This is a genomic window from Lewinella cohaerens DSM 23179 (genome assembly GCF_000379805.1).
Taxonomy (GTDB): Bacteria; Bacteroidota; Bacteroidia; order Chitinophagales; family Saprospiraceae; genus Lewinella; species Lewinella cohaerens.
In genome coordinates this window covers 1-57,671 of the sequence record NZ_KB903557.1, presented here as the reverse complement: position 1 = coordinate 57,671, position 57,671 = coordinate 1, and the positions used below count along the sequence as shown (strand labels likewise).

Here is a 57,671-nt window from a genome sequence, read left to right as displayed (position 1 = left end):
CACTTATTGTCGCGTTGATTTCCAAGTAACAATCGGGAATAAAACCAGCATCAATGGTGGGGTTATACGTATTCCAGGGAAGGAAATACACCGGCGTCACGCCCGTTACTGGATCGGCATCACTATCCAGGGCATCGTCGCCTCCAGCTTGTTCGTTATCCGTTCCTACAAAACCTTCTAATGGGAAAAATGCTAGCGAATAACTCCCCTGAACCAAATCATCAAAGAGGTAAAATCCATTCTCATCAGTTGTTGTACTTCCTATAAGTGCTCCTGTAACGCCGTCATAAAGATTAACCACAACGCCTTCGATACCTGGCTCGCCAGCATCTTGTTCGCCGTCCATGTCAAAATCAAACCAGACGAAATTGCCCAAAGAGCTGCTCGCACCGCCGCAATCAATACCATTGACATTGAATACATGGGTTACCGGGCAGCCTTCCTCGCTTTGATAAGTAAGCGTATACGTTGTCATTCCAGAAACAACCATGTCGATCACTGCAAAGCTGGAATCAGGGCCAGGGAAAGAGAGCCCTGTATTGGGTACCCACTGAAAGTTGCTTCCCCCAATATTGAGAGAAGGCAACTGGTAAGTTCCACCAATACAAGCGGTAACATTGACAGTTTCTACCTGAGCTGATTGCAAATTGATGGTCACCGTATCCAGGCCGTAACAATTACGATTGCTGGAACGGAGGGCATATTGAATTTGCTGCTCCATGCCCGTGATATTGGTGCCCATGAAGTCGGTAGGCGTTGCCATCGTGGTACTTAAGTTCCCTAACGACGAGCCTTGAACGCTTAACCATTCGAAATCATAGCCTGCTATAGGATCAGGACCAATAGTAATAATGTCATCACTACAGCCTGTCACTTCCCGAGGAAAATCAATAATGATTTCTGGGTGTATCTGAAACGAGGGGACTTCATCACAGGTACAGGTAGTCTCGGGGTTGAGCACGGCAATAATCGTACAAACCGTTGCAGAAGGGAAAGCTGCTTCTCCGCCAAGGAGAATACACTCCCCAAACTCTAGTGGATCAGTAAGAACATCACTGATGGTAAAGAGCAAAACATCCGCTGCCGAGCGGAAACCGTTAAGGTCGGTATCTTCGTAGACTTCCAGGGTAATACTTTCGCCAGTTTGAAGTGTAGCTCCGTTATTACAAACTTCGGCTTCAAAAACGGCTAACGCTTCTGTCGCGGAAGCAAGTGTAATCGTAGCTGCCGACATATCAATCGTCAGGCTAGGTTTTACAATTGATAAAGTCGCTGACTTTTCTCCGGCTAATATAGCCAGTGAACAGGTCTGTCCATCACAAGTTTCGTTGGCACGAGAAAAGGCTTGCACCAGTAGTTCGTAATCCGTACAAGCCTGCCCAATATCCATGGCAGCCAATCTAAGCCGGAAGGAGATATTAGTGCCAGGGTTTACAATATTCCCCATAGGCCAAACTAAAATCTGGCGGCCACTTTCCGTTCTGATAACGGGATTATTCGTAGAGGCATTTAAAATGGGTAGATAGGAACCAGGTACGTAGGTAATTCCAGCAGGCAATACATACCGAATAGAGTCCAATGTAGAGGGTGCGCCACTACTGAGGGTAAGGCTTACTAAAGAATTGGCTTCTTCTGCGTTACAAGCATTAAGGGTTAAATCATCCAAGTTAATATCGGCCGTAAACGTCGGTTGCTGCAAAGTAACCCTGAGGCGAGCAGCAGGCTTAGTTTTAGGTAACAAAGGATCACCACAATTGGAGTTTCCTGTTATCGTAAAGTTGGCGCGAGAGCCAGAAAGGTAGCTACAAGTCGTTTCCGTAAGTAAGCGTAGACTGATTTTATTTTGGGTAAGCGTTGGGTCTTTAGAACCAATTAAGCCAACGTTCAACAAAGTCTCATCCAGTGCCGACACGTCTACATACAAGCCACCGCCACCGGGTACAGGATCGGCAACAGAGACATAAGTACCCCCTGAAGTCGAAGAAGGAATAGCCAGCTCTAAACTGCCACTGATATATTCTTGGCCCGGTGGTAAATAAATATATAAGCCAATATCACGTAAGTAGCCTAAGTCGGTACTTCTTATTTCTACCTCGTAAGGTACCTCATCACATAAGGGGACATACAAGTTAGCCGTAGGGTCAATAATGTCCAGGTTCATCCCTGACATCGCACTGGTAAAGGTAATGGTAGAAGGGTCTGAGCAAGTGGCATCTTCTACCGTGGTAGGCAATGCCTCACAATCCCAACCAGCCACGATATCCAAATCTTCGGGCTGGCAGTTATTGCTACGAACGACAACCCGGTATCTGCGGGTTTAGTTACCGTTGACACTACCGATTGGGTAAATACCGAAATCATTCCCTACTATAAGGTTATTCGTCTCCAATTCCAAGACCTCCTCTACCACTACCCCTCCGGTTGGGCTATTCAGGTAGATAAAAGCGTTATCAGCCGTAGGGTCTTCAACATTTCTCACCTGAATATTTATGGTATCCAAACCACTACACACGCGGATATTCGGTGTTTCTGGGAAGACCAATAAGCGAGCTGCACCGGTATAGTTAAAAGTGCTTGCTACTGTAGGACGAACCAGTTGGTCGGTACAATAAACATCTTCTTCTACGGCTTCCGTAAGCGAATAACTAAAGTCGTAATCTGCTGCTACAGATTCACAATTGCCTTGTAAACTGACGAAAAACTGGGCGCGGTAACCTTCATCGGGTGGAATTTCGTTATCGCCGAGGCTGTTGAGATAAGCTTCTGCGAAGAACGTCAATTCATCCCCGTTTACGGTAACAAAAGAGGAGGGAATCATTCCGTTTGGAAGATTTACAATATTATGGGCAGGGTTGATTTGCTGGCGCAACCGCAGCCCTAGGTCATCCAAACGAAAATCAAACTCAGCGGGCTTGGTGAAGGTGAATACCTCTGGCAAGCCTAATGAACGAACCTCATAAGGGAATTCATCAAAGCTAAAAGAACCAATAAATCGATCATAACGAAACTCAAAATTGGAGAGTTCACAAGCGCCGAAATCCTGGATAGTGCTATTGGAGTTAACAGACAAACCTACTTGATAAAGGCGGGCATCCCAATCATTACAAGTATCCTCGTTGCCCAAGCCATAGGCTGCTTCGGATAGGTAAAAGGAAGTAGAAAATTCACGACTTCGGATTTGCCCAGTATAAGGTGTTTTCACCTTAAAAGTTAAGCACACATTGACCGTATCATCTTCATCAAAGTCAAAGTTGGCGGGTAGGTTGCAGCCCAGCGCATTGAGGGTATCCCTGGAAAAATCAATGATTAAATTTTGGTTAGCAATATCGTAAGTGATAGGCACCACATTACAATTATGAGTTACTCCGTCGACATCCACAACTTCTACCGTAGCGAAGAGCGGAATGTAATCTTCGTTCGCAGGAAAATTGAGAACTGCAAAGCCGTAGCTCCAGTCCGTATCGTTGGGATCACTCACGCGGCCGCTGAAATTAGCTTTCAGGGTATCTCCTTGCAGGTAACGGTCTTTTTGCACTAAATTCAGATCAATATTACCATTGGCAACTTGATCATTATTAGTGTCTCCTAAGCCAAAATTGGTACGCTCCAGGCTAAAGTCTTCAAAGACCATCCCATCACACACACAACCGGGGTCAGGGCAAAAAACGCGCATATTCAGATCGGCAGGTGCAAAGATTTTGGTAGTAGGGCAACTGGCACAAGTAGGGTCTATCGTAAAAAAGGTTTCCTGGCTAATCAAAACATCATAAACAGGATTGGCACAGTCCGGGCTTGGCGGCTTTTCGCCACAATCTGCTTCCAGGCAGAGGCTAAAGACCATCGCGCTACCTATATTGAACCCACCAGGACGATCTAGGCCAGGATCAGCATTGGTTTTACACCAACGAATGCGGAGGTAATCGTCGCCCCCCAGGTTGTTATCAATATATTCTTCTTCACAAGCCTCCCAAATCGTACCGTCAGCATCCTGCCAAACAATAGAACCTGGCTGATAATCAAGGCCACACTCGATGGTAAAGATACTTTCGAGATAAGCCTCCGTATACTGATTTTGATTAAACCAATCCAACTGCGCGTCAGTAATGGTATACTCAACAGTAGCTTTAGCACCGTCTACTAAATCAAGCGGCCCTTCTACAAAACCATCGAGGAAAGCGTCAAAATTGCCTGTATTCAAGCTACTACCATCAGCGTGGTAATCGCCACAACCATCCTCAATGGAAGTGACTTGAAAATCACTGCGATAAATATTGAGGATAGAACAGTTGTTACAATCGCAGGAATGTGCTAGATCGTAGTGCAAGGTCAGTGATTCTCCTGCTGCCAGCGATATATTCCTAATGGTATCAACGACTGTTCTGACGCCGCCCGTACAATGGCCAGCATCCACCACCGCTTGATCAACTGCCTGGTCGGCAATTGGGCTACCGCCTCCATCTGTGATCAAATAATTGCTGAGGTCAATGGCACCAGCAGAAGTGATGCGTACAACGATTTCGGTAGCCGGTGCATCACCCGTATTTTCCAGCTCAATATCTACGGGCGTTAGTTCGTCCACGTAACAAGCTGGCCGATTGATGCTACTGATGGATACACTAATATCAGGCAGTGCTACACCAAAGATAATCCCTGTTGAAGGAAATTCTCCCTGAGCTTTGTTTTGACAGTCCATCTCACCATAACAACCAAACTGTGCTCGGCGATCAATACTTTGCGGCCCCACCGGGCATCCCGTGAAGGTGTAAGTTTCCTCTACAATGAAGCTACTATTCTGAGGCAGTACCGACGTCCCGTAAAGGGCCATAAAATGCACCTCTTCCACCAAAAAACATTGAAAACCAGGCTGCCCCGTAGTAGGCGTCAGCGGAATTCCCGCTACACTAGGAACTACCGATGCATAAGCTATATCTTCTAAACAATAAATGACCTGGTTTAAAGAGCCATTACCTGCATTCGCGATTGTGGTATTAATCGTAGAAACCAAGCCCACATAAGGCTCTATTAGGGTTGGAGTAGAAAGTGGTATAGAAAGGTCAGCAGATTGAACGAAGAAAGAAGCATCAGCAGAATTTTCTTCGGATTCACTGTTTTCACAAAGTGGATCATGAGTAACAGTAAAATCAAAATTTCCGGCTACACCTACAAAATCACAACCAACAGCTAAGTCTAAGGTAAAAGAGACGGTATTACCCGGCCCTATATTCGTTAAATCTGGCAACTGAATTTCATCAGGGTTGCCCGTATAAGTTACTCCAGGTGTCGCAGACATAAGGTTGGTCTGGTAAAACCCTGCAGGTAGGTTAATTGCTGCCAGAACATTGGTCAACGTTGGTTTAGGGCCATTGTACGTAACCGTAAAAGTATACGTCTGTCCTTCCCCACAAGTAGAAAGTGTAGCTCCAGAAATAGGACTAATGCTCAAATCAAGAATAGGATCGGGAACATCGACCGTAAGCGTCGTCGTAGGAGCTTCAGAAAAGTCCTGCATTTGGCAATCATCTTGCCCGGCACAACCATAGGCCGTGCGTCGACGTAGCGTTCCGCCTATACCACAAGTCGCTACTTCCCAATTCTCTATTACATTGATATTATTGTTGGCAAATTCGCCACCAAGTACATTTTGCAAATCCGTTTCCGTAACAACGAAACAAGTTTGTCCAGCCGGGCTCATGGCTGCAAGCGCCAAGTTGTTGCCACCTACCGTCACAGAGGTAATATTCGCTACACTATTATTTTCAACACAGTAATTAAAAGTGCTGACACTGCCTGCTGAATTATTGGCGACCGTGTTGGTTGTACTAAACATTTGTCCCTGATAAGCAATCACAAAACTCATCGGGGTACTCGCCGTTACTTCTAAATCAGGTACCAAAAACGCTACTGGATCAGAATTTTCAGTCACCATATTTGTCATGGCTCCTGCTACAGGGTCGTGATTCACAGTCACTTCAATAACCTGACTTATCTCCATTAAATTACAATTGGCTTCAATAACAAGATTGATTGTAAGATCATCTCCTACTGCCAAGGGAGCATCAAGTGTAAAGCCTCCTGGCGCAGCCGTTGCCCCTGCTGATACAGACTGAATGCTTACTCCTGCTGGTAAAACAACACTTGCTACCACATTTTCGAGCGCATCAACAGGGTCGGTATTGCTTAGTTTTACAGATACCATCGCACTTTCTCCACATGCAGTAATGCTAACGGGAGAAGAAACTTCCACAATGATCACCTCTGCCAGCGCAGAACGAAAAAGAAACGTTTCTGAAGAGTCACTGGCATTACCTAAAGTGCCTAACAAAAGAAGGCCCAAAAGCAGGTAATTAAAAATCCGTATAGAAGAATACGTAAAACTGTGTCTCATGTGATTATAATTTGTAAAATTAAAGGCAAAAACCAAGCCAAATTTGGTTGACTTAGGGAAGTAGATTATGCTGTTCAAGACAACAACTATCTCAGTTTGTAAAATACGGTAGACTACAACAATGCTTACACTTGTGGATTACTGGCCACAAAATGAATATGGGTAAGTAGAAACAGTTGGGTATAAAAGACAAAATGATCTCTATGATAAGAAGGAGATCGCTGCTTCTGTGTTGTTACTAAGGACGTGAATACGGATTAAAGGTAACGTTTATCATTCAACAAAAAAAGGAAGGGGTATAACTGTTGTTTGAGAAACAACAGTTATACCCCCTATTCGACTATTTAGCCAAAACAAAACTCCGTTTATCAACAAAAAAACATACCGCTCCAGCAAGGATTTATCGAAAAAACGGAGCGCGTTGGCCGTTATTACCGTAGACGATCAACAGAGCGTACCAACTTCTCATCTTTATTGATATAAAAATGTGCCAAATAAGCAAAGATCACCGCTAACAAAGGTAGAGCGATGCCCACAGCAGGCTCAGCAGTGTCTACCGCCTGATCATTAAAGAGATAGTAAGCACCAAGGCCAACACCCACACCAGTAAAAAACAAGCCAACTTTGGTCAGCGTCATCTGTAATTTGCGGTTATTGAACAAGAAGATGGTTACAAGCAACAGCAAAGCAGCTAAGGCAAAAGCCCCCATCATCACTGGCCCATCCTGAACATTGAAGGCAGCATCAGCAAAAAGGGTAGAGTCCGCTTTAGCTTCATTTGTAGTTGCCAAAGGAAGGGCAAAAAGGCCTAGCACAGCACCGCTGGCCAAGAGTAAAAAGATGGTTTGTATTCTTTGAATCATGATTTTGGTTTTATTGGTTTAATGGTTTGTTGGTTGGAGGGTTTGGGTTGATGGTTGATTAGGTTGCGCGGGCTTTAGTCCGCACTGAAGGCTAGTCAATCATTTCCGACTTCCCACTTCCGACCTTAAAAACGGTTGATGGTAAGAAAACTTTTACACCTTTACACCTTTACACCTACCCAACTTTTACACTTTTTACACCATCCCCCTATCTTTGGGCAAAAATAATAAATGCTGCGATATCAACTAAGTCATTGGGAGTGGGAAAGTTTTTTTAAGGACATTGATGTACTTATTGTGGGTAGTGGAATCACTGGGTTATCGGCAGCTATTCATCTTAAGGAACAGTCTCCTAGCATGAAAGTTGTGGTTGTTGATCGAGGGCCTTTACCCATCGGAGCGAGCACAAGAAATGCGGGTTTTGCCTGTTTTGGCAGCCTCAGCGAGTTGCTTGATGATCAAAAACACAGCAGTCGGCAGGACGTTTTGGAACTTGTAGCGCAGCGTTATGAAGGCCTCTGCCGATTGCGGGAACGCTACAGTGATAAAGCGCTAGGGTATCACCCATGGGGCGGGTATGAGGTTTTCAGGAACGAAGACACCGAACTCTACGCACAGTGCCTTGACGTAATGGAGGAATTCAATGCGGATTTACGGTCACTGACCGGTACGGAGACCTTCGTTAAGGCGGATGCTCAAATACCTGCTACTGGTTTACAAAAAGTAAGCCACCTGTTACTCAACCAAGCCGAAGGGCAGCTGCATACTGGGCAGTTGATGAAAACCCTGCTACGCAAGGCACAATCACTCGACATCCTCTGCTTGGGAGGTATCACCGTTACGGCTACGGAAGAAACCAACGCGCAGGTTGTCATTCATACAGATCACGGTTGGTCTATCCAGGCGAAGCAGTGTTTGCTGGCCACCAATGGCTTTGCAAAACAGCTCTTGCCTGAGCTGGACTTGAAGCCAGCCCGTAATCAGGTGCTGATTACAGCACCTATTCCTGGATTGCAACTTCAGGGGTGCTTTCATTACGACTGTGGGTACGTTTATTTCCGCAATATCGATCAACGCATCTTGCTGGGCGGCGGCCGCAATCAAGACCTAAGTGGTGAGGAGACGACAGATTTAGATGCCAACCTACAGATTCGTGCCTATTTAGAGCAGCTTTTACACCAGATTATCCTTCCGGGGCAAGACACAACAATCGACCGTTGGTGGACAGGAATCATGGGCGTCGGCCCTGCTAAAAAGCCCATCATCAAGGAGGTTGGAGCGCAGACGGTGGCTGCTGTCCGACTGGGCGGAATGGGCGTCGCCATCGGGACGGGCGTAGGGGAACGAGCTGCTGATTTGCTGCTGGGCAAGGTTTAAGTTGGCGATGGCCAGTAGAGGGATACGGGACGCTTCGCGCCCTTAGGGTAGAGCGTAGAGGGGCAATCTAATATGATCTACGCTCTATTTCAAGGGGAGATACAATCGCCCCACATTCTTTGAATGTTCAAAAAACTATATTAGCAAATAAAGCAGGTTCTCTCATTGAAGCTATCTAAAAGCTTCATTTAACAAATGGAAAAAATGAAACACATTCTTTCTCTCTCATTTTTATTGTTATTCACATTTACATATAGTCAGAATGGTACTCCCATTAGTACAGCCTCTATGATGGTAAACTCCGCTAAAGTTACCATCAATCACTGTACCGAGAAGGATACATCATCACCTACGCTCAATCGTATCGTTGTACAGCCTAATTTTTCAGATCAAGAGTTAGAGTTCCTTCAACAACTACCGCTTTCAGAGCGAGATATACTAACTGAAGCTACGTTTATCGATGACAATAATTTCACTTACCCTTACGAAATCAGTGTCAATTGTCCACACCAAGGTTTTTATGTTATTGGATTTTCTAAATATCCCAATTTTTTGGGAAGTCTTTGGCTAAATGATGAAAACGAATTGAATAGAACGATTTGCGAAGAAGATCTCCTTGGGATATTAAGCACTAAAATGTCTCTATTTGCTCGCCTTCTATCTGGAGAAACAGACACCTTAAAAATGAGTTTTTATAAGGAGTTTTTCGGCCCTCCCAAGACACAGTGGATACTAAGCAAGTCGGAAACAGATAATCTACTAATTGTAGAAGAACATATATACACCCAAAAAGACTTCCAAGAAAAAAAGGTATCGATTCATTTCATCGAACCTACCAAATTCGATGAATTGCTCGCAATTGAACAATCAATGCGGCAGAACATAATCGAAGGGTATCAGACCGACGCCAAGACAAAAGCAGCAATCTCCATTACGGACGGCGGATTCTCTTGGAGGCTAGAGCTTACAGGCAAGAAAAACCAATACCGTAATCGCCTCGTTCAATTATTCAAATAGATAGCTCCAACAACAACAAGGCCGTACCCGATTACTCGGATACGGCCTTGAATATATCGGGAAATTAATCCCCTATCAGACTAAGTCTGTTTATTCATTCCTAGTGGAAAGGACAAACAAAGTCAGACGTTTTGTTAGCCACAATGATTGCGTTAACATCATGAGTGATAGTACACTCAAACGTAGTAGCATCATAAGTGATTCCATCCAGCTCGGCTGCAATAGAAGTAAAGAAGCTAGGAAGAACAGGTGTAGTATCCTCAACCTTGATGTTAGCATTCGCCAACTGCTCGATTTCACTTACTACAAACTTCACACCCATATCTGTCATACGACGACCTTCAGCAATGAAGATCTCCTGACGCATCAGGTACAACAATTCCAGTGCTTCATCTTCTGATCCTACAGCATCAACCATAGCATCCGTTACAGAAGTACCGCTAACGGTAGGAATAGTTACATTACCAACCTTACGGTCGATAACCAGACCTCCAACCAAAGCCGCACCAGGACTAGACGCAACGACTACAATCGAAGAGTCAGGACGAGTACCAGGATTACGTTCTGTACGATCCTCTACAGAATCATCAAACGTGCTGGTTGGACGAGTAGCTACAAGCGCAATGATATCCTTCATGATGCTCTGAGCAGTACCTAGGGCACCGTCAGCAATCGCAGCTTCACACTTGATCAAGTGTGCTTCTTCGATTTTCAACAAAGGCATATCAATATCCTGTGAAGCATTGTCATCATTGTACTTAGGATCTAAGAAATCCAAGCGAGGTAGTGGCTGTAAATCATCAAAGCTACCACGATCGTGAATTGCATTCTGCATTTCGTTATCAATCCGAGCACCATTCAGTACATCAAACTTAACAAAACGGACGAATCCAGGATCAGCAGCAATAGCAGCATCAGCAGCAGTTACAGCAGCAGCTTGGTTACCTGCGTAGTAGTTAGCACGTGCCTGCCCCATCAAACAGCTTACTTGAGTAGCTGGGTTAGAAGCCTTTGCAGCACCTTGTTCGAAGAAATCAATCGCTAATGCATAGTGTGCACTAGCTGGCTGAGCAGCCCCCTGAGGTTCTGCTGGCAAAACAGTGAACAATTCTGCAGAAAGCAGGTGAGACAAACCGATGAAGAATAAAAACTCTGCTTCTTGATCAGCAGTATAATTAGGATCACCAGGGCCAATTATATTCAAACCAGACTTAGCCAATTCACGCAAACGCGCAATCTCGAACTGGGTATCGTTGATGTCGTTATCTGTAGAAGTAACGTTCAATATATCCAGGAACTGGTTGAAAAACGTCTGCGTATTATCATAGTTATCAGAAGCAATTTCTGCTAAGTGAACATACTCACCAGCAACTTCTGCCAACTGACGCTCCAGACCATTGAGGGTACGAGCGGCTGACTGAGAAGTACCAAGGATAGCATCCTCAGAAAGATCCGGGTTGATCGGATCAAAAGTAGTATCTGGATCTTCACATGCCTGAAAAGACAATGCCAAAATAGCGATGGCAAAAATCCAGTTTATTTTATTTTTAAGCATAATTTTCATTTTAAAAAATTAACAGAGGTGATTTAGAATCCAATGCGTACATTGAATAAAACCTGCTTTGGAGCTGACTCGGTACCAAAACCGAAACCACCTGCTGCAAAGCCATCCTGTGCACCAATACCAGAACCAGTAACTTCTGGATCGAAAGAAGAAGAGGCACGAACGTAAGGATTACGGAAGTTCAGACCTAGTGTCAAACGGCTCAAAGCTTTGATATTAGCAGTAGGCACGTTGTAAGAAACACCGATGTTACGAATCTTGAAGAAATCTGCATCTTCTACCCAAACACCTGCCAAGTCAAAGAAGCTTTCGCTAGCTGCATTTGCAGGAATACGATCAGGATCGTTCACACCACCAAAGTAGCGTAATACATCATCTACTGCTACACCAGAAGCTCCGCGCTGGAAATCACTAGAGCCGAAAATCGTAAGATTCTTCCAACGGAAGTTCATACCTACTGTTCCGTAGCTCGTTGGGTTAGGATTACCCAAAACTGCATTTGCTTCTACGTCTACCAAGTTACCTTCTGCATCGAAGGTTGGCTGTGATCCACGGAAGTAACCAAGCGGCTGACCTTCTTTTACGAAAGATCCTAGGAAAGTAAATCCACCTACGTTAAACTCAGGAGAACCACCAGCATCCACTACAACGTTTTCGTTAGTCGTGTAAGACGCATTGAAGGTCAGGTCGAAGTCTTCAGAACGAAGTACATCTACATAACCTTGTAGTTCAATACCTTTGTTGGTTACTGTACCTACGTTAGCTTCTTGAGCCAATTGGCCAGAAGAAGGTGCGTTAGGTGGCGTAAATATGGCATCGTTGGTCGTATTGTCATAGTAAGTAAAACCAATACCGAAACGAGCTTCAAAGAAGCTTGCATCGAAACCAGCTTCGTAAGAGTCAACGATCTCAGGACCCAAATCTGCATTACCAGGATTACCGAAGGTATAAGCAACAGAACCAAGGTAAGGGTTAGCTACGAACAACCGGTCACGCGCAAATGGCGTAGGGAAGTTGGTTGCCTGACCAAAGTTGGCACGTACACTGAAACGGCTTACGATATCGCTGATACCACTTTCCTGCATGAAAGGCTCATCCGTTAGTGAATAAGACAGACCAATACGGTAGATGTTTACTAAGCCAATATCTTCACCAAAAGCAGAGTTACCATCCCAACGGATAGCACCATCTAAGAACAATTTGTTCTTATAGCCAATGTTTTCAGAGATGTAGAAACCACCAAAAGCAGCGATTTGTAAGAAGTCAGTAGCCGTTTGAGTAGCAGTGTTACCAAAAAGGATACTACCTTCTGTCAGGTCAGTACCTTGTAGTAAGTACTGCTCATCTTGCTCACGGAAAAACTGACCACCACCACCGGTGATGAAAGAGAAGTCTCCCGCATCAGCACGATACTGCAAGCTAACATCAGTAGTAATACCAATAAAGTTACGTGTTGCAGTATTCAATGATCCTTGGTCAGCAGTACCAGCAGGTACCGCACCTTTAGAAATAAGAACAGCATTACTCTGTACCTCACGCTGGCGTGAGTTACGGTTATCCAAACCAAGGGTAGCTTTCGCAGTGAAACCTTTGAATGGTGTCCAAGTTAAAGACTGTGAAGTCTGAAAACGACGAACAGCTTCCGTAATATCGGTTACTGCACCTTGCGCTGCAAGGTCTTCTCCAAGCGTAGCACGCTCTTCAGCTGTCAATGCAGAGATATCACCGAAAGAACCACCTTCCAAGTTACCAAAACGAGCAAAGCTGGTGTTGGCATTGTAGTCACGTGTAAACCAGTTACTAGCAAATGCTGCAGAAGCAGAATAAGAAAGCGTTGGTGACAATTCAGCACTTACACCAGTACGCATACTGATACGACGCTGGCGGTTAAGATCATTGAAGCTGTCATCATCGTAGAAACTACCAGAGAAACTGTAGCCTACTTTTTCAGAACCACCATCAACAGTCAAACGGTGCTGCTGTACAGTACCATTTTCGTAGTACAAATCAGCTGTTTCAGGGAAGTACAGGAAAGTTTCCTCACCCGACATAATACCTACGGTACCGTCGTAACCGAAACGAGCTTTCTGGCCATACTGGCCTTTCTTGGTGAAAATCTGAATTACACCATTGGCAGCATCAGCACCATATAGTGTAGTAGCAGCACCACCACGGATAAATTCTACACGCTCGATAGCCTCGATCGGAATATCCGCCAAAGCAGAACTGTTCGCACCACCTGTACCGATGTTCAGGCTTGGGCGAGAGTTCAGGTTATCCACACGTACACCATCAATGATGATTACAGGTGTGGTAGAAGCGTTAGCAGAAATAGGACCACGGTTACGAATCTGAGATGCCGTACCTGGCTGACCAGATGACAAGCGAACCTGTGTACCAGGAATCCGTGACTGTAATACTTGGTCCAGCTGGGTGATAGGCGCTAATTCAAGCTGCTCTGAGCTAATCGCGTCAACCGTTGAAGTCAAACGCTTTTTCTCAATACCTACCCCTTGACCAGTAACTACGATCTCATCGAAAGTTACACCAGCCAACATAACTAGATCAATTGTATTAGAAACACCAATTGGTTGCTCGATTGTTTCGAAACCAGTGTAACTGAATACCAATACTTTGTCATCATTGCTGATATTGATACTGTAAGTACCATCAATATCTGTTACTGTACCTGTAGAGGTACCTTTGACCAGTACTGTTGCTCCGATCAGAGCGTCTCCCCGCTCATCGGTTACCGTACCAGTAATTGTCCGCTGCGCAAGCAGGGTTGCAAGACTACATAAAAGCAGCCCCACTACTAGTGAGAGTTTTTTCATGAAATGCATTTTTTAGCGTTCACAAAGACCGTTCAGTCAGGTAATTATCTTGTGAAAACTATGGTGAATAATCAAAAAAAACAAAACGTACGAACAGTTGTTCGTTTTCTTTTCAATAGGGTTGGGAATAAATGGTGCTTACTGAAAATATATTCCCTGGTTGTTATTTTGCGGTTTAATTTTCCGCTTTTTAGATAGGTAAATCCGAAGATTCACGTCAAATGTAGAAGGTTTTTAGCATTTCAGCTAATTTATTTGATAGTTTTACTATTCCTACTCCTGATATCTAACTAATCGAATAACCTTCCTGAAACGCTGCCTCTTTTAAAATTGTTCAGTGAAAAATAATTGTAAGTGTAACTCAAAATAGCTTTTCAATTCATCCGTACAATCGTGTCTTTACCTACATTTATAGCAAGATGAAAATATTAAACCCTGTCAATCAATGTTTAATAAGGGGTTAAAATCAAGTTAAACCCCGCTCCCTAGTTATAGGAAGATTGTACCTTTGCCTTTCCTTGAAAAAATATTTTTTTATTAAAGTAAGGTTCCCTTGTTCCGACTTTCCACTTTATTTTCCTGTTTGCTGCTAATGTTGTTTTTATCACAACCTCTGCTAGGTCAGTCGGGAAGAGACACCCTGCCTCCCACTACCCAGCGTGTACGCATCGATAATGCCAATTCATTGGAATATCAGCGCCGGAGTAAAAACGAAGTCATTCAAAAACTCGTCGGTGAGGTGGAGCTTAGCCAGGACAGTATCTTCATGTATTGCGACAGCGCCATCATAGAAAACAGTACCAGGGTATTTGCTCTGGGTAAAGAGGTACTCATCCAACAGGGAGACTCCTTGGCTGCCTTTGCTGACACCTTATATTACGACGGCACCCTCAAAGAAGCTGATCTGATTGGCAATGTTGTTCTCATCAATGGCGACCGTAGATTATTCACACATAAACTACACTACGACCTCAACACCAAGATTGCGACCTATAACACGCCAGCTACCATTACTGATGGTGAAACCCAACTCAGTAGCAAACGTGGTTACTACTATACCGAACAAGACGAGATTTACTTTAAAGACAGTGTCGTCGTTATCAACCCCAACTTCCAATTGCGAGCCGATACGCTCAAGTTTAATACAACGGAACAAATAGCGACCTTTCTTGGCCCTACGGTCATGCGCAGTGATAGTAGCCGTGTTTATTGTGAAGACGGCTTCTATGATGTAGAAAACAACCTGGCGGAGTTTCGTATCAACGCACAATATACTAAAGGAGAACAACGTGCTACCGCTGATATCATTCGTTACGATGGTAAAAACGGCATCTATACCCTTGATGGTGATGCGGAATTCTACGAAGCTGATCGGCGCGAAGCCACCGGCGACCTTATCCGTTATGATGAAAGAAACGACATTACTATCCTGGAAGGTGACGCCTACTTCCGCGATAATGAACAGATCATCACCGGAGAATCTATCCGCTACGATGCTAAAAAGAAAATTTACCAAACCAGTGGCCGCTCCCGTATCATTGATGGTCCGCAAATACTGCAAGCCGATCAGGTAGACTACGCTGAAGCTGATAGCATGGGGCTCGCTACTGGCAACGTCATCTGGCAAGACACCTCGGCCAACCTCACCATTCAGTGCGACACAGCTCGCTACAACCAAACGACCGGATTCCTCAAAGCGACCGGTGGCCTACAGGGCAGGCCTTTGTTGATTACGCTCATTGATGGCGACTCCCTCTTTATGACTGCCGACACCCTCCTTTCGCAACGTGCGGACACCATCGCCAATGACAGTAGCCGCCTTCTGCAAGCCTACTACGATGTCCGCATTTTCAAGTCAGATATGCAAGCACTTTGCGATTCTCTCTCCTACAACACGGTTGATTCCCTCTTCCGAATGTTCCGCAGTCCCATCATATGGGCAGATACGACCCAGTTTACCGCCGACACTATCCACATGCAATTGGCCGACGACCAGCTTGATAAAATTTTGCTCTATAATCACAGTTTTATCCTCAATAGTGCAGACGAATTGTTTTTCAATCAAATCAAAGGACGAGATATCATTGCCCAGTTCGATAGCAGTGAGCTGCGCAGGATGGATATCCAGGGCAACGCACAATCCGTTTACTATCCACGCGATGACGACAACGCCTACGTGGGCGTAAACAAGACGATTTGCAGCGATATGATCGTGTTTTTTGGTAACAACCAAGTAGACGAGATTCTTTTCGTCACGCAATTAGAAGGCAAATTGGAGCCTATGAACAAGGTAGACCATGAAGCCATTAAGCTTGAAGGATTCAATTGGCAGACCTCACCTCCCCGACCACGTTCACGAGCTGATTTATTCGGTCCGCCACTTCGGGTACTACCTCCTCCGGGGAGCCGCCCCGCCTATGCCCCCAACAGTGCCGACAACAAAGAAGGAGCTCCACCACCACCAAAACCTGATCGTGGAAATACGCCCACCCAAAAATCCAAAGAACAATGAAAGTAGCTGTAGACATTAGCCTCTATCCCCTTCAAGAGGATTTTGAGCCACCGATTATAGATTTCATTCATCATCTTAGGCAAGTCGCTGGCATTGAGGTCCATACCAACGAACTCACTACCCAGATCAGCGGTGAATACACGCTCGTCATGAACACCCTGCGCGATGCCATGGGGTACACTTTCCAACAAGGTGGCACCTATAGTTTTGTCATCAAGGTGCTCAATGTGGATATTGAGCCAGGTAAGGCCGTAAGCTTATAACAAGGTCCTTTGGGGCCATGCCGGTAGTAGCGTTGCTGCGCAAACGCCCCTACGGCACCAGGCTGTCCGCTCTTTCCGCTCCTTAGGGGCGGGTTTTAAACCCGCCCCTAAGGAGCGAAACCGCTGCCATCCTTTGGCCTTGCGCCCTCCGGGCCCCGCGCTCCGGCCTCACGGCCTGCGCGGCTATTTGCTATTCTACTTTTAGGACTCTCGTTAATAGCACCAGTTCAAAGTAAATTCATGAATTCGCCTTTTTATAAAACGATGCTTACCTAAACGATACAACCTCGGAGGAGGCCGAACATCAATTCATATTGAATAATATGAGAAGCAGCAATCAAAAAGTTTATTATCTTTTTTATTGCAAATAATTTGTTAGCGCAAGTGATTTTTAATACCTTGCTTTTCCTTTAGTGAACTGACAACCACCAAAGCCATCATAGGTTCATAACTCCTATTTGTCAAGGAGCATTCAGCGGTTTTATTTTGCGTATTGTTTGGCTGCTCTGGTACTCAGAGCAGATGTAAGCGCACGTCCCTTGTGGTCGTGAGACTAGGGGGCGGACATGGCGGTCCGGCAAATGGGTGGGTCCCACCCCAAAGAGGGTGTTATGCCCGCTCCTCTCGCCCTAGTACACCTATCAGGCTATCACAACAACCAGGCTAAACCTCATAATCAACGTACCACTTATGTCCATTTCAACGGCCCAACTTCACCTATTACGCCAAGATACGCCCGCCTCCCTTGAGGTGATTCACTTCAACAACGCCGGTGCTTCTTTAACACCGTTACCTGTACAACAGGCCATACAAGAGCATCTTCAACTAGAATACCAGCTAGGGGGCTACGAAGCAGCAGCTATTCATGCCGAAAAAAGCAATGCCTTTTACCCTACTGTTGCTGAACTTCTTCAGGCACAACCTCACCAAATTGCTTTTGCAACCAGTGCTACCGATGCTTACAATCGCGCTTTAAGCTCCATTGCCTTTAATCCTGGTGACTTGATTCTCACTACAGAAAATGATTACGTTTCTAACCAAATTGCCTTCCTTCAGGTAGCCAAGCGTTTTGGAGCAAAAATTCAGGTTGCTCCCGAATCCCCTGCTGGAGGTGTAGACATTGAAGCCATGTGCCAACTCATTCGCGATCAGGTTCCTCGCCTCGTTGCCGTTACGCATATGCCTACCAGCAGTGGCCTTATTCAGGATATACATACTATTGGCCAAGCTTGCAGAGAAGTCGACACCTTATATATAGTAGACGCTTGCCAAACCGCAGGGCAATTGCCACTCGATGTTGAGGCTATAGGATGTGATTTTTTAACGGCTACTTTTCGTAAATTCTTGCGCGGCCCCAGAGGCACCGGCTTTCTTTACGCTTCTGATCGAGTGCTCCAACAGAAAACTGCCCCGCTGTATTTAGACCTCCACAGTGCCGATTGGCCTTCTGCCGATCACTACCTCCCCCAAGCAGATGCGCGCCGCTACGAACTATGGGAACGCAATCACGCCTTGGTACACGGAGCCGTAGCGGCTGCACAATATGCACTAAATGTTGGTTTAACCGCAATAGCTCAACGAACTGCTGATCTGGCCAAACAATTAAGGCTAGCGCTGGCTGAACATACTGGTATTCAGGTCATGGACAAAGGGGAAAACCTCGGTGCCATCGTTACCTGCTACCTCCCCAATCAGGACCCCAAAGCCTTACTAGCGCAACTTCGAAAAGAAAAGATTCACACCTCCATCAGCTGGGGCACCTATGCTCATTACGACTTTAGCCGTAAGAATATCCCCTGGGTGCTAAGACTATCTCCTCATTATTACAACACAACAGAGGAAATTAAAAATATAACCAAAGAAATTTTTAAAATTATTTGTTGATAAAACTATTTTGTTTTAACTTGCAACCAAATTAATGGATACCAAAAAGAAGAACAGCTATGATTTCAAGTGATCGACGTGACCTAAATGACCGCTTTGTTAAAGTCTTCAAAATACTCGAAGAACGAGGCGATGTCATCAAAAATGACCGCAATGGCAAAGGACTGGGTGATTTTGCAGAAAAAATCGTGGGTAACCGCGCTTATGGTCACATTATCAGAGCTTTTCTTAACGAAGGAGACAAACGTTGCATCAGCTACGAACAGTCGCGCCGTGTTTGTCATGAATATGGTGTCAACTACGCTTACCTCCTCGAAGGGGAAGGCACGCCTTTTGGGCTTGATTTACCCAATCCGGAAGAATCAGAAATTGTTTACAATGGCAACATCCTCTTTACGACTACAGAAGCCTTCGCTGGTGTTACCGTAGACGCAGGGTCTTTCATCACAGAAAACAATGATTTCTTCTCTATCCCTGGTCTTGATGGTGGCGGCTTGGTAGCTTTTCCCATCAACGGTAACAGTATGGAGCCGGTCATTAACGATCATGATATCGTAGTTAGTCGGGAGATAGCAGGCGTACACGAGATCAAAGACAACAAAATCTACGCCGTTAAAAACAACGGATCTGTTTGGGTCAAATATGTTCAGCGTATACTTAATGAAAAAGGCCGTGTCACTCACCTGAAAATGATCTCGGCCAACCACCTGGAGTATGATCCATTTGTGGAAGAAGTCAATGAATACACCCGCCTTTACGAAGTCATTCGCCGGGTAAGTTCCCTTTAAAACAAGTCTAAAAACACAGGATGCTCTCCGCCGAAACGAAGAGCATCCTGAAGATTTTTTATCCTGCTGTTTTTTCCTCCCGGGGGGCGTTTTCGCCTGCTCGGGAGTTTTGTTATTACAAATATAGGTAAAAGCAATATGCTTTCCAAATAGTGGATTCCAAGGCATACATCAAAGATGATAAGGATAGAACACAGATTTATTGTTTTTTTTTAAAAAAACCGTGTTAATCCGTCTGATTCGTTCGATCTGTGGGCTACCCTGTTTAATTTAGCAGTCTTGAAGGCCATTCTATTTTCGTGCGTTTACCTTAAGAAAGCACTAAGTCGCTTGCATTTTGAGTTGTTTGGTGATACTTTTGCACCGCATGCAGCAATTCGTACGCTACATATTACCATTTTACATGCTAACCTTAGCACTTGTCCCTTGTATGGATACAGTGGACGCTGGGGTGTTAAGCACAACAACAGAGATTGAGGTTACCGCACAGGCACACCCTGATGATCACGATCATCAATCTAAAGATTGTGAAGAGGACGCCTGTCCTCCTTTTTGTATTTGCGATTGCTGCTCTTGTGTCATCAGTATTCCTCAGGTGACAACAATTTCTCTTACCGTATTCACACCAAAACCAAGTGAAGCTCCCGTTTCTACAGCTAACTTTCCAACCACTGGTGTGAAGAATGCTATCTGGTCTCCTCCCAGGCTTTAGTCAACTACATTTTATAGGATAAGACTATCTCAGAAACACTGCCGTATTGAACCTTGAAGGTTCTTTACAGTGTACGGTTTAGTACTCAACCTAGTTACCCTTCTGAGATAGCTTCTTGCGAAAATGATCGTTTAACTAAAGTTCAACATTTACATGTTCGATAATATAATCGCTTATTCTATACAGAATAAGTTTGTCATCGGGTTGCTGGTAGCAGCCCTTACCGTCTGGGGACTTTTCTCCTTGCGGCAATTACCAATAGATGCCGTTCCCGACATCACCAACAACCAAGTGCAGGTAATTACTACCTCTCCTAGCCTGGCTACCCAGGAAATAGAACAATTTATTACTACCCCTGTAGAACTCTCACTTCAGAATATTCAACAGCTTGTAGAAATTCGTTCTGTTTCCCGCTTTGGCTTGTCTGTCGTAACGGTCGTTTTTGAAGAAAAAATGGACATTTACCTCGCACGCCAACTGGTGAATCAATACCTACAAGAAGCCAGAGAAAATATCCCCGCCGAACTCGGGCAACCAACCTTGGCACCTATTTCTACAGGCTTGGGAGAGATCTACCAATACGTAGTTCGCCCCGAAAAGGGCTTTGAAGACAAAATCAGTTCCACAGAATTACGAAGCATCCAGGATTGGATCGTCAAAAGGCAATTGGCGGGAATTCCCGGAGTAGTAGAGGTAAACACCTTGGGCGGCTACCTCAAACAGTACGAAGTAGCCGTTACACCCGGCCTACTCAAAGCAATGAACGTCAGCATTACTGATATTTATAACGCTTTGGCCAACAGTAATGAAAATACAGGTGGGGCTTATATTGAAAAAACACCCAACACTTATTACGTACGGACCAAGGGCATTGCCAAATCTTTAAGTGACATTGAAAACGTAGTTGTCAAAGTAAGTAACGGTAAGCCTATTCTCGTCAAAGACGTGGCGACTGTACAGTTTGGGAAAGCCCCTCGCTACGGTGCCCTCACCCGAGATGGCCAAGAAGTTGTAGGCGGTACGGTAATGATGCTGAAAGGAGCCAACTCCGCCGCCGTGACCAAGCTCGTCAAGGAACGGGTAACACAAATCCAAAAATCGCTCCCCGAGGGTGTCGTCATCGAAGCCTATCTGGATCGTGAAAAACTTGTATCTACAGCAATTAGCACCGTGCGCAAGAATTTACTCGAAGGAGGGCTCATCGTAGTCTTCATCCTGGTACTTATGCTTGGCAATTGGCGAGCAGGGCTTATTGTGGCCTCAGTCATTCCGCTGGCGATGCTTTTTGCCGTTGCCATGATGAATGTTTTGGGCATTTCTGCTAACCTCATGAGTTTAGGAGCCATCGACTTCGGGCTGATCATCGACGGGGCCGTCATCATTGTAGAGTCCATCGTCCATCGGCTACAAAGTCGTTTTCCTGGGCAAAAACTGAGTCGCCAACAAATGAACGACGAGGTGCAAACCGCCGCCATCAAAATCCGTAGCTCTGCCGCCTTTGGGGAAATCATCATCTTGATGGTCTACCTTCCTATTCTGGCGCTGGTAGGCATTGAAGGCAAAATGTTTCGCCCCATGGCACAGACCGTCATGCTCGCGATCACTGGCGCTTTGATCCTTTCTTTGACTTACGTACCTATGATGAGCGCATTGTTTTTACAGCGTAACATCAATAACCGACAGACCATCGCGGATCGAATCATTGCCTTTTGTCAGCTGCTCTACAGCCCGGTTTTACATTTGGCTTTGAGGTTTAAAATTGCCTTTGTTACCGCTACTATATTACTTTTCAGCCTGAGTATGATCGTCTTTTCTCGGATGGGTGGCGAATTTATCCCAACACTGGAAGAAGGTGACCTTGCTCTTCATCAAATCTTGCCGCCAGGTAGTTCCCTATCGCAAAGTGTTGCTACCTCAAAAATTATCCAAAAAAAGCTGATGGAGGAGTACCCTGAAATCGAAGATGTCGTCACGAAAATAGGTTCCGCAGAAATCCCTACCGACCCGATGCCGGTAGAAACAGGGGACATCATTGTGGTGATGAAACCGAAATCAGAATGGGTTTCAGCTACTTCACGCCAGGAAATGTTTGAAAAGATGGAGCAAACGCTCCAGTCGATTCCCGGTTTGGCGTATGAATTTTCCCAGCCGATCCAAATGCGCTTCAATGAGCTGATGACGGGATCACGGGCAGATATTGCCGTCAAACTTTTTGGTGATGACCTTGATCTCTTGTTTGCCAAAGCCAAAGAAGCAGAGCGTATCATCCGGAGCATTGATGGCGTTGGTACCACCAAAGTAGAACAAACGCTGGGCATGCCTCAAATTGTCATCAATTTTGATTATGATAAACTGGCCCAGTATGGCCTACAGGTCAAGACAGTCAATCAGATTGTCAGGGCTGCCTTTGCAGGCGAAAAAGCGGGGATCATTTACGAAGGAGACCAGCGCTTTGACTTGGTCGTCCGACTCGCAGAAAACTACCGTAATGATATACAAAGCGTGGAAGAACTTTATATCCCATTAGCGAATGGCACCCAGGTTCCGCTTACCTCCATAGCGAAAGTAGCTTTTGAGGACGCTCCGATGCAAATTTCGCGCGAGAACACCAACCGCCGCATTGTTATCGGTGTCAACGTGGGTGCTACGGATATTGAGACCTTGGTAGGTAAAATTCAGCAGGAACTGGATGGCAAAATAAGCTTACCCGCAGGCTACTACTTCACCTACGGCGGGCAGTTTGAAAACCTCAAAGCGGCCAATGCACGCCTGGCAATAGCCGTTCCACTGACCCTAGCGATGATCTTTGTATTGCTCTTTTTTACTTTCGGATCAGTGACACAGGCGGTGCTTATTTTTACGGCCATCCCGCTATCTGCTATCGGAGGTATTTGGGCCTTACAGCTCCGCGGTATGCCCTTCAGTATTTCAGCGGGTATTGGCTTCATTGCCTTGTTTGGTGTCGCTGTACTTAACGGTATTGTGCTCATCGGTTATTTCAACCAGCTCAAAGACGAAGGGATAGAAAGTATCCGCAAACGCATTATGCTGGGTACGCAGGTGCGGCTACGCCCCGTATTAATGACCGCTGCGGTGGCTTCTTTAGGTTTCTTGCCTATGGCGCTCTCGAATTCCGGAGGAGCAGAAGTACAGCGACCATTAGCAACTGTGGTCATTGGCGGGTTGATAAGTGCAACCTTTCTTACGCTGATCATCTTACCCATTCTTTATAGTTGGCTGGCACGATGGCAAGAGAAACGTAGTTCTTTTCCTGCTCCCAAAAGCGGATTACTGTTACTTCCATTGCTATGTTGCAGTTTGTCTTTGATGGCCCAGCCTGAGCCTATTTCGCTCGAACAGGCTTTGGCAACAGCTCTAAGCAATAATCCACAAATGCAGGCAGCCGAATTGCAGTTGCAGCAAAGTAAAAGTTTGCAACAATTGCCTTACAGCTTGGGGGAGACATCTATCAACTACCAGGGCGGCGGCCTATTCCGGGCCAACAATCAGCAGGTGAATCAACTCCTCATCACTCAGAACATCCCCCACCCTGCCGTGATAAAAGCAACGAATATATTGCAGGATGAACTGGTTGTACAGAACGAGCTGAACCAACGACTCACCACTCAACAGTTACGCTATGAGGTTCGATACCTATACTACGAATTGCAACAATACAAAGCACTTCGCCAACACTATCAAGCCTTAATCAGCCGCTACGAGCACTTTTATCAAATTGCAGAAACACGCACAAAGGTGGGATCTGCCAACCGAATGGAAGCGCTCACCTTACAGTCCGCCTTGCAGGAACATCTCCTTTTGGAAAAGCAGACGGTTCTAAAGATTAGTAATCTGGAGCAACGTTTACAAGTTGTAACAAACACGCCACAGGCCATTACCAGTAAAGACAGTCTGCTACTGGCACCCTTTTCGCAGGAAACTGCACCTCCTGTACAGTTAGCCCTTGCTCAACAACAGGTACTGATCGAACAAGCGCATACAGGTCTTCTCCAAGCAGAAACGAAGCCCGAATTCACTCTCGGATATGCTGCCCAACATTACTACGAAGGAGGCTGGCTATCGGGGCTCCAAGCGGGCATACAGGTTCCATTATTCCGGCGACAATACCGGCAAAAGGTGGTTGCTCAGCAATTACAAACACAAGTAGCTCAAGCACAAGTAGCCGTGCAAGCGCAACAATTGGAACAGCGACAACTGGAAGCACTAAACGCGATCCGACAGTACGCAGAAGCTGCCGTTTATTATCAGGAACAATTGAATACGATCCAGCCAGAAATGGATCGTATTGCAAGCCTCAACTACCAAGCAGGAGAGCTTTCTTACCTGGAACTCGTCAATATCCTCAACCTTTTTGCGACCAATAGTCGCCGCTACTTCGAGCAAGTGCTGGCCCATAACCAAGCACTGGCTTACTACCAATTCCTTACCAACCAATAATATCCGACCTAATGAAAAATATAAATAAATTTCTTCCTCTTCTATTATTAATGGTTTTGGTCAACATCAATACCGCTTGTAGTCATGACCATACAGACTCAGGCCACCAGCATGGTGCAGAAGATGAACACAGCCACGATTCCGAAGAAACACATGAAGAGGGCGTCATCCATCTGACCAAGGACCAAATGAACACCATGGAGATTACCTTGGGTGATTTTACATCTATGAAAATCAACGATTATGTCAATGCAACAGGAACGCTGGGGCTTCCGCCCAATGCCCTCACATCGGTAAGTGCCAAAGCTAATGGGTTTATCGTCAATAGCAACAAATACATTGAGGGCAACTACGTCAATAAAGGCGTCATCATGGCCTATTTGGAAAACCCCGAGTTTATCCAACAGCAACAAACCTACCTGGAAGTGAAAGCTGAATTGACGTTTGCACAACAGGAACTAAAGCGCCAACAAGCACTCTTTGACGCCGAGGCCGGGGTGGAGAAAAACCTACAGCGCCTACAAGCCGAGGTGGATGGTAAAACAGCAACGCTCAAGGGACTCGCTAAACAACTCAATTACCTTGGGCTTTCGGTAGAAAAACTCACGCCAGACAACATCGTCCAGCGCATACCGCTTTATGCACCTATGTCGGGTTACCTTACCTCGATAAAAATGCACAATGGCATGTATGTAAGCCCGGCGATGGAATTGATGGAGATTGTAAACGAAACCCACCTTCACCTGGAATTAGACATCTTCGAAAAAGATATTGCCAATATCAAAGAAGAGCAACGCATCAGCTATACGGTTCCTGCTTTAGGCAATAAGATTTATCCCGGAGAGGTGCATGTAATCGGCAAAGAATTCAACAGAGAAAACAAGACTGTCCGGATTCACGGCCATTTGGAAAAAGAGCGACCTACTTTCATCAAGGACCTGTTTGTAGAAGCCAAAATATGGCTCAATGACCAAACCGTATCAGCACTGCCTGATGGGGCGATTATCAAAGACGGGGCCTCCTCCTATATTTATTATACGGATGAACAAACAGAAGGCGAAGTCGTTGAATTCACCGCCCTAATGGTTATTCCCGGAACTACGGCGGATGGTTTCACCACAGTAACCTTGATTGATCCGCTGCCTACGGGCAAAAAAGTTGTCACCCAAGGGGCCTATTACGTCTATGCACAATCAAAAGCTAACGAGTTGGAGCATTCGCACTAATATCTTTACCACCTGGAAGGCACAAACTGTCTTCCGGGTGGTTATCCTTTATTCTTCAGATTCCAGCTGGCGCCGAATACTACATTAAACTGGCCAAACCAAAAGGATTGAGACGCCATATCTGAGCTGGAACTTGTCGTGCGAACATTTGGCAGGTTGACAAAACCTCCTTTGATTTCAGACTGAATAAAAAAGTGTCTACCTATATTCAATTGCAAGCCTAGTACACTACTGATCCCGTAACCGGCTACATTGAATTCATCATAACGATCATTATTGAGCAAGGTCACATTGGTGCGTGGATAAACCACCCCACCTCCCAGACCTTCTGTTAGTGCCAACGTGAGATACCGAAAAGTCATCAACTCATCGATTCTACGAGCTTCGATATTGATATAATTCAGGCCATCAGTATGCTCAAACTCCAGGAACCCTTCGGCCAAAACAATATCCTCATTATCATAAACACCATCGTATTCTGTACCTGAGTTGCTGATCTCGCCTGATATTCGTACTGTTTGATCGGACTGCATCACATACTTCATGTGATCGGCGCCTAATGACACGCTATACTGATCATTCAAAAAATAGCCTATTCTAAAATTGTATTGTGGAATTGTAAACCATCGGGGATGAAAGTAGGGATCAACATTAAATGCCGTAGGGCGGTCATTGGCAATCACATTATCTAAGGTAATGTTGTAATCGGTACCTGAAAAGTGAATATCCGACGTTGTGTACCGACTCGAATTCCAGCCCCAATAAAAGTAAAAATCCCCCTTACGAGTATGGTGATCACGGTAACCCTTACTTTCCTGACCATAGCCAAACTGCGAGCCTATCAACAGCAGGACAATAATTAATAGATTAAGTTTCACAGTTTTCTTTTTCAAGAAGTGGTTACTAAATGGGTCATTTTTGAGTCCTTTGCCGCATGCTCTCATACAGGATAATCCCCGCAGCGACACTTACATTCAAAGAGTTCAGCTCCCCCAGTTGTGGAATATAAAAACGGTCATCAGCTGCTTTAGCCACACCTTTGCTAATACCGTCCCCTTCAGATCCGAGCACCAAAGCTACGGCCCCTTTCATATCCATGTTAGGCAGGCTGTGCTCTCCGTTGAGATCACTGGCCAAAACGGTTACATCATTATTTTGCAGGTACTCCACCGTACTGACCATGCTCCGGACCCGGCAAACAGGTATACGAGACAAAGCACCAGCAGATGTTTTCAAAGCATCAGGCGTCAAGCCAGCACTGCCTTTGCCCGGTAGCACAATTGCACCTACTCCGAACAGTTCCGCAGAACGGGCGATGGCCCCAAAGTTTCGGGTATCCGTCACACCATCCATTAAAAGGAGTAGCGGAGTTTCCGACTGTTCAAACAAACGAGGCAGGATATCTTCCAATTTCTGATAAGCTGCAACGCCTTGTAGTGCGACAACTCCCTGGTGGTTGCCATTGACCATCCAGTTGATCTTTTCCTTGGGAATGACACTCAGAGGCACCTCATGGCTTCGACAAATTCGGCGCAGTTCTTTTTCGAAATCTCCACGAGTACCTTGCTGAAGGTAAACTTTCTCGATAGCCTGCCCAGCCTGTAAAGCTTCCAGTACCGGATGCCGGCCAAATATCCATTGTTTATTATCCATAGAACGCGAAGGTAAGGCAAACCAGCTATTTGTCGTCTGTGCTTTAATTATAGTTTTATCAAATTAAGAGCAGAAAAGCATTTTTATCTTAATTTTGAGCAGCCATTCGAATACAATTTCTATTTATCTACAATAAATTTAAGCTTAATCATGATAAGAAGCGCTACACTTCTACTATTGCTCCTTTGTATTTTCATGGTCACGCCCTTGGTGGCCCAGCAGCAAACGGAGTTCCAAAAAGCGACCCTTCACCTGGAGCAACGTGCCACTGAGTGGGGGTTACAGACTGCTGATATCATGGATATTGCTATCAGTGACGAATATGTTTCCAAGCACAATGGTGCCCGCCATTTTTACTTTATGCAACAGTATGCAGGCATTCCAGTATACGGAGCGATCAATGGTGTTCACCTTTCGCGGGAGGCGAAAGTAATATACGCTACCAATACTTTTGAGCCTAATCTGGCGGAGCGCGTCAATGCTCTTTCTCCGGTTATCTCTCCCAAGCAAGCTTTACAGGCTGCTTTAGAGCATTTGGGCCTTCCTGCCCAGGCGTTGGTTCTAAAAGAGCGAACTGGAGATAAATACACCTTTAGCGGCGGTGATTTTGCCCATAATGATGTTACTGTTCAGCTACGATATATGCCCTTACGGGAAACAGGTATTATTCACCTGGCCTGGGACATGGCCATCGATGTATTCAGCTCTGCCGATTATTGGAGCCTACGTATCGACGCCCTCGACGGCAAAATCCTCCACAAGTACAACTATACTGTTTATTGCACCTTCGATAATAAGGCAGGGCATACCTCTCATGCCGGCAATTGCACCCACGAATCGACCTCCCTTGCTAGTGCGCCTATGCATTTAATGGAAAGTATGATAGTAACTGACGGTGCGGGTTATAATGTTATCCCCTTACCGACTGAAAGTCCATTATACGGAGAACGTCAGTTGCTGTTCGATCCTTCTAACCCTACAGCATCGCCCTTTGGCTGGCACGACACCAATGGAGAGGAGGGCGCAGAGTACACCATCACTCGTGGCAACAACGTACATGCCTACCTTGATGCAGAAAACATTAACTCTTCCAACAACGACGAACCAGACGGTACTGACGACCTGCTCTTCGACTTCTATTTTGATCCTAGCGATGAGCCAGAAAACATGCAGGAATCAGGAGTTACCCAGCTATTCTATACAAACAACATGATGCACGATATTTTCTATCGTTATGGCTTCGACGAGCAAAGTGGTAATTTCCAGGAATACAATTATACTGGTGAGGGGGAAGGCCTTGACTATGTGATGGCCGAAGCCCAGGATGGTAATGATACGAACAATGCCAACTTTATGACTCCACCCGATGGTGAAAAGCCCCGTATGCAAATGTATCGCTGGTTTGGTGTAGAAGGAAGTGTACTGAGTTTTTTTACCCCTGAAAGTATTGCAGGCAGCTACGATGCGGGCACTGCGCAATACGGCCCATCTATTCCTGAAGCCCCTATCTCTGCTGAAGTCATCCGAGCTTTTGATGAGTCTGGCACCCCTTATTTAGTTTGCCAGGATGTAGCCAATGCAAATGCAATCGCCGGCAAAATTGCGCTGATTGATCGCGGAGACTGCCTCTTTGAAGAAAAAACCAACAATGCTGAAGCTGCTGGTGCTGTCGCCGTAATTATCTGTAACTACGAGGAAACAACATTGAGTATGGGGGATGGCGTGAATGGTTCTGACCCTAGCATCATCACTATAAATATGAAAGCATCCGATTGTAATGCAATCAAGCTTTTGTTAGATCAAGGCGAAGTCGTAACTGCTAGTATAGGGCTCCCTGCCCACAGTGGCCCCGCAAGTGTAGGATCCAGTATGGACAACAGTGTGATTACCCACGAATATGCTCATGGCATTAGTACTCGCCTTACAGGGGGACCATTTCAAGTAGAGTGTTTAGAAAATGACGAGCAAATGGGAGAAGGCTGGAGTGATTTCTTCGCTTTAATCACTACTATTCGCCCTGATGACACCGGAGCAACCAGGCGCACCATAGGTAATTACGCTGCTCGCCAGCCTACCAATGGTAATGGTATTCGTCGTATGCCTTACAGCACCGATTTTGCCATTAACAACCAAGACATGGACGATATCATTGCGACGACTAGACCCCACGACGTGGGTGAAGTATGGGCCAGTGCTATCTGGGATTTATACTGGGAAATGGCTGACATCTATGGCTTTGATGCAGACGTTACCAACGGAACAGGTGGTAACAACATGGCTATTCAGCTTGTGATGGATGGCATGAAACTACAACGTTGCAATCCAGGTCTTCTTGATGGCCGCGATGCATTACTCTCTGCTGATTCCCTAAACTACGACGGTATCCACGGGTGCTTGATATGGGAAGTTTTTGCACGCCGTGGCATGGGCATTGATGCGGATCAAAACGACCGATTTGATCGCAACGATAATGAACCAGGATTCACCACAGTACCTTCATGTATCAAGGAGCTAAAAATCCGTAAATCTGCTGACCGCGACCTCATTCTAGCAGGTGAAGCTATTGAGTACACTATTGTCGTTACCAATGACAAAGAGGAGGCAGTAACAGGCGTAATGGTCGAAGATGAGCTTCCTGCTGGCCTTACCTATCAGACCGGTTCTGCTATTGGTGCTACCGCTACAGATAATGGCAACAATGTAACTTTTGACATTGGCGATCTTGCTACTGGCGAAAACGCCATCATTACCTACATCGCTAACGCTAGTGCCTCTAATCGTTCCGTACAGCTTTTTTATGATGATATGGAAGAAGGTGATGACAATTGGGAATTTGAAGCAAACAGTGGTTTCGATATCTGGGACCTATCCTCCAGTAATCCGAACAGTGGTTCTACCAGTTGGTTTGTTCGTGACGTTGGAGAGCAAAACGACCAATTACTTATCCTCAATGAGCCTTTTGAAGTCAATGGTACGAACCCATCTTTGCGTTTCTATCACGATTATGATACGGAGCCCGTGGCCGATGGAGGCTTGGTAGAGGTTTCTACCAACGATGGTGCTAGCTGGGAAAAGTTACCAAATTCCTACATCCGGAATGGCTACCGAGGCGACTTGGCAGCACAAACCCTTTTCAGTCCAGGCATACAAGCTTTTTGGGGCGATAGCCAGGGATATAAAGATTCTTATATTGACCTAAGTGCTTATCAAGGGCAGACTATAAAAATCCGCTTCCGCTTTGCGTCTAATTTCGAGAGAGGAGGTACTGGCTGGTACGTTGACGATGTTGAACTGATGGACAAAGTAGCCTACGAAGGGGAAGCTTGTGTAAGCTCCAACGAAGGCGACAGCAATTGCGCAGGTGTACCCCAGGGTGGGGTTATCGTAGATACAGAATTCGTAGAGAGTACTGAGAACCCGGTATATGATCCACAAGTGATGCAGGTTTATCCTAACCCCGCAAGTCATGTGCTCAACGTTGCGATCACCCTTGACTTAGCTAGCACGGTAGATGTACAGCTGATTAATGCTGGTGGAGCAGTAGTTCGTCAGTGGAGAGATCAAGCCCTTCAAGGTCGCTTGATGTCATTGAACATCAGTGAGCTTCCTGCTGGTTTTTACTTCCTACAGATGAATACCCAACAAGGTATTTACACGCAGAAAGTAACGATTCAGTAAGCAGAAACTTTCGTTTCTAACGAAAACCGACTTTCCTTTTTCAGGAAAGTCGGTTTTTTTTTGATTTTGGTGAAAGCTGAACGCATGGTTGAATTGAGTCGCAAAAACCTAGCGCTTAATTAGCTGTTGCACAAGGGCTTCTTCCCTATTGTTTTGTAATTGCAATAAATAGACCCCTGCGGGGTAAGTTGGAAAAACTCAAGGTACGTTCACTCGCATTTAGCCCCGTGGTAAATAATAACTGTCCCAACATATCAAAACAGTTGAGAACTAAATACTCCTCGCTATTCCTAACACCCCTTACCTCATCCACCATTGGGTTATGGATGAGCACCAAATTTAGCGTTTAACAGTTCTACATTTTTTGAATAGAAACAACCTTACCGCTACCATCCTTTTTAGTAAACCGTACCCAATAAGTACCGGGAGGCAATCTAGTCAGAGAAAGGCTCCATGAAATTGGGGACTCTATCTCGCCCGTCTCTAGCGTTTGTCCTTTAATATCAAGCAGCGTCCATGACAATGGACCTTCTTGCTGTTCTTTAAAATCAAAGTTTACAATATCATTAGTGGGATTTGGGAAGTATTGGAGCTGTTCATCGCCCGGTAAACCCTGCTCAGCATCTGTTAAATCACTGATCGTAATCTTCAACAATTGATCCGTCACCTCTTGGTCAGACAACATGCCTCCGGCCAGTAGATACTCACCGTTACCCAATTCTCCAACGCCACGTAGGTCCATAATAGCCGGAATAAAGTCCAGAATTTCCGTCCATTCCCCTGACAAAGGATCATAACGTCCTATTCGGTTTAAGGGATTAATAATTCCAGAACCGTTATAAGCAATCGCATCAAAGTTATAGGTATCACCTGCGCCACCTAACCAGATCGCTTGCCCATTAAAGGTAGCCGCTCCCATTCGGTAGCCTAGCGCCAAGGGTTCCGCATACCCCTCCCAGGTGATTTCATAAGGGTTTTCTGGATTGATATATCCTTTACGGAAAAAGCTAGTGGCCGAAAAGCTACCCGAAGACCGGGCACCGCCGGCATAATAAATAGTATCACCTATGATGACACCACTGCCACCAAAAACACGCCAAACAGAACTTGTACCCACCGGGGTTGCTGCTTGCCATACGTTGGTACTGGGGTTGTACACCTGTACATTACTGACATTGGTCGTATTACTCCATCCCGTAATAACGTACAAAAGACTATCGCGCCAGACGGCTTGCACCTGGTCGTCAATAGCTACAGGGAGGTTGGCCCCATCGGGCAGGAAATCGTTTGTTAGTGGATCAAAAATATGGATACGATTTGAGGAAACCTCACCGCAATCAGGTGCTAAATGGTAACCACCAACTACATATACCTTATCCTTGATCGTACTTGCTGCGGCAGCTATTTTTCCGCCATTAGGGTCTGGCAAACCAGGAAGCATTTCCCAACTATCAGTACTCAAAGAATAGCGATAGGAGCGCAGGTGGTCACCACTGCACTCAAGGGTGGTATCTATGCCTGCAAAAGAGTACAAATAAGTTTCGTCGCCAAGCGTCACACTGGTAACCGCATTATTGGTAACCTTCTCTGGTAATGACTGTAGGTATTCCCAAGTGATTGATTGTGCCTGAACAGCAGTGGCACCTAACAGGAGAAGCAAGAGTTGTTTTATTAACCACATAGGTGAACATTTTTAGATACCACGCCGTAAATCGATTAAGAAATCCTTTAAAATAGAAACATTACGACTGTGCGTTAAACCTCATAAAATTTACCGCCGTCACGGGCAAGTCGACGCAAAACCGGACTACAACGATACCGGTCTTCATGGTATTCATGGTAAAGAGCATCGAGTTGTTCGACAACGTAGGGAATCGTTAATTCATCTGCCCAAGCCAGTAAGCCTTTAGGATAATTAACGCCTTTGGTCATTGCTAAATCAATAGCATCGAGGCTGGCCACATTTAGGTAGAGAGCGTCGGCAGCTTCGTTGATCAACATCACCAGTATCCGGTGCAGGATCGCTTTACCTTTGGCAGCATCTTTCGTTGGTTCAGGCTGAACACTCGCTTCTTCATAATTATAAAAACCCCGGCCTGACTTACGCCCCAAGTATCCGGCATCCACCAGACGCTGCTGGGTAAAACTCGGTTTATAGCGAGGGTCAAAGTAGAAAGCAGCAAAGACCGTTTCCGTTACCTTATAGTTTACATCATGCCCAATGTAATCCATCAAAGTAAAAGGTCCCATACGGAAACCACCTAATTCCGTCATCACCCAATCAATGGTAGCTAAGTCAGCGATTCCTTCCTCATAAACCCGAAGGGCTTCACTGTAAAATGGGCGAGCTACCCGATTGACAATAAAGCCAGGTGTGTCCTTAGCCATCACTGGCACTTTACCCCATTTTTTCATCAACTCGAAGCACTCCTCCGCTACTTTAATATCAGTTTGTACAGCAGGAACTACTTCTACCAATGCCATCAGAGGGGCTGGGTTAAAAAAATGCAAACCCAATACACGGTCTGGTTTTTGACAAGCAGCAGCAATAGCAGTGACAGCCAGCGAGGAGGTGTTGGTTGCCAGAATAGCATTTTCGGAGAGCACATCTTCAAGTTGTTCGAACAGTGCTTTCTTTACCTCTAATTTTTCTACAATAGCTTCAACAACCAAGCCTACCTCAGCCATTTTGTACAGAGAATCCACGTATTGAATGCGCCCTTGGATTGCGGTAGATTCCTCTTTTGTTATTCTCTCTTTAACCACAAGGCGGTCCATAATTTTGGCCAACCTCTTGCGGGAACGCTCAAGTGCGTCGGGATTATTATCATAAATAAGAACATTATGCCCGGCAGTGGCTGCAACCTGAGCAATACCGCTGCCCATCGCTCCACTTCCTACTATTCCTACGCTAATCATGTTGGTTTTTTTGGTTAGGATCACAAAGGTACAAAGCCTGCTTTCAATAGCGTAAGAACAAGGACAGTTCCATCATTTTTGGAACACAATGTTTATTTAGGTGTTTACCTTTGAACTAAGATTAAATTCATTACTTTAAAAAAAACACTATGAAAAAAGGAATACTATTAGGCTTAAGCCTAAATTTCTGCCTACTATTTACCCTACAAGCCCAAGAGGTACCACGTACTATTATTGTAGAACATTTCACGAATTCAGTTTGTGGTGTTTGTGCTAGTCGTAATCCAGGTTTCTATAGCAACCTCAATTCGCAAGAAGGGATACTGCACCTTAGCATTCACCCCAGTTCACCTTACAGCAATTGTGTATTACACCAGGCCAACCCTAGCGAAAATGATGCTCGCACCAACTATTACGGAATCTTTGGTGGCACCCCACGCTTGGTAATTCAGGGTACTGCTATTTCAGCGGGTACTAATTATAACAATGCCTCTATTTTTGAGCCGTACCAAGATCAGACGACACCAGTAAGTCTGGATATTCGCCAGACCAAGGAGGATGGCCAGATCATCGTTTCTGTCACGATTACTGCGGAAGCGGATAATGATCTGGGAAGCGCAAGTCTATTTTTGGCTGCAGCCGAAAAAGAGGTCATGTACGATGCTCCCAATGGTGAAGATGAGCATTATGATGTGTTCCGCCGTACCTTCAACGGTGAAGCTACAGGAGTGAGTGTAGCTATTCCTGCTACTGCTGGTGAGTCGATTACCGTTAGTGGAAGCCTAATGCCTAATGCTGATTGGGTCTATGATCAGCTTTTCACTGTCGCTATTCTCCAAGAAACAGACTCGAAAGCGGTCATTCAATCTTCCGCTGCGGATCCTTCTGAAAATGAGCCTTTGGTAAACATAGCCGAAGTAAACACCCTTCCAGCTAATATCTTTCCAAATCCTGTTGAAGATATACTGCAAGTGAAGTTAACTACGGAGACTAAGGCTTCTTTCCAACTGTTCAACAGCAAAGGCCAAGTGCTACAAAGTGGTACTTTCCAGGGACAAACACAGCTTGAAATGAGCAACTACCCAAGCGGATTGTATTGGCTGGAAATACAAAATGCGGAAGGAAAAGCCGTAAGAAAGATTGTGAAAGAAGTGCGGTAGGGTGCGGAGTGCGGACTTCAGTGCTACGTGCGGGGTGCGGGATGATAGAACCTACTGGTGAGCTAAATACTTCCGAACTCCGACTTCAGGTGCGGGGTACTGCCGTAAACGTATGATCGCACTCTACGGTTGGGTTGCGCTAAATATTTCCGATTTCTCACTTCCGAGTTCCGATTTTATAGTGCAGGGTACTGCACAATAAGCATGAGTCATCCTGAATTTAACTTAGAAAGAGTCATTAAATAGCTGGAAAAGGTGATTTATCTGACTATCTGTACAAAACCCCATGATTTCACTAATTAGAAATCATGGGGCTTCGTCTTTAATGATAGATTTTGATGACAATCAAAATTCGGGATGACTCATGTTAATGGCTTTAAAATTAATTGTCTTGAGCCGCAAATACTCTGCGCAAGAGATCAGTCGTACGAGCACCTATATTATTACGGATGTCCAACTCCTCTTTTGCTACTTGTGAAAAAAGGCCATCTAGCGCTTTATTGGTAACGTAATCATCCAAATCTGGATCAACCTCATCGTTTATCAATGGAATTCTATTGTAGGTATTTACCGCACTGCTCCAATAATCACGAGCGTTGAATTTATCCAAAGATTCAACGATAACGGGGTTAAACTCATTATAAAGCTGCTGGTAAGTTACCCGCTTCAAATAAACAGTGGCAGCATCTTTATCTCCTTTAAGGATTCCAAGCGCATCGGTGATGGTCATGGATTTGATGGCATTTACAAAAATAGGCTTGGCTTTAGAAGCCGCATCTTCTGCCCCTCTATTGATCTTTTCCAAAACATTAGCTTCCAGGTTAGAGAAGCCAGGAATGTTCTGTAGGCGATCCGTTACTTTACGTGCTTCCTCTGGGAGTAAAATTTTGTAGGGACTTTCGAAGTAACCGTTTTCACGGGAAAGTCGGTCTGAGCCCTTACTAATTCCAATTTCCAAGGCTTGCTTCAGGCCGCTGCCTATTTCCGTAGAAGTAAGCCCGTTCTCGCTATTCAAAACAGCACCAAGCACACTATTAAGGTCAGTAGTATCACAGGCTGTTAGCGACAACAAGGCCAGGATAAAGGTTATTTGCTTAAACATATTGGTCGTTTTTTGTTGATTAGACGCAAGTTTAACGCTGAAGGCTCGTCATTCACCGTTAGTAAAAAGTTAAAGGGTGGAGAAAATTAATAATCCATGCGCAATGACGTGGCTTTTTTGCAAACGCTTTTATCCAAATAAGGAGCTCATTTTCCCGCCACCTCCACCACCGCCAGAAAAACTACCTGTTTTTACTTCAATATAAGCCGCGGCCACCTGCCCACTAAGGGGTGGGTTAAGCTTGCGAACAACCAGACGAATACCTTTAAGGTTATCGTAAAATTCGCTGATCCGGCTAACAATACGATCAGCCAGCGTCTCAATGAGTTGTGCAGATTTCTTCATTTCCGATTGGACCATCAGATAAACCGTCTCATAGTTTACCGTAGACCCCAAATCATCGTGCATAGCTGCACGTCTGGTATTGACATCCAAGTAGATATCAATCAAAAAATCATTACCCAGCACTTCTTCCTCTGGATAAAAACCGTGTGGGCCATTAAAGCGCATACCCTCCAATCCAATTAATGCCATTGACTTGCGTTTTTAGATATTGTCGCTAAGGTAAGGCCTAAAACCATTACTACAATAGAATAAATTTTTAGTTTTTTAAACAAAAACTAAAAACAATTACTGTTTAATAGTGGAATTTTATATCTTTGCTCAACGACATTCGGCTAAATGTCGCACAATCATCGGTAATCAACTCTTGGTTTAGTCAACTCGGAGCATTCAAAGGTTTTTCTTAACGCAATGTAGGCCTCTTTCCGAATCATCGGGGAGAGGGTGTGAAAGCGTGTCTTCTGCTTAGGTTAGCAGGAGATGTGCGGTGTTCGGACTGGAACTCACCAGATATAGGGTGGGTCCCGCCATGCGGGTCGTGGAGCAACGGCACTAAACAAGCAAAAACGCGTAAAAACATCCCCAATCACTGTACGACCTTGAAGCCCCCTCACTTAGTGTGACTTTAAACAAAAGTCTAGGCTAGCCGCACCAAAACTTCTCAGCAGCTATGATCTAAGGAATGGTTCAATAATAAATTCACATTCCTCAGAGTTTAACGGATTTGACAGGGTTTCCACGGTCTATTCAAAAGAGGTGGGCCATCCTGTTTTAATCATCAGTATTGCTGACCATTCTATTTTGATGCGTTTAACCTGGTAAAAGTCTGTAGAAAATCCAGCTTAGTCTATTTTCGATATCTTCTTGACAATTGTATTTTCTGCCATTTCTATCAACGCTAAATATACGCCTTGTGGCAAATGACTCATGTCCACTTCCTTTTGATTTGTAGGAGGAATGACCATTTGCCCTGTTGTTGTATAAACTGAAACTTCCGTTTCAATCATCATATCTGTCTTTAAATACAATGGCCCTCTAGTGGGATTGGGGTAAACCCTTACACTTTGCTCCTCTTCTGAAGGAAACGCTACATTACTAAGCACAGCACATGTATCGGAAGGAGAAAAATTATTATCCGCCCAAGTATTAAAATCTTGTAGTAAGCTATCATAGGTATGATATTGAAACTCGTAAGGCCATGGCTCTATGTAACGAATTCCCAATGTTTTGGCTTGCGCAAAAACGGTACTGTACAAACTATCCTGGAATCTTTCTACTTGATCGGACCTGCCAATAACCTGGGCGTATTTATCTCCTTGGAAATTTGAAATATATGTTATTAAATCAGGCTGATAGGAGGTTTTTCCAGAAATCCACCACATTCCTAATCCAACCCGTTCACAGAGCTCCTCCTCATTAACTAGGTCGTTTATGATTGTTGCAGGAACTATCGTGTCTCTGTCTATTTCATGGATTTCAAAAACAATAGGCTTATCAGGAAATGCCTCACCAAACTTCAACACCGTTGCTTTTGCACAAGTGATCCATTGCTCATTGGTGAACCCACTCGAAGTGAAAGCATCCATATCGACCCCATTCAAATGGCCTTCAATACCATTTACTGTCATTTGTGACACATAAACATGCGAGAGTAAGGTATCAGCGGCATACCGCTCCCCTAATGCAGTAATTAAAGCATCGAGTCTTTCTTCTACGATATCATCCCACCATAATGGCAACTTCCAATTTTGGCCTTGGTATTCGAAATCAAAATACCCCGCTCCTAACGTTCCGGTAAGCCACTCGGGGCTACCAAACGCTCCCACTGAAATAGCTAATGCGTATTTCAGTCCAGCAGTTTTAACAATATTGATTTTGTTATCTAGTAAGATAAAATCAATAACTCCGGGCGTAGATTCTATGTTTGACCATTTTTCGGTCAGCAGAATACCTCGAGCATCAGGATGTGAAACGACATTGGGGTTGGTACCGTTCGTGCCTGCAAAACAACCAAGCGGTTTTTCAATAATTTGAGCATCCAAATAGAAGGAGCACAAAAGCAGTGCAAATGATGTACAAAATAATCTCATGGGCGTGTTTTTTCCTAAGACCACTTTGAAGACAAAAGGTTTATTGCCTAAAATATTGATTATTCAACCTTTATAAATGCGCTCGGCCTAGCGATGTGCAGCAGCTACCCGGCACGGGTAGGCCCGAAGGGCTGAGTGAAGAACGAACTGCGCAACGTAGCGCCCCCGTTACTACGGGGGAGGCCCCTAAAAAATAACCTAAGCGCCCTTTTTGTTTCTTCTTACGTAAAAAACCGGTCACACTTGCTACAAAATGAGTAGAAAATAAGCGAAAAACGTACCTTTGCCAAAATTTACGAAGACAGAAGATTTTAGCTACTTCTTTCTTCCCCTAACCAAAGCTAAAAAGCGATATGGCAACGAACAATAACGGTACTGGTTCTCCGACCATCGAAAAGAAAGCTCGGGAAGACCGCTTCCAATTTCATGATCATTATTTGGTGGATGACCTCCTCAATGAAGATCACCGCATGGCACGCGCCGCAGTACGTGATTGGGTAAAACAAGAGGTTTCTCCTATTATTGAAGAATACACAGAGCGTGGCGAATGCCCTACTCACCTTTACAAAGGCTTAGCCGACATCGGCGCTTTTGGGCCTAGTATCCCCGCAGAATACGGTGGTGGCGGTATGGACGAAATCGCCTACGGTGTTATCATGCAAGAGCTGGAGCGTGGCGATTCCGGGATCCGCTCTATGGCGTCTGTGCAAGGGTCGTTGGTGATGTATCCGATTTATCGTTTCGGTTCAGAAGAACAAAAGCGTAAGTACCTCCCCAAATTAGGTAGTGGTGAATTTATCGGTTGCTTTGGCTTGACCGAACCCGATCACGGCTCCAACCCCGACGGGATGGTCACCAATATCAAGGATGATGGTGATGCTTACATCCTCAACGGTGCCAAAATGTGGATCACCAACTCTCCATTGGCCGACGTAGCTGTCGTTTGGGCCAAGGACGAAGAAGGCATTATCCGCGGCTTGATCGTTGAAAAAGGTATGGAAGGCTTTAGTGCTCCGCAAATTCATGGCAAATGGTCATTACGTGCTAGTATCACGGGTGAACTCGTCTTTGAAGATGTGCGTGTACCCAAAGCTAACGTTCTACCTCATGTGCAAGGGTTAAAAGGCCCTCTTTCTTGCCTGAGCAAAGCCCGTTACGGTATTGCCTGGGGAGCTATCGGTGCAGCGCTTGACTGCTATGATTCTGCACTGCGTTACAGCATGGAGCGTGTCCAATTTGGCAAGCCTATTGCCGGTTTCCAGCTCACTCAGAAGAAATTGGCTGAAATGCTTACCGAAATTACCAAAGCTCAGCTGCTTGCCTGGCGATTGGGAACACTGGCCAATAAAGGCGAAGCAACCCCGGCACAGATCAGTATGGCCAAGCGCAATAACGTAGCTATGGCACTGGATGTAGCTCGCGAAGCCCGCCAGATTCATGGTGGTATGGGTATTACCAACGAATATCCGGTGATGCGCCACATGATGAACCTCGAAACAGTACTTACTTACGAAGGTACTCACGACATCCACCTCCTGATCACAGGAATGGCCGTCACGGGAATAAACGCCTTTAAATAGCAATCCCGTAGGTGCGAAGTTTCAAGAAGTGTCTTGGGCTTCGCACCTAAAACATTGTACTTTACCCCCTCCACCTAAGACTTTCATAGCAAAACCTGTACGATTGCCAGCATTTTAGGCCCCTATTCATAACAATTTCGCCCCCCTTGAACGTTATTAGTCCACAATAAGCGTTAATTTTGTCTTCCTTGATGATTTTTAAAAGCACGAAGCCAATGAAATTTGTTTGGCCATTAGCTATGAGTCTACTACTTCTTTCCTTTTTCGCTCCCACTATGGTGACGGCGCAAGGAGAAGTTATCACCCTAGACAACCCTTCTTTCGAAGATATGCCTCGCCATAGCCAGACCCCCCGGTACTGGACTAACTGTGGCCCACTCAGCGAGTCTCCTCCCGATATACAGCCCGAGTTTACCTTCCAGGTAACCAAACCTGCGTATTCTGGGAATACCTATCTCGGAATGGTAGTTCGAGACAACGACACTTGGGAATCCATCGGGCAACTCCTTAGTCAACCCCTCCAAAATGGTGCTTGCTACTCCTTTAGTATCAAGCTCGCACGTTCTTTATCCTACTACAGTGTAAGCCGGGAAAAGAACGTACCAGCCAACTACATAAAGCCCGTAAAATTGCGAATATGGGGAGGTTTCGGTTCTTGTGACAAGCGAGAACTACTCGATGAGTCGCCTTTGATAAGCAACCCTGATTGGAAGGAATTCAATTTCAAATTTGAACCAGGTGCTGATTATTCGCACATCGTGCTGGAGGTTTTCTATCAAACGCCTTCCCTCTTTCCCTATAATGGCAACCTTCTATTGGACGACGCCTCGCAGCTTGAACCAATGCCATGTGCAGAGGAAGTAGTCGAGGGGCCTCAGGATCCCGAGCCTACCGGCCAACCTTTGGCCAGCGTAACTCCCAGGTCTCCTGATCCACAAGTAACGCCGGTACAGCCAGTCACGGAACCACCTGCTAATAATAACCAGGAAACCGCAACCTCTACCCTGGCAGGAGTTAAACGTTCGGAAATGACCGCCGGAAAAACCATCACCCTCGACGATCTTCAGTTTGAGGCAGATAGTTCCCGCATCATTACGGCGTCTCTACCAGCTCTTGAGGAGCTTCGTAACTTCATGGCTAATAACACAGATGTCGTTATCGAGGTAGGTGGCCACACCAACGGCTGGGCCGATGCTCGCTACGCAGAGACACTCTCCACCGCTCGTGCTAAATCAGTAGCCGATTACCTGGTGAGAAAAGGCATACCAAGAAGCAGAGTTCGCTATAAGGGCTACGGCAAAGATGTTCCCATCGACACCAATGAAACCGCTGCCGGACGAAGACGCAACCAACGTGTAGAAATAAAAATTCTGGACGTACGATAAGAAGGAATGCGAATAGGTCGTCTTTCTTTATACGATCAGAAATTTTACTTAAAAGCCCTTTCAGGAAATGATTCTTGACAGGGCTTTTGTTGTTTTGGGGCCGTGCCGGTAGTGGCGTTGCTGCGCAAATGCCACTACGGCACCAGGCTGTCGGTCGCTGTCGCTCCTGCCCATCTTCGTCCTTGCGCCCTCCGGGCACCGGGCTCCAGGCTCCGCCTTTCTCGCTGACTACAAAACGGTGCTATTCCGTTCCTCTCCACCTCCGTGGCCAATTACGCTATCAACATTAACAGAACACGATGACAGTCAAAGCATTAAAATTCAAATCCTAAACTGCCCAAATCTTTCCAAAAGTCGGGATATGATTTTACGACAACATCGGGTTCAGCAACCGCTACCTGAGCATATAGCGCCAATGGAGCAAAAGCCATAGCCATTCGGTGATCTTCGTAAGTGGCAAAAGTTGGAGCCTTCGTCCAGTCGGCTTTGCCTTCGAGCATGAAGTACTCTTTTTGCGAATNCTTAGAAAAACGAGCGGGTAAAGGACTAAAAAAAGAATTGACTTTAGCCAGTTCGGTTTTCAAAGCTGCAATACGGTCCGTTTCTTTGATGCGCAGGGTTTCTAAACCGGTAAACAAGCCTTGCGTTCCTAATCCGGCACAAGTCACTGCCAAAGTTTGGGCAATATCCGGACAAGCAATAAAATCATATTCAAAAAGGGGCGGAGGAGCGGTACCCGCTGCCTTGGTCAACCGCAGCCCTGTTTCATTGAATATCGTCTGCACACCAAAGCTCGTATACATCTCTTGCAAAGCGGAATCTCCCTGGAAACTATCCGCAAATAAGCCATGCAACTGCAGGTCACAACTGTCGCTCAATGCGGCCAAACTATAGTAGTAACTCGCTGCCGACCAATCGGCTTCCACCGTAAAAGCATTCGCCTCATAGGCCTGTGGCTCAACACGGATGACATTCCCCTCCCAAGTGTGTGACACACCAAAGTGCTTCATCAAACCCAGCGTCATTTCAATATAAGGTCGCGAGACAATTTTTCCTTCCAGCTCCAGCCTTATCCCCTGCGGCAATGTCGGCCCCAGCAAGAGCAATGCCGTAATATACTGACTACTCGTACTTGCAGGAATACGGAGGTGTGCATCTTCTCCAAACCCTGCTTGATAACCAATCCGCAAAGGAGGGTAGCCCTCAGCTTCCACATATTCAATCTGGCCACCAAGTGAGCGTAAAGCTTCTACCAGTACGCCGATAGGGCGTTGCTTCATCCGTTCCGAACCAGTGAGTACCTGAGTACCAGGCCGACTTGCCAAATAAGCCGTCAGGAAACGAAAAGTAGTACCCGCTGCGCCCACGTCCAGCACTTCCTCTTTGCTTTTCAGTAAAGCCTCGAGGGTTTCTGTATCCTTGGCATTTGCCAGACGCTTAATTTCGAAAGGTTCCGTACAAAGTGCCTGGATAATCAAAGCACGATTACTAATACTCTTGGAACCCGCCAGTTGAATTTCGCCCTTGAGGTGCCGATCCGGCTTGGATATATGTAGAACGTCCATAGTTGGATATTGATTAAAAAGAGGAAAGCCGCAAAATAGCAGCTTTCCTCTTTGTCCTACCGCATGAGGAAGGACAAATATGATTTTTCTTACAAAATGCAGGCATCTATTCGAAGTCTAAAACCACCTACTAGTGAAGGCCAAACTACTCCTCTTCACGGTTGCCTTCCCGCCACAGTCGCTTGCGTTCACTTTCTTTTTCGTAAGCCCGAATAATCTCTTTCACCAGACGGTGACGTACCACATCATCAGCTGATAGCTTCACCAGTCCGATACCATCGATATTGGTAAGCAAATCAATCGCTTTACGCAAACCCGACTTTTGGCTAAATGGCAAATCTACCTGTGATAAATCGCCAGTAATGATACACTTTGCAGAAGGGCCTAAACGAGTAAGGAACATCTTGATTTGTGCAGTTGAACAGTTTTGCGCTTCATCTAAAATGATGAAAGCATTGTCCAACGTACGCCCACGCATATAAGCTAGCGGAGCAATTTCAATGACCCGCGTATCCATAAACTTCGTCAAAGTCTCTGGTGGTATCATATCATCCAGCGCGTCATACAGAGGCCGCAGATAAGGGTCAATTTTCTCCTTCAGATCACCAGGCAAAAAGCCCAGGCTCTCACCTGCTTCTACGGCAGGTCGCGTCAGGATAATTTTTTTAACCGCCTTATTTTTCAAAGCACGCACGGCCAATGCTACCGCAGTATAGGTTTTACCTGTACCTGCCGGTCCAACAGCAAAAACCACATCATTGATTTCTGCACGATCCACCAAAACCTGCTGGTTGATCGTCTTGGCTTTGATTGGTTTACCGGTGCGGCCGTGCAAGATGGTTTTGGTACCCTTGCCACGCCCCAACTTCGTATCGAAGGGGTTTTCGCCTTTCAACAAATCTTTTACCGTTTGTTCTGTGAGTTCATGGTGTTCCTTGAGTAGGCGCACCATAAGCTCTATACGGCTTTTTGCTTTTTGCGTGAATTTCTTTTCACCTTTGATCTTAACGTTACTTCCCCGGCTGGTGATCGTTACCTCAGGGATAGCATCGCGTACTAAGGTTAAATTTCTGTTTTTTTGACCAAAAAGGGTCAGTGGATCTACTCCATCCACTTGCAGGATAATTTCGCTCAAGTAGTTGTATTCTATATTTAACGAATACGGAAGAGGGTCTTTTGTGACCATTCCATGATTAATGGTAATGAAACGAATGAGCCAACTAAAAGGTTCCATCGTTCTTTGGTAGAAAATGCTATAGACATCCCTACAGAACAAATTTAGCAAAATCAGGCTTAACTATATGTGAAGTTTTCCTTCCTTGGCTTTTTTCCCGGCATAGATCCCCCCTATCCTTAGCTTAAACCGTATTTTACCAGCCCTAAACAGCAAAGAATGAAGTCGCATAAAATTTTCAATGACCCGGTTTATGGATTTATCCAGGTTCCTTACGGCACTTTATTTGATTTGGTCGAACATCCTTTCTTCCAGCGGCTACGGCGAATCAAGCAACTCAGCCTTACCCATTATGTGTACCCCGGAGCACTACACACTCGCTTCCATCATGCACTGGGAGCATTGCACTTGATGCGCCAAACTATTGCAACCCTCAGAGCCAAAGGCATTGACATCAGTTCGGAAGAATCCGAGGCCGTACAAATCGCTATCCTGTTACACGACATTGGCCACGGCCCGTTTTCGCATACCCTGGAACACACCCTGATAAAAGTTCATCACGAAGAGCTGTCTTTGCTTTTCATGGAGAAGCTCAACGAGGAATTCAATGGTGAATTGGCTTTAGCCATGGAGATTTTCCAAGGTCGTTATCACAAACCATTTTTGGCACAACTCGTGTCCAGTCAACTAGACATGGACAGGATGGATTACCTCAACCGCGACAGTTACTTTACTGGCGTCAGCGAAGGGGTTATCGGCTATCACCGTATTATCAAAATGCTGACGGTACATGAAGGGGAACTCGTAGTCGAAGAAAAAGGCATCTACTCTATCGAGCGCTTTCTTACCGCCCGCCGCCTGATGTACTGGCAAGTCTACCTCCATAAGACTGTTTTGGCTGCGGAGTTGATGCTCATCAAAATCATGGAACGTGCTAAAGAATTGATCAGCAAAGGACATCTGCTCCCTGCTCCTTCCGTTCTCCGTTACTTTCTCGAAAATCGTGATCTCTCCAGCACCGACTTCCACACCAAACGTGATGAACTCTTACAGGTCTTTTCCCGACTCGATGATACCGACATTGCGGCAGCCGTCAAAGAGTGGCAAGATAACGAAGACCCTAACCTTTCCTTCCTGGCACGCGGCTTAGCCAATCGACGACTGTTCCGTCTGGAATTTAGTTACGAACCCTTTGCTAAGGAATATGTCGAAAGTATTCGTAAAAAGATCAATGAAGCACCTGGTCTCCCTCCCTCCGCAGCCGACCAACTTGTCATTGAGGGCAAGGAGACCAACACTTCGTATTCTGCTTATAAAGACGAAATAAGTATCCTTATGAAGTCTGGAAAAGTGCTACCAATGTCCGAATTGTCCGACAGTACTGTTTCACCTAGAATGTTTACCAAATATTATCTCTGTTATCCTAAAATTTAGGAACCGTACAAAAATCAGGTCATACCAGAACTATCCGTGGGCTCCCTGTGTTCCATTCCACTACTACCTATGATTTGGACTTTTGAAAAAGTCTCTAACTGAACACTGGTCGCTTCGCGACTTCAAAATAGCCCTCGTCTAGCAGAAGAAATATGATCAAAAACGAAAACCTCCTTATTCTTCTGCTAGCAGCCCTACAGTTTACCCACATCGTAGATTTTATGATCATGATGCCATTGGGCAAACAATTCATGGAGCTTTACGATATCAATCCACAGCAGTTTAGCCTTCTCGTTTCTGCCTATGCATTTGCGGCGTTTGCGGCAGGATTGTTTGGCGCCATGTTTATCGATCGCTTTGATCGGCGCCATGCCTTACTGGTCGTCTATCTAGGGTTTACTATCGGTACCTTGGCCTGTGCTTTTGCGCCCAGCTACGGTATTTTCCTCGCGTCACGAGCTTTTACCGGTGCATTTGGGGGTACCCTGGGGGCACTTATTCTGGCTGTAATTGGCGACATTGTTCCTTTTCAACGACGTGGTGCGGCCATCGGTAAGATCATGATTTCCTTCTCCGCAGCCTCAATTGCGGGGGTGCCTGCGGGTATTTTCTTGGCAGATGAATATGGAACCAGTGCACCGTTCTTGGTGGTTGGTGCACTTTCTTGTGCCTTTTTAGTCCTTTCTTATTTTGTGATTCCTCCGCTACGACATCATTTTCAACAAAAAGACGGGGTCACCATCAACACTAGCCCGCGAGAAATTATCCGGCTCGTCAGTTCCGATCCCAACCAGCTCCGCGCCCTGCTTTTTAGCTTGGTGCTCATGCTGGGGCATTTCACCATCATTCCTTTCATTGCGCCGTATATGCAGCTCAACATTGGCTTTACGTCCAGGGAGGTGGCGCTTCTTTATGCTATTGGAGGCGCTGTAACGGTGATTTGTCTCCCCCTTTTCGGGCGCTTGGCCGACCGGTTTGGGCACATTCTTATATTTACCTTATCAAGCATTTTGGCACTCTTTTCCATTTTTGCTATCACCAATCTACCACCCGTCATTTTGCCTTTGGCACTTATGGCTAGTGCCAGCTTTTTTCTCGTCGCCAGTGGACGTAATGTTCCAGCGACGACCTTGGTCACCTCTGTGGTAAAGCCAGAAAGCCGGGGTAGTTTTATGAGTATTCGGGCCTCCATCAATGAGGCAGGCTTGGCCCTCAGTTCCTTTATTGCAGGGATGATTGTCATCGAAAATCCTGATGGAAGCCTGGGGCATTACCAGTATGTCGGGTATTTTGCGATCATCATGTCGGTCGTTGCCATTATACTGGCGCGTAAGCTGAAGACGGTGTCTTAACGTAAGAACATCGCTCCTTATTTTAAACGTGCCACTCCGTAGGTTGTACCGAAATAAACCAGCAGATGATCTTCATTGATCCAGCGTAAGCCGGTATTTCCACTTATGATCACTTCATTTGTTTTCGCGTCGACTAAGTGGGTCACCACGCCATCCAACAAGCCCCCCTTTGGTAGGATTAATTCTATCCGCATAAATCTGGCTGGTTTTCAGGTATTTGATTTCTCCATCCACTTTGAAAATCGCTAGGTGCCGATACTTTATAGGCAGTACTTCCTCTCNATTCAGGTCAACAAGTCCGGTTTTGTTACCTTCGGTAATGTAGATGTAATCATCTTTTAAGCCCCAGTTTAGGCTGTAATCTGTACTTGTTCGCTGGTAGATGATAGCTCCACTGGTATCGTAAATGGCTAAATTACTCATCAGCTTATCGGCAACCATCAGTTTTCCGCCTTTGCTATCGGGCAAATAGCCCACATTGGCTACTCTGGTAGGATCTGTTGGATAAATGTCTGTAGGAATAATCGTTCGGCCATCAAGATGGACAATCTCGCATTTTCCACTACGCGCACCCACAAAATAGTCTCCTCCTAAGTAGCGAGTAATGGTAAAGGAGCTTACATCGTATAAGGGTTTTCCTTCACCATCCAAATAATAAGTTAGGTTGCCTTTTTTCGCACGAATAACGGTCGAATCTCCTAGCGTTTTTGCTACAAAATCGTATTCACAAGGAAGCGTAATTTCTTCCCTTCACGATTGGCGAAAATCAAGCCTTTGGGACTTTCCATTAGAATCATCTCTTTATCTAATAAAAACCGGGAATAAGAGCTCGTCACATAATCGTAACGAATGGGTTCCTCATCAATAGTAGGATAAAACCATGTTCCGTTGGCATCCGAAAACCAGAGGTTAATCATCTTATCATCGCTATTCTTATCCGGGTTTTCTTCGTAAGTAGTGTAAGTCAAATTCGGCCCCACTATCCAGTCGTAAGCCGCATCGGTTTGCGCAATGAGAAGGAGAGAAGAGAAGGTACATCCAGCTAGTAGCAATAGCCTCATAAGAACGAGTTATATTTTGTTAATCAGCTATGGATTGGGGGAGTGATGCAAAGGTAATTACCTTCTCAGGAAACCAAAGGCTCTATTTTAATTCCTCAAATAACACACCTACATTTTCCTGACTTTTTTATATTTGTAAAAGTGGTCACCTTTCATTTATTTAAAGCACTATATTAATGCGAAACACCGATTGGGATGACAAGAGGCTTCAACAAGCTATCTTAGGGTCTACTAGTGACCGGAATAATGCTTTGCATCATATTTTCACAGATTTATCCTGGAAAAGTATGTCCATAAAATATGTGCGTTCAAAAGGAGGGAATGAACAAGATGGGGAAGATGCCTTTCAAGAAGCTATTATCTTATTCGATCGGAATATTCGACAAAACAGATTTAAAGGAGAAAGCTCTCTACAAACGTATTTTTTTGCCATTGTAAAATGGTATTGGTGGGGCCAGTTCAGGAAAAAACGTCCTCAGGAAGAACTTACTCTACAAAAAGAAGAGTACGTAGAGGGGCCAGACGCACAGCTTATTTCACAAGAGAAAAAATATTATTTACGAGAAGCTTTGAAGCAATTGGGAAGTCGCTGCCAGCAAGTTTTAGAACTGTATCAACTCCACTATTCTATGCAGGAAATAGCCAATACGCTGAAACTAAGTAGTGCTGAGATGGCCAAAAAAGAAGCTTACAGCTGCCGAAAAAAACTTAAAACCTTTTTCGCTAAGCACCCCAATTGGAAAAATTTGGTAAAGTAGGTAACCATGGAGATGAACGAACAACTGTTTGATACAATAGAGCGATACTTGCTAAACGAAATGTCGGTGAATGAAGCCAATAATTTCGAGAAAAAACTAGCAAGTGATCCATCTTTGTCGGAGATGGTAGATATGCAACGTTTAGAACACGAATCCCTGGAGCTTATCCTCGAAGACAAACTCCGGGCTAACATGAAGGGTTGGCAGACGGAACCTCCTCCGCCTACTTCTGGGGGGTATCGCTATTTATGGTTACTAGGAGGTGTACTATTGATTGTAGGAATTGCAGCCTATTGGCGCTGGAGTGGAGACTCCTTACCAACAAAAATAGAGTCTGTCCCTCAAACACCTATTGAAGAACCACAACTCCCCCCTCCTGACTTACCTATTGCCCAAGACCCACCTAATCTGCCTCCTCCTTCTGACCGAGAGGAAGAACCTGAACAAAAACAATCACCTGATTTAAGTAAAGAATATCTTGCTATGGCTACAGGTGCCTATGAATTCCCTCAAGAAATCAACCTTAAAGCATCTGGAGAAGATAACGAGTCCGTTCTAGACGCTGGCATAACAGCCTTTAAAGCCGGAGATTACCCTGTAGCCATTACTGAGTTTAGTCAACTTAAACCTGACATTGGTGAAGCTTATTATGAGCGAGCCCAAGAGCTGCTGGGTCATTCCTATTTTCAAAGTGGGCAATATGCAGCAGCGAGTGAAGTCTTTTCCACAATGGCTGCTGACCAAGAATTCAAAGAAGTACGCCAATATGGCGAATGGTATTCACTACTATCGCTATTACCTGATCATTCTAAGAACAAACAACAAATTGCCTCATTATTAGAACTCATCACCAATGATGATAGACATAACTACCACCAGCAAGGAATTGCACTTGAAAGCAAGTTGCAAAAGCTGAGATAGTTGCCTCATGACTTTGACCATCTAGTATTCTGTCAAACCTAAAAATTCTGGTTGACAGACCACTAGCCGAAATTCAAACTAAGGTATTTTCATCTCTGTCATATCTCCAATTCCAATCATGCTCGCCCAGAAGAAGGGGTGGGTTAATTCAGGGCTTGCTGAATTATTCTTCAAATATTCCATCTTTGCAAACCGTAAGGCTTTATCTTTACTATACCCTTCATCAAGGTATTTATAAAACGCTAGCACTAAATCTTTTGTAGCTCCTTCTTCCACCTTCCAAAGAGTTGTAAAAATGCTCTTTGCGCCAGCATAAGCAAAAGCCCGAGCTAAACTGATGACTCCTTCCCCTTGACGTAATTTACCCCGTCCGGTTTCACAAGCTGATAACACCACCATGTCTGCATTTAACGAAAGGTTATAGAGGTCACGTGCATAAAGCTTAGCAAACTCACTCTCCTTACCAGGCCATCCAAAAGCCAAATAGGCATAGTCTCCTACTCGATCATCAGCTTCTGCATGAGTGGAAAGATGCAATATGCGATACCTAGGCGAAAACGTCAAAAACAACTCAATTGATGCTTCTGAACCGTAATAAGGGTCTCCATTATACAGCTCTGAAATTATTTTAATTTCCTCGCCACTTTCCAGCAGAGCAGATAAAGAATCTTTTAGCACTAAATTAAAATCTTGTAGAGTGGTATCTGTATGTGCCACCAAGGTATCAGCATTACCAACAAAGAAAGGAGCAAAAGCCAGTAGACTGCCCGAAGGTTCTTGGTAATGTACCTTTTCCTTTAGTTCCCGTAAAAGGGTCGTAGAATACGTATAACTGACTTGATGATCATAAACTAAATACTTGTACGAAGTCAAATCATTATAATCATCTGGTTTTTGCTTTAGTAAAGCCTCAAATGGGATATAGCCTAATACCCCATCAGGAACAAAGATTATCTCCTCGGTAAGTTTATTTTCTACCGGTGCTATCAAAAGTTTATAAAGTCGTGTAGCAGCATTTGTATACTTCAACAAAGAGCGTGCATAATTACGCCGACTTTGTTTCGCACCAGGAGCATTATAATAACCAAAAATACCTTCTTGTGTCATATCTGTTACCCACTGCGAAAAAACAGTATCTAGCAATACCTCTTGAATTTCGAAGTTGTTTTTCTGAACCAGAAAAATAAACAAACTCTTATCTCCTATAAAATACTCAACAATAGACTGATTTTCTTCCAATAAGGAATTCTGAACTTCATCTAAAGAAACTGAAGCAAGGTTATACTTAGCTTGATAATAAGCGGCATTTTCTTTTTCTAACTTATTTTTTAATTGTCCGTACTCCTCTCGTAAATCAAAAATAACAGTACTCAATCGAAGAATAGCTGTGTCTATTAAAGTCTCCTCCTCCTCAATTAGTGCTTGCTTTAGCTTTTCTTGTTCCGTGATACTTCTCTGTAATTTCAGTTCTCTCTGGAGGAATTCTTCCGATATTCCTGCAAAATTTTTAGCTTCAGCATCGTTGATTGCTTTTAATAACACAACAGACTTCATAGCTTGCAAGTAGTTAAAAGCATTGATTGCTTTTAGCGGATCGTCCGTATATGCTAACATTGAGCAATAATTACTTAGAAGTAAAGGTATGCTCGTTAACAGTGTATTATCATCTTGTTCTGCTGATCGCAATCGAAAATAGGAATAAGCCTCCAAACTTTTGTTTTGCAGCATAAAAGCTGTATCAAGATACAAAGGGTTACTATTGATTTGATACTCTAAAAAATAAGCCCGGGCGAGTTCGTTCATTGCCCCTAAATAATCAATAGGAATTATTACGTCATCAAGGTTTTCACTATCCTTAACAAACGAATTTTGCTGTACATTCAAGGCTAATACTTCTTTAGCCATTGTATAATTCTCAGCAGCTAAATAAGCTCTACCTAGATTATTTTGTAAAATAAACTTCGAACTTATCATGCCTGACTTTTCGCATAAACTCAGAGATTTTGTGAAATAATGAATTGCACTATCGATAATTCCCTGTTCTTGATAAGTACTTCCTATTATTTGATAAGAATTCGCCAACGCTGGGTAGTCCTTGCCATATAGTTTCTCAAGACCCAATAACCCTAAGTATTGATACTCAAGCGCTTTTTGATAATTTTTCATTCCAGCATATGCAATACCAAGGTTATCATACACCATTAGTAATGACCCTGTAGCCCAATCAAATTGTTCAAAAATAGTAATTGCTTTATGGGAATATTCAACCGCTTTTTCCCAATCCTTAAGCTCCAGATAAGTAACCGCCATATTCATGTAGCTATTTGCAACCTGTGGCGTATTTTCTCCAAATATTCTTATACGCATAAAAAGTGCTTGGTCATGATAAGCGATAGAGCGTTCTAATTTGCCTTTATTCTTATAGCCAATTCCTAGATTAGACAAAAGAGATGCTTTAAGGTGATCATCACCATCCAATACGCTTTCTATTAATTGATATGATTTAGAATGAAAAATGATCGCATTGTCATGATCACCTTTTCTTCCGTAGGTATTGCCAATTAACATGGAAAGCTGAATTTGAAACTGAGTAGTATCAACCTCGGAATTCCCCTCTAATTCCATCACCATACCCTGGTATTGTTCAATAGCTTCGTCAAAAAAACCATACTGAGAATAAAGACTGGCAATATTCATCTTTGTAAATAAAGTTTCCCGGTGCTTTTCCCCGTAATAATCAGATTTCACGGCTAATGATGCGTTGTAATTCTCAACAGCTAAATCAAAATTCCCCATGTCACTGTACATGTTTCCTAAGGAATTATAGCTGTAGGCTATATTGCGCAAATTTTTAGCCGTCGGGAGCGTTTTCTTTGTTATAATGACTGCACTAAATAGTTCAATAGCAGGATCATAATCCCCTAATCCCTTCAGTGCAGCTGCTTTACCTAGCCATGCATCAGCTAAACGTAATGAATCATTTTCATAACCCAATTCACTGTAAATAATAATTGCAGAATCACTATAAACGAGTGCCTTGTTGTTCTCTCTTTGCGAAACACTCTTCAGTGCCTCACTGACATATTGCTGTGCAGTAATCGTATCAGAAGGTGCTAGTGATTGAGCTTGTAATACTTGGACGGTTAGGCAACCGTACAGAAGAATAAAAAATGATAAAAATCGCATATTGTTAATATTAATTGTAGGGTAATAGAATGATTCAAAGTGGCTTTTTACAAGCTATTCATATCTCCAATTCCAATCATACTCGCCCAAAAGAAAGGGTGTTGTAAGCGAATATCTTCCTTATTCTGATCAAGGTATTCTAACTTGGCCAAGTGCAGTGCCCGGTCTTTAGAATGCCCCATTTGTAGGTACTTGTAGAAAAATAGCACCACGTCTTTAGTCGCTTGCTCTTCTACTTTCCAAAGTGTAGTAAAAATACTTTTTGCCCCCGCATAAGCAAAGGCTCGGGCAAGGCTTACGATTCCTTCTCCACGCCTCAACTTACCACGCCCGGTTTCGCAGACCGAAAGCACCACCATATCGGCATTCAAGGAGATATTATAAAGATCGCGGGCATAGAGTTTCGTGAATTTTCCGGCATCATCTGGCCAACCAAAGGCCAAGTAAGCATAATCTCCTACCCGGTCATCTGCTTCTGCATGAGTCGATAGGTGTAGGATCCGATACAAGGGAGCCAACTCTCGAAAAAGCTCTATGGTGGCTGCTGAACCGTAGTACGGTTCTCCTCCCAGCATTTGAGTAATACTTTTCGTTTCTTCTCCGCTTAGGGGTAGAGTGCCTAAGGAATCTTTCAATACCAAAGCGGAACCTAATACAGTAGTATCTATTTGGGCGATCAGCGTATCACTTCGGCCGTTGAAAAATGGTGCAAAAGCGAGCAATTCCTGCTGTGCAGGTACACGGTGCTTTCGTTCACGCATTTCTTTAAGTAAAGTCGCAGAATAACTATAGCTAATTTGATGATCGTATAGTAAATAGGAATAAGCACTTAAGTCATCGTACTCCCTCGGTTCTTCCGTTAGTAATGCCTCAAAAGGCAGGTACCCTAACACACCATCTGGAACAATGATGACCTTTTCGGTTAGTTGATCTTTGACTGGTGCGATTAGTGTTTCGTACAATTTGCTCGCCGCTACACTGTAAGCCTTTAAGGAGCGAGCATAGCTACGCCTGCTTTGGGCCGCCACAGGAGCATTATAATAGCCATAGATACCAGCTTGTGTCATGTCGGTTATCCAGTCCTCGAAAGCGGTGTCCTTCTTAATTTCCTTTACTTCAAAATGATCTTTTTGTACCAAAAAAAGGAACAAGCTACTATCGCCTACAAAGTATTCTACCAAAGATTGATCAGCCTCTATAAGTGAGTCTTGCGCGTAAGCCAGATCCACCGTAGACAAATCATATTTCGCCCGAAAATACTCAGGATATTCTTTCTCCAGATGAACTTTCAAGCTATCGTATTGCTGCCGTAAATCAAAGACGATGCTACCAATTCGCAGTACCGTAGTATCCGTTTCTGTTTTTTCTTCTTCCAGTAGCTGTTGGCGTTGTTTTTCCCGCCAGGTGATATCAATACGCAGGTCGCGTTCTTTAGTCAGCAGGCTATCGGGCAAGTTGGCAAACGCCAAGGCATCGGCAGCTTTCATTTGGGCCTGCAAGCGAGCGGCCTTGCTTTTCTCGGCATAGGTAAAGGTTTGTTCGTAGAGAGCTTGATCCGCATCTACTTTAGCCTTCAGTAAGTTAATACTAATTGCTTGCTCATAGACGGGGTAGTTTTCACTCTGCCAAAAGTTTTTGCTGCCTTCTTCGGTGAGGGTGGATTGTTGGTAATCGAGAGCGGCTAGGGCGGTGGTCGTGTAGTGGTAGGCGGAGTCTATTACACTAACCTTTTTATCATTAAGGATATATTTATGTTTGTAATTTTTTGCTATTAGAAATAAGGAAAGTATCAATTCTTCTTCATAGCCTACTTCTCTTATAATATTTGAGAAATAACTAGAATTAACCAGTGCAGTGTTGTAATAATCCAAAGCTTCATCATGTTTACCTTGAACCTGAAAAATTATCCCAAGATTATTATAACTTTCAATAACGTCAGGATGGCTATCTCCAAATAAGTCTAATCTAATATTTAATGCTTTACGCATTAAACTATCGGCTTTTATGAAATCTCCTTTCAATAAATATATTGTACTAATATTTGCGTAAGACAAGGCTGATTTAGGATGATTTTCTCCATGTATGTCCAACCGAATACTTAAAGCTTTTTGATGAAACATGAGTGCTAAATCATATTTTTCCAAATTCTTATAACTGACACCTAAATTATTATATGAAAATGCAACAATAGAACGATTATTCACAAACTCTTTTTCATTAATTATCAGTGCTTTATTTTCTAATTCAATTGCCCTATTATAATCCCCCAAGGAACCATAAGAAACTCCCATATTTATATAAACTTCAGCTATTTTAGGATGAATATCTCCATGAATACTCAACCTAATATCCAGAGCTTTATGTAAATATTCGAGTGCTAAATAATAATCACCTTGAAGATTTGAATTGTGCCCCAGATTATTATACATCAAAGCTACAGAATCATCCTTTTCTCCAAAGTTATATACATATATTTCTAGAGCTTTTCTTTTGTATTCCTTCGCTTTTAAATAATCTCCAACCTCATCATACAAACTGCCTAGAATATTGTATGTACTAGCTACATATGAATGGTAAAGACCTAAAGATTCTATTTCTACTTCAAGACATTTTTCTGCATATTTTATTGCTAAATCAGTGTGCCCCAAGTTAGAATAGGAGATACTTATATTATAAAAGGGTAAAGAAATTCCTGAATTACCTCCATTACTAATCTTACTGTAGATTTCTATAGATTTCTGAAGGTAAAGAATGGCATTATTATATTCTGCGAGATAATTACATGTGTTTCCTATGTTATTGTAAGCTAGTGCTATTTTAAGATGATCTGGAGAGTAAATTTTCAAGCGAATATCTAAACATTTTTTCTTACTGATTAATGCTCTTTTCAATAATCTTTTTCTTTGGTAAACTACCCCAAACTCATGCCACAAATCCGCCATTTGCACGCACTCCTCCCCCAACACTTGCTCGTAGATTACTCTAGCTTGCTCCCCTTTCATTTCTGCCACTTCCCAGTTCCGCTCGCTCATGGCTTCCTTCATTTCTGAGAAATATTGATTTGCCAAAACCGTATCCGCCAAACTATACGTCACTGAATCTTTCAATACTTGCTCTTGTCCCTCAGCCGAGAACACAATCAAAAAGAAAAGTCCAAAAAAAAGCAATGCGTATCGCATGAGCAAGGGGTTTTAAGCGTTTCTGGAATAAAAATAGTGAGCCTCCCGTAAAAAAAAGAAGGCTCACTGAATAAAATTTGCTCCGTTCTAAACCATATCCCTAATATCGCCCATGGTGGGTATGGATAAAAGGGGCAGCAAGAGCATCTTAGCAATATCTGCCGCATCAGCCGCATCAAAGGAAGTGCGTTCAAACAAGCCCGAAGCGATTTTTCCGAGCTTAAAGGTGAAGATATAGTTCAATGCACTGTTCATACCCATCGCACCGAAAATGCCAATACCAGGAATGAACATGATGGAGTACGAGAGGATTTTACTCCCCGCTACGTAAGCCCCGAACCCCGTGGCGACAGACGTAGCCATCTTGGTAGCGAATTGAAAATCCAGTTCGTGCCCGGAATTACGAGCTACCTTGATGAGCATATTCGCCCAGATACCAGCGATACCAGCTACGTCTACTACGGGAACAAAGAGCCCCGGAACAGCTAAAGCGGCAGCAGCCTGAGAACTGCCTTTAATAATTGACTTTTGATGATTTGGAAGTGCCATGATATTTTGTTTTTTTATTGAGTAATGATTATTTATTTACTGACAATCGTATAAGCGATTATTGTAGTAAACGGCAAGATTGTAAGCATTGATAGCCTGATTGTAACAGGTGTAGCCGTAATTGCTTCCCCAGTAATAGCAAGCCTGGCTATACAACCGTTCGTACTCTCCGTAGTAATAGGTCGCATAGTTATAAGCTGTGCCGCAGCTCATCGTTAGGCCAGTTACCGTATCATAAATTTCGTAGGCCCTATAAAAACGTCGTGCCCAACGAATTATCTTTTTAATCGGCTTAGGGCCTGCTTCTATGTTTTCGGTGATGATTAATGGTTCAGTGTGCGCTTCCGCATTTTTAGGGATAGCAAAGAAGGACAATCCAAGAAACGCTAATAGACAAATCATGTTTTTCATAATAGCAATCAGTAGTGTCCGGTTAAAAAACAAGGAACCTTCATAAGGTTTCTGTTTATCAATAAGTTACAACGGTTTTCTTCGGAAACGATTTGAATCGCCTGCGAAGAAGGCCAAATTAGCGCCCAAAAGAGGGTAGCTAATGAATCGAGGTAAATATGTCTTTGCGCAGTTGATGAGTTTGATCAATCACAAAGAGTTTACCAAGTATGTTGACAAGTACGGCGGTAATTATCGAGTTCGCAATTTCACCTGCTGGCATCAGTTTTTGTGTATGAGCTTTGGCCAG

The 57,671-nt window shown here is 44.4% G+C and carries 37 protein-coding genes (1 of these 37 running past the window's edge); 18 read left to right on the top strand and 19 right to left on the bottom strand.

The window, feature by feature from the left end:
* From A3EU_RS0120010 to A3EU_RS0120000, 3 genes are all read right to left on the bottom strand, one after another.
* On the bottom strand, positions 1-2,257 hold part of the coding region annotated (locus A3EU_RS0120010; RefSeq protein WP_156825844.1) for an SdrD B-like domain-containing protein (this coding region is incomplete at its 3' end). Its footprint begins 4,553 nt before the window's first position; 2,257 of 6,810 annotated nt are visible.
* Between the two features lie 60 nt (positions 2,258-2,317).
* On the bottom strand, positions 2,318-6,385 hold the full coding sequence (locus A3EU_RS0120005) for a COG1470 family protein (protein ID WP_044086239.1): 4,068 nt from the start codon (positions 6,383-6,385) through the stop codon (positions 2,318-2,320).
* 431 nt (positions 6,386-6,816) lie between these two features.
* A complete protein-coding gene (locus tag A3EU_RS0120000) occupies positions 6,817-7,248 on the bottom strand; it encodes a DUF4293 domain-containing protein (protein WP_020537979.1) in 432 nt (143 codons plus the stop codon).
* 231 nt (positions 7,249-7,479) lie between these two features.
* On the opposite strand from A3EU_RS0120000, the gene A3EU_RS0119995 reads away from it, so the two are divergent.
* Positions 7,480-8,625, top strand: a complete 1,146-nt coding sequence (locus A3EU_RS0119995) for an NAD(P)/FAD-dependent oxidoreductase (protein ID WP_020537978.1) — start codon at positions 7,480-7,482, stop codon at positions 8,623-8,625.
* Positions 8,626-8,829: 204 nt separating this feature from the next.
* Positions 8,830-9,642 carry a hypothetical protein gene (locus tag A3EU_RS0119990; protein ID WP_156825843.1) on the top strand — a complete coding sequence of 271 codons (813 nt, stop codon included), beginning with the start codon at positions 8,830-8,832 and terminating at the stop codon, positions 9,640-9,642.
* Between the two features lie 100 nt (positions 9,643-9,742).
* On the opposite strand, the gene A3EU_RS0119985 is transcribed toward A3EU_RS0119990, so the two are convergent.
* Complete coding sequence (locus A3EU_RS0119985) at positions 9,743-11,197, bottom strand: hypothetical protein (RefSeq protein ID WP_020537976.1); 1,455 nt, start codon at positions 11,195-11,197, stop codon at positions 9,743-9,745.
* Between the two features lie 32 nt (positions 11,198-11,229).
* Positions 11,230-14,040, bottom strand: a complete 2,811-nt coding sequence (locus tag A3EU_RS0119980; protein WP_020537975.1) for a TonB-dependent receptor domain-containing protein — start codon at positions 14,038-14,040, stop codon at positions 11,230-11,232.
* Between the two features lie 592 nt (positions 14,041-14,632).
* On the opposite strand from A3EU_RS0119980, the gene A3EU_RS0119975 reads away from it, so the two are divergent.
* The 7 genes from A3EU_RS0119975 (at position 14,633) to A3EU_RS0119950 (ending at position 25,883) form a co-directional block, all read left to right on the top strand.
* Complete coding sequence (locus A3EU_RS0119975) at positions 14,633-16,552, top strand: OstA-like protein (RefSeq protein ID WP_156825842.1); 1,920 nt, start codon at positions 14,633-14,635, stop codon at positions 16,550-16,552.
* Positions 16,549-16,815, top strand: coding sequence for a YkoF family thiamine/hydroxymethylpyrimidine-binding protein (locus A3EU_RS0119970; protein ID WP_020537973.1), 267 nt, complete (start codon positions 16,549-16,551; stop codon positions 16,813-16,815). The genes A3EU_RS0119975 and A3EU_RS0119970 overlap by 4 nt, the downstream gene beginning before the upstream one ends.
* 690 nt (positions 16,816-17,505) lie before the next feature.
* A complete protein-coding gene (locus tag A3EU_RS0119965) occupies positions 17,506-18,699 on the top strand; it encodes an aminotransferase class V-fold PLP-dependent enzyme (RefSeq protein ID WP_020537972.1) in 1,194 nt (397 codons plus the stop codon).
* 59 nt (positions 18,700-18,758) lie between these two features.
* Positions 18,759-19,487 carry a S24 family peptidase gene (locus tag A3EU_RS0119960; RefSeq protein ID WP_020537971.1) on the top strand — a complete coding sequence of 243 codons (729 nt, stop codon included), beginning with the start codon at positions 18,759-18,761 and terminating at the stop codon, positions 19,485-19,487.
* A gap of 367 nt (positions 19,488-19,854) precedes the next feature.
* Positions 19,855-20,199, top strand: coding sequence for a DUF6660 family protein (locus A3EU_RS34335; protein ID WP_342670966.1), 345 nt, complete (start codon positions 19,855-19,857; stop codon positions 20,197-20,199).
* Between the two features lie 153 nt (positions 20,200-20,352).
* Positions 20,353-24,657, top strand: coding sequence for a CusA/CzcA family heavy metal efflux RND transporter (locus A3EU_RS0119955; RefSeq protein WP_020537970.1), 4,305 nt, complete (start codon positions 20,353-20,355; stop codon positions 24,655-24,657).
* A gap of 11 nt (positions 24,658-24,668) precedes the next feature.
* A complete protein-coding gene (locus tag A3EU_RS0119950; protein WP_026211488.1) occupies positions 24,669-25,883 on the top strand; it encodes an efflux RND transporter periplasmic adaptor subunit in 1,215 nt (404 codons plus the stop codon).
* Between the two features lie 41 nt (positions 25,884-25,924).
* On the opposite strand, the gene A3EU_RS0119945 is transcribed toward A3EU_RS0119950, so the two are convergent.
* Together A3EU_RS0119945 and rlmB are read right to left on the bottom strand one after the other, a co-directional pair.
* A complete protein-coding gene (locus A3EU_RS0119945) occupies positions 25,925-26,761 on the bottom strand; it encodes a hypothetical protein (protein WP_211213956.1) in 837 nt (278 codons plus the stop codon).
* Between the two features lie 34 nt (positions 26,762-26,795).
* Complete coding sequence (rlmB, locus tag A3EU_RS0119940) at positions 26,796-27,536, bottom strand: 23S rRNA (guanosine(2251)-2'-O)-methyltransferase RlmB (RefSeq protein ID WP_020537967.1); 741 nt, start codon at positions 27,534-27,536, stop codon at positions 26,796-26,798.
* 150 nt (positions 27,537-27,686) lie between these two features.
* On the opposite strand from rlmB, the gene A3EU_RS35300 reads away from it, so the two are divergent.
* Positions 27,687-31,214, top strand: coding sequence for a M36 family metallopeptidase (locus A3EU_RS35300; protein ID WP_020537966.1), 3,528 nt, complete (start codon positions 27,687-27,689; stop codon positions 31,212-31,214).
* 355 nt (positions 31,215-31,569) lie between these two features.
* Here A3EU_RS35300 and A3EU_RS0119930 read toward each other — a convergent pair whose 3' ends face one another.
* Positions 31,570-32,895: a Kelch repeat-containing protein gene (locus A3EU_RS0119930; protein WP_020537965.1), complete on the bottom strand. Its 1,326-nt coding sequence runs from the start codon at positions 32,893-32,895 to the stop codon at positions 31,570-31,572.
* 74 nt (positions 32,896-32,969) lie between these two features.
* On the bottom strand, positions 32,970-34,133 hold the full coding sequence (locus A3EU_RS0119925; RefSeq protein WP_020537964.1) for a 3-hydroxyacyl-CoA dehydrogenase NAD-binding domain-containing protein: 1,164 nt from the start codon (positions 34,131-34,133) through the stop codon (positions 32,970-32,972).
* Positions 34,134-34,282: 149 nt separating this feature from the next.
* On the opposite strand from A3EU_RS0119925, the gene A3EU_RS0119920 reads away from it, so the two are divergent.
* Positions 34,283-35,293: a T9SS type A sorting domain-containing protein gene (locus A3EU_RS0119920; RefSeq protein WP_020537963.1), complete on the top strand. Its 1,011-nt coding sequence runs from the start codon at positions 34,283-34,285 to the stop codon at positions 35,291-35,293.
* A gap of 382 nt (positions 35,294-35,675) precedes the next feature.
* Here A3EU_RS0119920 and A3EU_RS0119915 read toward each other — a convergent pair whose 3' ends face one another.
* The 3 genes from A3EU_RS0119915 to A3EU_RS0119905 form a co-directional block, all read right to left on the bottom strand.
* Positions 35,676-36,395: a DUF4197 domain-containing protein gene (locus A3EU_RS0119915; protein ID WP_020537962.1), complete on the bottom strand. Its 720-nt coding sequence runs from the start codon at positions 36,393-36,395 to the stop codon at positions 35,676-35,678.
* A gap of 129 nt (positions 36,396-36,524) precedes the next feature.
* The gene (gene folB / locus A3EU_RS31170; RefSeq protein ID WP_020537961.1) at positions 36,525-36,929 is read right to left on the bottom strand and encodes a dihydroneopterin aldolase; all 405 of its coding nucleotides are present in this window, start codon (positions 36,927-36,929) and stop codon (positions 36,525-36,527) included.
* Between the two features lie 650 nt (positions 36,930-37,579).
* Positions 37,580-38,827, bottom strand: a complete 1,248-nt coding sequence (locus tag A3EU_RS0119905) for a T9SS type A sorting domain-containing protein (protein ID WP_020537960.1) — start codon at positions 38,825-38,827, stop codon at positions 37,580-37,582.
* A gap of 353 nt (positions 38,828-39,180) precedes the next feature.
* On the opposite strand from A3EU_RS0119905, the gene A3EU_RS0119900 reads away from it, so the two are divergent.
* Positions 39,181-40,407: an acyl-CoA dehydrogenase family protein gene (locus A3EU_RS0119900; protein ID WP_020537959.1), complete on the top strand. Its 1,227-nt coding sequence runs from the start codon at positions 39,181-39,183 to the stop codon at positions 40,405-40,407.
* A 215-nt stretch (positions 40,408-40,622) separates the two neighbouring features.
* Positions 40,623-41,792, top strand: a complete 1,170-nt coding sequence (locus tag A3EU_RS35055; protein WP_026211485.1) for an OmpA family protein — start codon at positions 40,623-40,625, stop codon at positions 41,790-41,792.
* 314 nt (positions 41,793-42,106) lie between these two features.
* On the opposite strand, the gene A3EU_RS0119890 is transcribed toward A3EU_RS35055, so the two are convergent.
* Both A3EU_RS0119890 and A3EU_RS0119885 read right to left on the bottom strand, forming a co-directional pair.
* The gene (locus A3EU_RS0119890) at positions 42,107-43,357 is read right to left on the bottom strand and encodes a 3-phosphoshikimate 1-carboxyvinyltransferase (protein WP_020537957.1); all 1,251 of its coding nucleotides are present in this window, start codon (positions 43,355-43,357) and stop codon (positions 42,107-42,109) included.
* A 145-nt stretch (positions 43,358-43,502) separates the two neighbouring features.
* Positions 43,503-44,591 carry a PhoH family protein gene (locus A3EU_RS0119885; RefSeq protein ID WP_020537956.1) on the bottom strand — a complete coding sequence of 363 codons (1,089 nt, stop codon included), beginning with the start codon at positions 44,589-44,591 and terminating at the stop codon, positions 43,503-43,505.
* A gap of 159 nt (positions 44,592-44,750) precedes the next feature.
* On the opposite strand from A3EU_RS0119885, the gene A3EU_RS0119880 reads away from it, so the two are divergent.
* Together A3EU_RS0119880 and A3EU_RS0119875 are read left to right on the top strand one after the other, a co-directional pair.
* A complete protein-coding gene (locus tag A3EU_RS0119880; RefSeq protein WP_020537955.1) occupies positions 44,751-45,965 on the top strand; it encodes an HD domain-containing protein in 1,215 nt (404 codons plus the stop codon).
* Positions 45,966-46,117: 152 nt separating this feature from the next.
* A complete protein-coding gene (locus A3EU_RS0119875; protein ID WP_020537954.1) occupies positions 46,118-47,317 on the top strand; it encodes an MFS transporter in 1,200 nt (399 codons plus the stop codon).
* Between the two features lie 710 nt (positions 47,318-48,027).
* Here A3EU_RS0119875 and A3EU_RS0119865 read toward each other — a convergent pair.
* A complete protein-coding gene (locus A3EU_RS0119865) occupies positions 48,028-48,378 on the bottom strand; it encodes a hypothetical protein (protein ID WP_020537952.1) in 351 nt (116 codons plus the stop codon).
* A gap of 176 nt (positions 48,379-48,554) precedes the next feature.
* Here A3EU_RS0119865 and A3EU_RS0119860 point away from each other — a divergent pair, with 176 nt between their 5' ends.
* Together A3EU_RS0119860 and A3EU_RS0119855 are read left to right on the top strand one after the other, a co-directional pair.
* Entirely contained in the window at positions 48,555-49,136 is a 582-nt protein-coding gene (locus A3EU_RS0119860; RefSeq protein WP_020537951.1) for an RNA polymerase sigma factor, read from the top strand.
* 6 nt (positions 49,137-49,142) lie between these two features.
* A complete protein-coding gene (locus A3EU_RS0119855; RefSeq protein WP_020537950.1) occupies positions 49,143-50,057 on the top strand; it encodes a hypothetical protein in 915 nt (304 codons plus the stop codon).
* Positions 50,058-50,135: 78 nt separating this feature from the next.
* Here A3EU_RS0119855 and A3EU_RS0119850 read toward each other — a convergent pair whose 3' ends face one another.
* The 4 genes from A3EU_RS0119850 to A3EU_RS0119835 all read right to left on the bottom strand — a co-directional run bounded on the left by A3EU_RS0119850 (position 50,136) and on the right by A3EU_RS0119835 (position 57,373).
* Positions 50,136-53,243 (bottom strand): CHAT domain-containing protein, encoded by a 3,108-nt coding sequence (locus A3EU_RS0119850; RefSeq protein WP_020537949.1) that lies wholly within the window; start codon positions 53,241-53,243, stop codon positions 50,136-50,138.
* Positions 53,244-53,290: 47 nt separating this feature from the next.
* A complete protein-coding gene (locus tag A3EU_RS0119845) occupies positions 53,291-56,422 on the bottom strand; it encodes a CHAT domain-containing protein (RefSeq protein WP_020537948.1) in 3,132 nt (1,043 codons plus the stop codon).
* An 87-nt stretch (positions 56,423-56,509) separates the two neighbouring features.
* Positions 56,510-56,971 (bottom strand): hypothetical protein, encoded by a 462-nt coding sequence (locus tag A3EU_RS0119840; protein ID WP_020537947.1) that lies wholly within the window; start codon positions 56,969-56,971, stop codon positions 56,510-56,512.
* Positions 56,972-57,007: 36 nt separating this feature from the next.
* Positions 57,008-57,373 (bottom strand): hypothetical protein, encoded by a 366-nt coding sequence (locus A3EU_RS0119835; protein WP_020537946.1) that lies wholly within the window; start codon positions 57,371-57,373, stop codon positions 57,008-57,010.
* Between the two features lie 151 nt (positions 57,374-57,524).
* Here A3EU_RS0119835 and A3EU_RS35570 point away from each other — a divergent pair.
* On the top strand, positions 57,525-57,671 hold a 147-nt coding region (locus A3EU_RS35570), incomplete at its 3' end, for a DUF4372 domain-containing protein (RefSeq protein ID WP_020537459.1).

What these genes read in the sequence shown, in the direction of transcription:
- A3EU_RS0120005 (WP_044086239.1), bottom strand. Translation starts at nt 6,385, where the DNA reads ATGAGACACAGTTTTACGTATTCTTCTATACGGATTTTTAATTACCTG.
- A3EU_RS0120000 (WP_020537979.1), bottom strand. Translation starts at nt 7,248, where the DNA reads ATGATTCAAAGAATACAAACCATCTTTTTACTCTTGGCCAGCGGTGCT.
- A3EU_RS0119995 (WP_020537978.1), top strand. Translation starts at nt 7,480, where the DNA reads ATGCTGCGATATCAACTAAGTCATTGGGAGTGGGAAAGTTTTTTTAAG.
- A3EU_RS0119990 (WP_156825843.1), top strand. Translation starts at nt 8,830, where the DNA reads ATGAAACACATTCTTTCTCTCTCATTTTTATTGTTATTCACATTTACA.
- A3EU_RS0119985 (WP_020537976.1), bottom strand. Translation starts at nt 11,197, where the DNA reads ATGCTTAAAAATAAAATAAACTGGATTTTTGCCATCGCTATTTTGGCA.
- A3EU_RS0119980 (WP_020537975.1), bottom strand. Translation starts at nt 14,040, where the DNA reads ATGAAAAAACTCTCACTAGTAGTGGGGCTGCTTTTATGTAGTCTTGCA.
- A3EU_RS0119975 (WP_156825842.1), top strand. Translation starts at nt 14,633, where the DNA reads ATGTTGTTTTTATCACAACCTCTGCTAGGTCAGTCGGGAAGAGACACC.
- A3EU_RS0119970 (WP_020537973.1), top strand. Translation starts at nt 16,549, where the DNA reads ATGAAAGTAGCTGTAGACATTAGCCTCTATCCCCTTCAAGAGGATTTT.
- A3EU_RS0119965 (WP_020537972.1), top strand. Translation starts at nt 17,506, where the DNA reads ATGTCCATTTCAACGGCCCAACTTCACCTATTACGCCAAGATACGCCC.
- A3EU_RS0119960 (WP_020537971.1), top strand. Translation starts at nt 18,759, where the DNA reads ATGATTTCAAGTGATCGACGTGACCTAAATGACCGCTTTGTTAAAGTC.
- A3EU_RS34335 (WP_342670966.1), top strand. Translation starts at nt 19,855, where the DNA reads ATGCAGCAATTCGTACGCTACATATTACCATTTTACATGCTAACCTTA.
- A3EU_RS0119955 (WP_020537970.1), top strand. Translation starts at nt 20,353, where the DNA reads ATGTTCGATAATATAATCGCTTATTCTATACAGAATAAGTTTGTCATC.
- A3EU_RS0119950 (WP_026211488.1), top strand. Translation starts at nt 24,669, where the DNA reads ATGAAAAATATAAATAAATTTCTTCCTCTTCTATTATTAATGGTTTTG.
- rlmB (WP_020537967.1), bottom strand. Translation starts at nt 27,536, where the DNA reads ATGGATAATAAACAATGGATATTTGGCCGGCATCCGGTACTGGAAGCT.
- A3EU_RS35300 (WP_020537966.1), top strand. Translation starts at nt 27,687, where the DNA reads ATGATAAGAAGCGCTACACTTCTACTATTGCTCCTTTGTATTTTCATG.
- A3EU_RS0119930 (WP_020537965.1), bottom strand. Translation starts at nt 32,895, where the DNA reads ATGTGGTTAATAAAACAACTCTTGCTTCTCCTGTTAGGTGCCACTGCT.
- A3EU_RS0119925 (WP_020537964.1), bottom strand. Translation starts at nt 34,133, where the DNA reads ATGATTAGCGTAGGAATAGTAGGAAGTGGAGCGATGGGCAGCGGTATT.
- A3EU_RS0119920 (WP_020537963.1), top strand. Translation starts at nt 34,283, where the DNA reads ATGAAAAAAGGAATACTATTAGGCTTAAGCCTAAATTTCTGCCTACTA.
- A3EU_RS0119915 (WP_020537962.1), bottom strand. Translation starts at nt 36,395, where the DNA reads ATGTTTAAGCAAATAACCTTTATCCTGGCCTTGTTGTCGCTAACAGCC.
- folB (WP_020537961.1), bottom strand. Translation starts at nt 36,929, where the DNA reads ATGGCATTAATTGGATTGGAGGGTATGCGCTTTAATGGCCCACACGGT.
- A3EU_RS0119905 (WP_020537960.1), bottom strand. Translation starts at nt 38,827, where the DNA reads ATGAGATTATTTTGTACATCATTTGCACTGCTTTTGTGCTCCTTCTAT.
- A3EU_RS0119900 (WP_020537959.1), top strand. Translation starts at nt 39,181, where the DNA reads ATGGCAACGAACAATAACGGTACTGGTTCTCCGACCATCGAAAAGAAA.
- A3EU_RS35055 (WP_026211485.1), top strand. Translation starts at nt 40,623, where the DNA reads ATGAAATTTGTTTGGCCATTAGCTATGAGTCTACTACTTCTTTCCTTT.
- A3EU_RS0119885 (WP_020537956.1), bottom strand. Translation starts at nt 44,591, where the DNA reads ATGGAACCTTTTAGTTGGCTCATTCGTTTCATTACCATTAATCATGGA.
- A3EU_RS0119880 (WP_020537955.1), top strand. Translation starts at nt 44,751, where the DNA reads ATGAAGTCGCATAAAATTTTCAATGACCCGGTTTATGGATTTATCCAG.
- A3EU_RS0119875 (WP_020537954.1), top strand. Translation starts at nt 46,118, where the DNA reads ATGATCAAAAACGAAAACCTCCTTATTCTTCTGCTAGCAGCCCTACAG.
- A3EU_RS0119865 (WP_020537952.1), bottom strand. Translation starts at nt 48,378, where the DNA reads ATGAGGCTATTGCTACTAGCTGGATGTACCTTCTCTTCTCTCCTTCTC.
- A3EU_RS0119860 (WP_020537951.1), top strand. Translation starts at nt 48,555, where the DNA reads ATGCGAAACACCGATTGGGATGACAAGAGGCTTCAACAAGCTATCTTA.
- A3EU_RS0119855 (WP_020537950.1), top strand. Translation starts at nt 49,143, where the DNA reads ATGGAGATGAACGAACAACTGTTTGATACAATAGAGCGATACTTGCTA.
- A3EU_RS0119850 (WP_020537949.1), bottom strand. Translation starts at nt 53,243, where the DNA reads ATGCGATTTTTATCATTTTTTATTCTTCTGTACGGTTGCCTAACCGTC.
- A3EU_RS0119845 (WP_020537948.1), bottom strand. Translation starts at nt 56,422, where the DNA reads ATGCGATACGCATTGCTTTTTTTTGGACTTTTCTTTTTGATTGTGTTC.
- A3EU_RS0119840 (WP_020537947.1), bottom strand. Translation starts at nt 56,971, where the DNA reads ATGGCACTTCCAAATCATCAAAAGTCAATTATTAAAGGCAGTTCTCAG.
- A3EU_RS0119835 (WP_020537946.1), bottom strand. Translation starts at nt 57,373, where the DNA reads ATGATTTGTCTATTAGCGTTTCTTGGATTGTCCTTCTTTGCTATCCCT.